This is a genomic window from Stenotrophomonas sepilia, assembly GCF_003244875.1.
GTDB classification, from domain to species: Bacteria; Pseudomonadota; Gammaproteobacteria; order Xanthomonadales; family Xanthomonadaceae; genus Stenotrophomonas; species Stenotrophomonas sepilia.
The window spans coordinates 56,989-112,001 of sequence record NZ_LXXZ01000033.1; the positions used below are offsets into that span (position 1 = coordinate 56,989).

The following is a 55,013-nucleotide window of genomic DNA, read 5'->3' on the forward strand; positions in this document are numbered from 1 at the left end:
GTTGCCATTCAACGCGCTTGCCGAAGGCAACTGCCCGCAGGGCATGTATCCCATCGTTGGCCAGGGTGTACAGGGCTGTGCACCCATTCCGGTGAACAGCTCGGGCTCTCCGTACAACAATCGCCCCAGCTGGGCGCAGACCGTGCGCGGCGTGGCAATGGATGCCCGCGGCGATACCTTCATCAGCAACTCGATGCGTTCGCGGAGCAAGGCCAAGCGCGCATCCATGAAGGAGTGCAAGGAGTTCGGGAACGGCGAATGCACATTGGCGACCCTGTTCCAGGCGCAATGCGTGGCGGTCGCCCACGCGGGCCTGGGCACTGAAACCACCAGCGTTGCCACCGCCATGTCCGAACAGGGAGCGGTCATTGTCGCTATGCAGCAATGCAACGCGAAGGCGGCATGGAGGCAGCTGCCGCAGGGGCAATGCGGGATCGCCAGAACGGCCTGCACGGCAGATCTGTTCATCAGGTAAGGCGCCATTCACGCTAAGCCTCGTTTTCTGTGATCAATTCCGCTTTTCGATTTCCTCGGACTTCGACGCGGCAGAACGCCTCGCGGTAAGCTCCTCGCGCGTCATGAAAATGACGCGCCAGTGCCGCCGAATGCAGGAGTTCTTCCGTCCAATGAGGACTCTGTCAGCCCCTGCATCGGGTAACGCTCGCCATCATCGCGGTCTTGCCGTACGTAAGGCTATGATCCCTGTCCGCGCGATCGCGGATAAGCCGGAGTACCGCATTCCGGCTGGGCAGGGAGGCGGGTATCGGCATGACCACATTGAAGGAGTGGGAGGGGATGGAAGACAGGGTTGGCGCACACATGGACGATGCCCTGGCATTTGTTCCGTCCGGTGCGAACCTGCTGGAAGCCGTCAGGGGCGAACTCAACGGCGATGGCATCGAGTATCAGCTGCTGGTCATCGACCAGCCGACGCCGGAAGGGCTGGTGCCCGGCCAGCACGGGCCAAACCGGGTGCTGCTGTTGCTGCGCGGTGATGGGCGCGGGCGCTGGCAGCTGGCCGCGCGCAACGACAAGCTGGTGCCGTGTTCCACCCGAGGTGGCCTGGCCGGCGACCCTTTTGCGTATGCAATGGTCGAGAAGGGCACCTTCAGCGTGATCACCAACGGCGGTAGCCGCGAGCGCTGGAGCAGCACCTACCGGTTCCGCTATGCGCCCGCGGACGAGGCCTGCTGGGTTGACGGGGTGAGACGCAAGGTCGTGGATATCGAGACCGAAGCGACCAACATCCGGGATTACTCGGCGGCGGAGCTGGGCAGGGTGAGGTTCGAGGACTTCGACCCATCCAGTGTTGCCGAGGTGTCGCTTCCATGAGCCAAGCTCCAACCGGCGGAAGGGAATCCGCGCTGATGAAGATTCAGGAGTTGCACTGTGTCGACCGATAGAGAGTCGCAGCTGTTGCGACAGGCGACCAAAGCCGGCATCGACTCCCCGCTTGAACTGGCCAATTTCATGGCCCAGGCAGGGCACGAGTCGCGCGGCTTGAGCCGGCTCAACGAGAGCTTCAACTTCATCCGGGGAATCTCGCAGATCCCGGTGGAGGCTGCATGGCGCAATGGCAACGCCGCGTTGGAGAGCGCCCGCCAGGAAGCGCTGCGTGGTCGCCCGGAAAACCTGGCTGAGCTGATGTACGGCGGGCGCATGGGCAACGACGCGCCTGGTGACGCTCTGAAGTACCACGGCCGCGGCTATCTGCCATTGGTCGGCAAGGAGAATTACGAGCGTGCCGGCAAGGCGCTGGATCTGGACCTGGTGAATCACCCGGAGCTGGCAGCGCAGCCCGAGCACGCAGGCCGTATTGCCGTATGGCAGTGGCAGACACGGGTGCCGGAGGGGGCGCGCCATGATGTGCGAGAAGCAACTTATGCGCTCAACGGCGCGCTCAATGGCATCGAGGCGCGCCGGCAAAGATTTGAGGTCTGGCAGCAGAAGTTGACGCCGGACGTGATGGCGCGACTGGATCGCGGCGAAGTCGGTGCGCCGGCGCAGACCATTGCACGCGACATGTCGCATGCCGGTGAGCCCGGCAACGCATTGTTCGAGGATGCGCGCCGGCACCTGCAGCAGATGGGGCCACAAAGTGGACTGCGCAGTGCACAGGAGCTCGACAATACCGCTGGCGCATTGGCGCTGGGGGCGCAGAAGGCCGGCCTGTCGCGTATCGATCATCTGCTGGCGGGTAGCGACGGCCGTACGCTGTTTGCAGTGCAGGGTGCGCTGGGTGATCCGGCCATGCTGCGTGCGTCCGTTGACCGGGAGCAGGCCTCCCAGCAGCCTCTGGCGCAGAGCAGCCAGCAGTTGGCGGCTAGTGTTGCGCAGCAGGATCCGACGGCCGCGCTCGCCCGCGAGCAGGAGCAGCGTTCTCGATCCCTGTAACGCCGATGCCGGCGGGCAGGGTGCCCGCTGGCGCTTTACGTACGACGCGTGGCGCCCTGTGGCGCCGACATGGAAACTAACCCGTAAGGACACCACATGCGAATCGTTCCCTTGAATGCCCTGCAAGCCGCTGCCCGCTGCAATGCATCCGCGCGCCGCCTGCCGCCGCTCTGGCTGCTGTCACTTGGACTTGCCGCAGCCTCGGCACAGGCTCAGGAGGCAGCGCCGCCCGTCGCGGAAACGCACGCCACGGCACAGGCGATCGCTGATGCGCCTGCAGGGACGGCACCGCCTGCCGCCGTCGAGCCAACCGTTCCCGCGGTAGCACCCTCACCGCCCGCATTGGCCATCGTGCCGTTGCCGCCCGAGCAGGCGACCGAGCGGGCGCTCGGTGCCCGCTGCCCGGTGGATCTGGCCGGGCGGCTGGCGACCCAGGGCGACCTGCTGATTGGCGCCTGCCAGGGCACCATGCCGGCGCATCTGGCCGCGTTGCTGGTCGCGCTGCCCGTGCAGGACATCCACCTGCCGCGCAGCTGGCGCGAGCGTGAGGTGCGGCAGAAGGCCTGGTTCAAGGCGGTGCCGGGCTACGGCCAGCGCCCGGACTTCATCGTGCGGATGGGCGACATCTGGGTGCGTTCGCTGAAAGGGCGCGACGCCGAGAGCACGTTCTACCTGGTGTCGGCGCCGTTCACCTGCAGCGACCAGGTTGCCAACCGGGATGAGTACGGCGCGGAGCCGGTCCGCGTACCCGCAGGTGATTGCCGCGAGGCTTATGTGGCCCAGCGTGTGTACCAGGTCCGCGGGGATGCGGCGCCGCGGGATGTGACCGCCGATGCCATGCCGACGATGCCCCCGGTCACGGAGGCCGATCGTGCGCGCCAGCTGTCGCGTGAGGGACGGATCAGCCTGGACTACAGCAAACTGCAGTATGGCCCGGCAATGCGCTGGTTCGTGCAGTACCCGGAGACGGTGCAGAAGGGGGGGCCGCGCGCCTACAGTGACTGGAACCGTGAGCACATCGCGTTCGTGATCTGGACCGGTGATCGCTTCGAGCTGCGCGAGAAGGTCGCGCGCGCGCAGTGGCCCTGTGACCCGGTGGCACCCGGCGATCGCGCCTGTGGCGGATTCCCGGATTCCGGGCCCGATCTGTTCGTGACGGCCGCAGCATCCGTGCCAATGGCAGCGTCCAGCCCCTGAGCCGGAGTCTCGAAGTGATGCGGGAGCCGGGCTGACCGGCTCCCGCGCTGCATCAGGCCTGCAGGCTGCGGGTCTGGTTCCGCTGCTGTTCCAGCTGCTGGTCGCGCTCCAGCGCAACGCGCTGGTCGGCGGCCTGCTGGTCGATGCGCTGGCTGCTCTGTTCCAGCGGGGTGTTCATCGCCACTGCCGTATCTACCGATACGCGAAGGTGGGCCGGGTCGCCGCCCTGGCCCTGCACGGCGAAGCTGCGCGAGGCATCGGCATTCATGACCACTTCGTCGATGCGCTTGCCGCCTGCTGCGTGCATTTCGGCGGCCAGGCTGCCTGCCAATTGCGTGCTCATCACGTCTGGTACCCGGCCGACGCGGACATCCTGCGCGTGCACGCCACGGATCGCGTCGTTGAACAGTGGGTTGCCCACATGGTTGGCATCGTCCATTCGCAGCATGCTGGTGTGATGGCCGTTCTTCTCCGCTTCGCGGCGAGCCGGCTCACCGGGCTGCAGCGGGCCGCGGATGTGGTCGTACAGGTCGACGGCGCCGCCCGGAATGCCCCGCGCCGCGCGGGTGACACCACGGCGCAGTGATTCAACGTCGTCGCGGTATTCCTCGATCATCCTGGCGTTGTCTTTTGCCAGCTTCTGCGTTTCCGGGTGCTGCAGCACCGAGCCGTCACCGAGGAAGTTGCCCAGCTTGTGCGCGCCGAACGAGCTGCCTGCGGCGATGATCGGCCGGTCGGGGATAAGGGCGCGCAACGAGTGATTGCTGAAACCGTTCGCGGCGAGCGTGCTGATTTCGTTCGGCCTGGCGTAGATGCGCACCTGGCCGAAGTGCGGCGACGCCGCGCTGACCGGATCGGAGGCCATGACATGGTTGATCATGGTGTTGCCGCCTTCCGGGATGCGGTAGCTGAGGCTGACCGCGCCATAGGCGTTGAAGGTTTCGCCCTTGACGTTGAAATGGTGCGAGGTGATCTGGGCCAGAGCGCCGCCGAGGGAGTGGCCGGTGACGGTGACCTCAGGAGCACGGCCTCCGAAGGCGGCGTCCTGCTTCGCGTAATCCAGTGCACTCTTGGTCAAAGCGATGGCATCGGGGGCCTGCACGTTGGTGCGGGCGACGACCATGCCGCCGTCGGTCAGGATGGCATCACGAGCTATCTGCTCGGTGCCGCGATGAGCCACAACGATCTCGTTGGTGTCGGCTCGCTGATAAACCGTGCCTTGGTAACCATTGAGCCGATTATTGACGTGATCGAGAATCTTGTATTCATGCCCGTTGATCGTGACGAGCTCTTCTTCCCCCGGACGCCTCCGGCCGACAGCGCGATCCTTGTAGGCATCGTCGGAAAGCGCCGCATAATCCTGCGTGCTGATGGTCATGGGGTGACCTCGCTGGCGCTGAGACTCATCGTGAACAACTTGCCCTGAAGTTCAGCAACGTAGTCAGCCGGGTCAGCCTTGCCGGTGGCCGGGTAGTTGGCAGCAAGTGGTGCCCGCGGATAGGCTGCGTCCGGATAATAAAGCGTGTGGGTCTTGCCTTCAGTCAGCGGTTCGGCCTTGACGAAAGTCAGGAAGCGGGTCTCTTCTTCAGCACCCGTTGCCTTCAGCATTGCCCCAGCACCAGCGAACTCCCAGTGGCACACGCCACGACCGTAGTAGTCTTCATCCAGCATGCGGTCCACATACAGCGTGCCCCGGTACTCACCATCGCTGACCTTGCGCAGTTCCACCGGTTCCTGGCTGGTAATCCGTGCAGCCGTGCCGGTGGCCGGCTCGATATAGCCACACTGGTCTTCGTTGGTGACGTCGTACTGGGCCACGCCTTCAACCACAGCGAAATCACCCGGGGCGTCCTTCAGGCGCAGCACCAGTTCATAGGCCTTGCGCGGGCTGGGGTTGAGCTTGGCGAGGCCGCGCCCACCCTGGGCGACATCGGCTTCAGCAGCGGCACGTTCCTGGTTCATGGCGGTCTCCGGATGGCAGGCGGTCAACAGAAGCAGAGCAAGGCACGGAATGATCTTGTGGCGCAATGTCGGGCTCCTGGTGTGTAAGGGTGAATGTGGCACTGGCGGCTCATGGCACGAGCTTCTGCACAGTGGTGGTGGATGAGAACAGCGCGTTGCGTAGATCGGCGTGATAGCGGGTCGGATCATCTTGACCGCTCGCTCCGTATCCGGGGATCTCTGCGATTCGCGGGTAATCTGCGCGCGGGTAGAACCGTGTCAACTGCTTCTCCGCTTCCACCTGCTCTTTGTCGACGAACGTCAGGAATCGCGTATCCGCCTTGCTGGTCGTAGCGCGCAACATCGCACCGACGCCCGTCAACGTCCAAACGCAGGCGCCGCGCCCGTAGTAGTCCTCATCCAGCATGCGGTCCAGGTAGAACGTACCGCGGTACTCGTTCTCGCTGACCTTGTGCAGGGTGACGGGCTCTTGGCTGGTGATGCGGCCCGCAGTGCCTGTTGCAGGCAGTATCCGCCCGCAGTCTTCGTAGTTGCTGACGTCATACTGGGCCACGCCCTCCACGATCGCGAACGGGCCCGGCGCGTCCTTCAGTGTCAGCACCAGTTCGTAGGCCTGCTTCGGCGCCGGGTTGAGTTTGGCCAGGCCGCGTCCACCCGCGGCGACGTCACGCTCGGCGTCGGCGTAGGGCGAACATGCCGCCAGCGGGACGAGGGCGAGCAATGCCAGGAGCGGCCGCCCCCTGGGTTCGGGGCGAGCTACACCCATGTCGCGAGCCTGCATCGTGCGTCCATGTCCATCTATCCTTCCTGGGTGGCAGGTATCTCGATTATGGAACGTGCCGGGAGCGCTGTGCCACCCTTGGAGACGGATTTTTGACGCCCCGGGGAAGCATTGCCCGGGCGGATCGCTTGCCGCACAAGGCTCGCGATCATCACGTTGGCATTGCTGCCGGAGGCAGGTCTGCGGCTGAATCCGTGACTGAAATCAATCATTCACATATCCATCACTTCATTGAAGGCGCTCTCCTTGAACTGCACGATCCGCCCTGAAATCCGCGAAGACCGCGCTGTCATCCACGCACTCACCGAGGCAGCCTTCCGCGAAGCCCCACACAGCAGCCACACCGAGCAGTTCATTGTGGATGCACTGCGTTCGCGTGGAGAGCTGAGTCTCTCGCTGGTCGCCGAGAAGGACGGGCAGGTCGTCGGGCATGTTGCCTTGTCGCCGGTGACGATCAGCGATGGCAGTACGGGCTGGTTTGGCCTGGGACCAATCTCGGTGCTGCCCGGATGGCAGGGGCAGGGTGTCGGCGCGGCGCTGATGCATGCGGCGCTTGATGCACTGCGTGAGCAGGGGGCGCAGGGCTGCGTATTGCTGGGAGAACCCGCGTATTACGGTCGATTCGGATTCCGCGCCGAGCCCGGCCTGGTGCTGCCGGGTGTGCCGCCAGAGTACTTCCAGGCGCTGCACCTGAGGCCGTCGATGGCGCAGGGAGAGGTGCAGTACTCACCGGCATTCGAAGCCACGGCCTGATGATCGGGGGCGGGCCTCGAATATCCGTCCAATGTCAGCCGTCGTGCCGGAGATGGATCAGAGGATACGGACGGCCCTGCGAATCCAGCGGTGAACGTCCGGTTTCGACGAAGCCCATGCGCAGGTAGAAGCCAACGGCCTGTGCGTTCTGCTCATTGACGTCGGTACTCAGCTGCGGATGCCGGGCCAGCGCGTGCTGCAGCAGTTGCCGGCCGATACCAGTGCCGCGCACGTCCGGATCGATGAACAGCGCTTCCATGTGCGTGCCGTCGATCAGCATGAAGCCCAGTGGCCGATCCTGCGCATCGACCGCAACGGTCATCGGCGCCTGCGGCAGGAAGCTGGCGACTTCGGCATCGATGGCCTGCCGGTCTTCGGCGCTGAGGAAGTCGTGGGTGGCGTCGACGGCACGGCGCCAGAGGTCGACGAGGGCGGCGCCGTCATCGGCGCGCGAGGGACGGAGGGTGGTCATGGGTTCACCAAGGTGCTTGCGGAAGGGCTCAGTATGAGGCCTGCAGCCTGGCTTCAGCGCGCTCGCTGCTTGGACCGCCTGTCGCGCGCAATGGCACCGCCTATACCCGCGCCGCCTGCACGGCCGCGGGCGTACAATGCGGCCCCGGCGGCCATCCTGGCCCTGCAGACATGCGAGAACCGCCATGACCGATGCCCTGGGTGTACCGGTGCACGACGCCGATGAACACTGGATGCGCCATGCGCTGGCGCTGGCCGAGCGTGCGCAGCGCGAGTTCGACGAGATTCCGGTCGGTGCGGTACTGGTGGGCGCCGATGGCCAGCTGCTGGGCGAGGGCTGGAACCTCAACATCGCCTCGCACGATCCCAGTGCGCATGCCGAGATCGTGGCCATGCGCGCCGGCGGCACGCGGCTGGCCAATCATCGGCTGCTCGGCAGCACCCTGTACGTGACCCTCGAACCCTGCGCGATGTGCGCGATGGCCATCGTGCATGCACGCGTCGCCCGCTTGGTCTACGGCGCCAGCGACCCCAAGACCGGCGCCTGCGGCAGCGTGTTCGACCTGCTGGGTGATGCCCGGCACAATCACCGGGTGGAAATCCACGGTGGGGTGCTGGCCAAGGAGGCCAGCATGCGCCTGACCAATTATTTCCGCGCCAAGCGCGGCAAGCCGCCGTTGCTGCTGGAAGACCATGCGGGCGAGGGCTGAGGGGCGAACGGGTATGATGGGCGCCTCTTTCCTTCACCGGTAGGCCGCGCGCCTGCCCAGCAATGAGGCGACACAATGGCGGACACCGGCGCGGCCAACGAGCGACTGATCTGGATCGACCTGGAGATGACCGGGTTGGATACCGACAACGATTCGATCATCGAGATCGCCACCGTGGTCACCGATGCCCAGCTCAATGTGCTGGCTGAAGGCCCCGAGTTTGCCATCCACCATCCGCTGGAAACGCTGGAAGCGATGGATGAGTGGAACCGCAACCAGCACCGTCGTTCCGGCCTGTGGCAGCGCGTGGTGGACAGCACCACCACCCTGGGCCAGGCCGAAGCGCAGACGGTGAACTTCCTGGCGCAGTGGATTCCGGCCGGTCTTTCGCCGATGTGCGGCAACTCGATCTGCCAGGATCGCCGCTTCCTGCACCGCCAGATGCCGAGGCTGGAGAAGTACTTCCACTACCGCAACCTGGACGTGTCCACGGTGAAGGAACTGGCCAAGCGCTGGGCGCCGAGCGTGGCCGCCGGCGTCGGCAAGAACAGCAACCATACCGCGCTGAGCGACGTGCATGATTCAATCGCCGAGCTGCGCCACTACCGCCAGTTCATGGGTGCGCTGTCGGGCCTGCCGGCTGCCTGAACGACGCCGTCGGGCATGGCCTGGCGCTACCGGGTGACACACCAACGGGTAGTGCCGGCCGCTGGCCGGCAAGGCGCCGGATCCGCGCCTTCTGTCGTGACCCACGACGAACCGTTCAACTTCCGGGCGCTAACATCGGCGCCATGAACGAGCCCATCCTGCTTCCCCGCGACATCGCCCATGACGCCCGCGACTGGTCCGACCTGCAGCGCGCGGTGGCGCTGCTGGAAGCGCCGACCCTGACCGCGCGCATGGCGAACCTGGTCGGTACGCCGCTGGAGTTCGCGGTGAAGGCGCTGCCCAGTTCGGTCTCCAACCGCATCCACGGTGCGGTGCAGGCGGCACTGTCCAAGTCGGCGCAGGCAGCCCTGTGGAGCATGGACAACTCGCCCGGCAAGGGAGCGTCGACCCGCTGGCACAAATTGGCGGCAGCCACCTCCGGTGCGGTCGGCGGTGCCTTCGGCTTTGCCGCCCTGCTCATCGAGCTGCCGGTGTCGACCACGATCATGATGCGTGCGGTGGCCGACGTCGCCCGCAGCGAGGGGTTTGACCTGTCCGAGTTCAGCACCCGCCAGGCGTGCCTGGAAGTGTTCGCGCTGGGCGGCAACTCGCCGCGTGATGACGCCAGCGAGACGGGCTATTACCTGGCCCGCGGCTTCACCACCGATGTGATGCGCCACCTGTCGGCCGAGCTGGCCGGGCGGGTGGTGACCGGCCGCGACCTGACGCTGGGCGTGGCGCCGAAGGAAGCCGGCAAGCTGCTGGCGAAGATGGTGGAGAAGGTGGCGGCGCGCTTCGGCGTGGTTGTTACCGAGAAATTCGCTGCGCAGGCGGTGCCGATCGTTGGTGCGGCCGCGGGTGCAACACTGAATACCATGTTCACCGATTACTACCAGGACATGGCGCGTGGTCACTTCATCGTGCGCCGGCTGGAGTTGAAGTATGGGGAAGATGTGGTGCGCGCCTGCTATGACCGCGTGGCACACGGTGCGGTAAAGATCGAGCCAAGGGTGGAGTAGATACACGCTGTGCGTGGATGAGCCCTCGTACAGGGTGATCCTTGCCGTGGGGGAACAACTGTTTTGCCAGTGCGTGCCTGTTGCCTGGCGGGCGCCATCCCCATTCTTGGTGGCACTCCTCCCGCAAGAGATCGCCGCCATGTTGTTCACTCCTCATCATCTGGGCGCACTGACGCTGCCCAACCGCATCGTGATGCCGCCGATGACCCGCTCGCGCTCGTCGGCCGGCAACGTGCCCACTGCCGAAATGGCCACGTATTACGCGCAGCGCGCCAGCGCCGGCCTGATCGTCAGCGAAGGCACTCAGATCAGCCCTCAAGGCCAGGGCTATGCCTGGACCCCGGGCATCCATAGCCCGGACCAGGTGAAGGGCTGGCGCCGGGTGACCGATGCCGTGCACGCTGCCGGCGGTCGCATCTACGCCCAGCTGTGGCATGTCGGCCGGGTCTCGCACGTGGCGCTGCAGCCGGGCGGCGCCGCGCCGGTGTCGTCGTCGGCGTTGTTGGCGGAAGGCGTGAAGGTGTTCGTCGACCCGACCGGGGCAGGTCCCGAAGCCGGGGTGGGCGAAATGATCCAGCATTCGATGCCGCGCGCGCTGCGCGAAGACGAGATTCCGGGCATCGTCGCCGACTACGCCGAGGCGGCACGCAACGCGCTGGACGCAGGCTTCGATGGCGTGGAGTTGCACGGTGCCAATGGCTACCTGATCAACCAGTTCATCGACTCGCAGGCCAACCAGCGCACCGACGGCTATGGCGGCGCGTTGCAGAACCGCCTGCGGTTCCTGCGCGAGGTGGTGCAGGCGGTGGTTGCGGTGGTCGGTGGTGATCGCGTCGGCGTGCGCCTGGCGCCACTGACCACGTTGCAGGGCGCGGTGGACGATACGCCGCAGGCGACCTATCTGGCGGCCGCGCATCTGCTGGGTGATCTGGGCGTGGGTTACCTGCACATTGCCGAAGCCGACTGGGACGATGCACCGCTGATGCCGGCGGCGTTCAAGCAGGCGCTGCGCATGGTCTACCCGGGTACGCTGATCTACGCCGGCAAGTACACCGCCGAACGTGCCGAGCAGGCACTGGCTGAAGGCTGGGCCGACCTGATCGGCTTCGGTCGCCCGTTCATCGCCAACCCGGATCTGCCGGAGCGGTTGCGCCTCGGGGTGGAGCTGGCCCCGCCGGATCGCGCCACGTTCTTCGGTGGCGGCGCGGCCGGTTTTACCGATTACCCGACGCTGGAAGAGCGCGTCGCGGCCTGATCCTGAAGGCTGCCGGCCAGCGGCCGGCACTACCGGTGCATGGAGATGGGTGGGTGCCGGCCAGCGGCCGGCACTACCAGGGGGCGCGGGGCAGGGTAGTGCCGGCCGCTGGCCGGCATTTCTGTTTGGGATCAGGGCTTGTCGCGCACCAGCGCGTCCGCCTCGACCACACCGCCATCCTTGCCGTGCAGGTACAGATGCATGTCCTGCTGCGGATACGGAATGTTGATGCCGGCCTTGTCATAGCCCAGCTTCAGCTGTTCCAGCAGCGTGACCTTGGTGCCGAACCAGTCGGCCGACTTCACGTAGCAGCGGATGCCGAGGTTGATCGCGTGCGCCCCTAACTCGTACACCACGACGTCCGGTGCCGGCGTCTGCAGCACGCGCGGGTCCGCCTTCATCAGCGCCAGCGCGGTGTCGCGTGCCAGCTGGATGTTGTCCTCGTAGCCGATGCCGATCACCAGTTCGACGCGGCGGGTCGGCTCGGCCGTCAGGTTGATGATCGGTGCGGCGGTGATCAGCGTGTTCGGAATGGTGGTGTGCTGGTTGTCGGCACCGGTGATGACGGTCTGGAAAATGCGCACTTCGCGCACCGTGCCGGTCTGTCCGGCCACGGTGACCACATCGCCGACGCGGAACGGCCGCAGTGTCACCAGCATCACGCCCGAGGCGATGTTGGACAGCGAATCCTTAAGGGCAAGGCCAACGGCCAGGCCGGCGGTGCCGAGCACGGCCAGCAGCGGCGTGATCTGCACGCCCAGCGTGCCGATGGCCAGCACCACTACGATCACCAGCGATGCGGCATACACCACGTTGCGCAGAAAGCTGCCGAGCATCGGATCCACGCCCATGCGCGCAGTGGCGCGCGGCATCGCGTTGGACAGGCGACGCGCCACCCACAGGCCCACCAGCAGCACCACGATGGCGGCCAGTAACGGCACACCGTAGGTTTCCAGCAGGCGCTCCCAGTTGAGCGAGTGGAACCAGGGCGTTGCGGCGGGGGCGGGAGGTGCGGCGGCGATCATGCGGAAGTCCTTTGCTGCGTAGCGATGTCTGCGTGGGGCCGGGCGTGCGTGGACGCCAGAAACAGCAAGCCCCGCAGAGGCGGGGCTTGCGTGCAGCAGCAGTATGGGCGGACGTCGATGAAAGCGACGTCAGCCCATCACGGCATCAGCCGTTGGCCTTCAGCTTGGCCAGGCGCAGCCAGGTGTCGACCACGGTGTCCGGGTTCAGCGACACCGACTCGATGCCTTCCTGCATCAGCCATTCGGCCAGATCCGGGTGATCGGACGGGCCCTGGCCGCAGATGCCGACGTACTTGCCCTTGGCACGTGCTGCCTTGATCGCCATCGACAGCAGCTTCTTCACTGCCGGGTTACGTTCGTCGAACAGGTGCGCGACGATCGACGAGTCGCGGTCCAGGCCCAGGCTCAGCTGGGTCAGGTCGTTGGAGCCGATCGAGAAGCCGTCGAAGATCTCCAGGAACTCATCGGCGAGCAGTGCGTTGGACGGCACTTCGCACATCATGATGATCTTCAGGCCGTTCTCGCCCTGCTTCAGGCCGTTCTGTTCCAGCACCTCGATGACCTTGCGGCCTTCTTCCAGGGTGCGCACGAACGGAATCATGACCCACAGGTTGTCCAGGCCCATTTCGTTGCGCACGCGCAGCACGGCCTTGCACTCCAGCGCGAAGGCGGCCGAGAAGCTCGGGTCGACGTAACGGCTGGCGCCGCGGAAGCCGATCATCGGGTTCTCTTCGTGCGGCTCGTAGTTGCTGCCGCCGATCAGGTTGGCGTACTCGTTGGACTTGAAGTCCGACAGGCGCACGATCACCGGGTTCGGTGCAACCGAGGCGGTGAGGGTGGCGATGCCTTCGGCCAGGCGGTCCACGTAGAAGCTGACCGGGTCACCATAGCCGGCGATCTTCTCGTCGATCTTCTTCCTGGTCGCGGCGTCCTGGCGGTCGTATTCCAGCAGCGCGTTCGGGTGGATGCCGATGTGGCTGGCGATGATCATTTCCAGGCGGGCCAGGCCGATGCCGGCGTTCGGCAGCTGGCCGAAGTCGAAGGCACGTTCCGGGTTGGCCACGTTCATCATGATCTTCAGCGGCGCCGGCGGCATGTTGCCCAGATCGGTCGTGGTGCGTTCGAAGCCGAGCTTGCCTTCGTAGATGAAGCCGGTATCGCCTTCAGCGCAGCTGACGGTGACCAGCTGGCCATCCTCGATGACCTGGGTGGCGTTGCCCGAACCGACCACGGCTGGCACGCCCAGCTCGCGCGCGATGATCGCGGCGTGGCAGGTGCGGCCACCGCGGTTGGTGACGATGGCCGAGGCGCGCTTCATCACCGGTTCCCAATCGGGATCGGTCATGTCGGCGATCAGCACGTCGCCCGGCTGCACGCGGTTCATGTCGTCCAGCGTCTTCACCACGCGGGCCACGCCCGAACCGATCTTGGCGCCGACGGCACGGCCCTCGGCCAGCACCTTGCCGCCCTTCTCGGTCAGCGCGAAGCGCTCGATCTGGGTGGCGTGGCTGCGCGACTTCACCGTTTCCGGGCGCGCCTGCACGATGAACAGCTTGCCGCTGACACCGTCCTTGGCCCACTCGATGTCCATCGGGCGGCCGTAGTGCTTTTCGATGACCAGCGCCTGCTTGGCCAGTTCCTGCACGTCCTCGTCGCTGATCGAGAAGGTGGTGCGCAGTTCGGCCGGCGTGTCTTCGATACGGACGCGCTCACCGGGGACATCCGAATACACCATGCGGATCGCCTTGCTGCCGAGCGAGCGGCGCAGGATCGCCGGCTTGCCGGCCTGCAGGGTGGGCTTGTAGACGTAGTATTCGTCCGGATTGACCGCGCCCTGCACGACCATCTCGCCCAGGCCGAACGAGGAGGTGACGAACACCACGTCGCGGAAGCCGGACTCGGTGTCCAGGGTGAACAGCACGCCGGAGGAACCGACGCCCGAACGCACCATCAGCTGCACGCCGGCGGACAGGAACACGTCCTCATGCTTGAAGCCGTGGTGCACGCGGTAGGCGATGGCGCGGTCGTTGTACAGCGAGGCGAACACTTCCTTGACCTTGTGCACGACGTCGTCGGCACCGGTCACGTTGAGGAAGGTTTCCTGCTGGCCGGCGAAGGACGCATCCGGCAGATCCTCGGCAGTGGCAGACGAACGCACGGCCACGGCCACGTCGCCGCCGCCATTCTCGGCGCTCAGCTTGGCGTAGGCGGTGCGGATGTCCTGGTCCAGCTGCGGCTGCAGCGGGGCGTCGATTACCCAGCCGCGGATTTCCTTGCCGGCGGCGGTCAGCGCGTTGACGTCCTCGACGTCCAGCGTGGCCAGCCTGTCGAAGATGCGCTTGGACAGGTCGTTGTGCGCGATGAAGTCCTTGAAGGCTTCAGCGGTGGTGGCATAACCGCCCGGCACCGAAACGCCCAGACCGGCCAGGTTGCCGATCATCTCGCCCAGGGACGAATTCTTGCCGCCTACGCGGGCCAGATCGGCCAGACGCAGTTCGTGCAACCACAGGATGTTCTCGTTCAAGCGCGATGCTCCGTTTGGCCATCGCCCGAGGCGGGCTGAGTGGCCGCGTCCGTAGGAAGAAGCCGATATGATGCCGGGCAGAGCACCGTCGGCACAAGCTTGTGCTGGCGGCCTTTTTAAGCTTTGTAGGGGGTAAAAGCGCGCATGTCGACCATCCGTCCGGTGTTCTACGTTTCCGATGGAACCGGTATCACCGCTGAAACCATTGGGCATAGCCTGCTGACCCAGTTCTCCGGGTTCAGCTTCATTACCGATCGGATGTCGTTTGTCGACGACCCTGAAAAAGCGCGTGAAGCCTGCGCCCGGATCCAGGCGGCGGGGGAGCGGTACCAGGTCCGGCCGATCGTGGTGAACTCCTGCGTGGACCAGAGCCTGAGCCTGATCCTGGCCGACAGCGGGGCGCTGATGCTGGATGTGTTCGCGCCGTTCATCGAGCCGCTGGAGCGTGAACTGGCCAGCCCGCGTCTGGCCCGGGTCGGCCAGGCCCACGGCATGGTCGATTTCGACACGTACCACCGCCGCATCAACGCGATGAACTTCGCCCTGACCCATGACGACGGCATCGCGGTGAACTATGACGATGCCGACGTGATCCTGGTGGCGGTGTCGCGCGCCGGCAAGACGCCCACCTGCATCTACCTGGCTCTGCATTACGGAGTGCGCGCGGCCAACTACCCGCTGACCGACGAAGACCTGGAAAGCGACCGCCTGCCGCCGCGCCTGCGCAACTACCGGCGCAAGCTGTTCGGGTTGACCATCGATCCGGACCGCCTGCAGCAGATCCGCCAGGAGCGCCGTCCGAACTCGCGCTACGCGAACCTGGACACCTGCAAGCGCGAGGTGGCCGCGGCCGAGACCATGTTCCGCATGGAGCGGATCCCGACCCTGAGCACCACCCACACCTCGATCGAGGAGATTTCCAGCAAGGTGCTGGCCACATTGGGGCTGCAGCGCGAGCTGTATTGATCCTTTCCGGCGCGCCTGGCTGCGCCCGTAGAGCCGAGCCCACGCTCGGCTGGGCCAGCGGGTTCTGGCCGAAGCGCAGCCGAGCGTGGTCTCGGCCCTGCAGGGGGATCGTCGTCGTCGGGTTGGCTGTGGCTTGAGGCGCCCCCACGTTGAAGCACCAACGTGTAGGATCGACCCATGGCCCGAGCCTTGCCCCGTACCGAACGCATTCCCCGCCTGAGCCGGCTGAGCTGGCTGATGGGCCTGTACGCGGAGAACTACCGCCATCTGGTGCGCCTGTTCGAACCGGCGGGACTGGCGGCGGGCAGCTACATTTCCTCGATCGGCGACGGCCTGGATGTCCGCCTGGACGTGATCGAGTGCCACCGCTATACGGTGGAACTGCGGCTCACCTACGACATCGCCGACCCGGTCACCGGCGAGCCGGATCCTTCGGCCTATGTTCGCCTGTACCGTGACGCGCGCCAGGCCGAGACCACCCATTGCTACGTCGGCCGCCGCTGGCAGGACACCATGGGCCTGTACCCGCCGCCGGCGGAGTTGATCAGCCATCGCATGCGGATGAACACCTTCCTCGGCAAGTGGCTGGAATACCTGGCCGAGCGCGGCCACGGCGTCGCCACGCTGCGCCGTGACCCCGATGGCGCCGGTGCGCCTGCCGAGCGCCGCCTGTCGCTGGTGCGCTGATCGGCCATAATCCAGGGCTGACCTGCCGCTGGATACCGCCCCATGCCGTACACCCCGATCGTCGCCACCCTGGGCTATGTACTGTCGCCCGATCGTCGCCAGGTGCTGATGATCCATCGCAATACGCGCCCCGGTGACCATCACCTCGGCAAGTACAATGGCCTGGGTGGCAAGATCGAAGCGGACGAGGACGTGGCGGCCAGCATGCGCCGCGAGATTGCCGAGGAAGCCGGCATCGACTGCACCGGCATGCGCCTGCGCGGCACTCTCAGCTGGCCCGGTTTCGGCAGGCACGGCGAAGACTGGCTGGGCTTCGTGTTCGTCATCGACAGCTTCGAAGGCACCCCGCACGGCGGCAACCACGAAGGCACGCTGGAGTGGGTGGATCTGGACAAGCTGGACACGCTGCCGATGTGGGAAGGCGACCGCAACTTCCTGCCGCTGGTGTTCGACGCCGACCCGCGCCCGTTCCACGGCGTGATGCCTTACAAGGACGGGCGCATGGTCAGTTGGTCCTACAGCCGGCTGTGACCCGGCGAATCGGGGAGGTGCCAACCGTTCCGGTGGGTGCCAACCCGGGTTGGCAGGCTCTTTCGGTCAATTAATACCCGGGCAATATTGACGACCATAAATTACCCGGGCAATATTCGCGCATCACCTCTGATGCCATTGCCATGCCTGCGTCCCGACTCCCTCCCTTCAGTTGTTTCGACGGCCATCGCCTCGTTGCCTGCGGCAGCCCGGAAGTGGCGGCACTGGCGCTCAAGCGGCTGCGCGCCGACAACGCTGCCGGACCATTGCTGGTGTTCGACAACGCCACCGGCCGCACCCGCGATTTCGATACGCGCGGCAGTGACGAGGAACTGCTGGCGCGGGTAACCGAAGCGTTTCCCCCCTCTGGCGAGGCGGATGCCGAGATCACTGCCGAAGACGCTGCGGCGACCCCGCGTGGCCGTGGCCGCCCCAAGCTGGGCGTGGTCGCCCGTGAAGTGACCTTGCTGCCGCGCCATTGGGCGTGGCTGGCAGAGCAGCCGGGCGGGGCCTCGGTGGCATTGCGAAAACTGGTGGAGGCGGCCAGCCGCGTCGGTGCGGACAAGGACCGCTGGCGTCGCGATGCCGAGCGCGCCTATCACTTCCTGCAGACCATCGCCGGTGACCTGCCGGGCTTCGAGGAGGCCATCCGCGTGCTGTTCGCGCACGACCGTACGGGCCTTGAAGCGGTGCTGCATTCCTGGCCCAGGGATGTGCGCGACCACGCCCTGCGTCTGGCGTTCGACAGCGCTGACGGCTGAACCATCGCGCCGTCGTTGAGCGGCGGCGCCACCTGATCGCGGGCTGCGGCCCGGTCCCCTGTGCTTGCTTTGCTGGTGGAAACGCCGGGCAGGGCAGCGCCTTGCCCAGAGAACCCCATGAACTCCCCTGTACATCCCACGCCCCTGGTCGCGCCGCCTCTGTGGCGCACCTACCTGGCCCTGCTGCTGCCGATGCTGCTGACCAATGCGCTGCAGCTGGCCGCAGGCACGCTGGACAACATCTACCTCGGCCATCTGCTCGGTACCCAGGCGGTGGCCGTGGCCGCTGCGTTCTTCCCGGTCTTCTTCCTGCTGCTGGCCCTGGTGATGGGCCTGGCGACCGGCGCGATGGTGCTGATCGGGCACGCCTGGGGCGCGGGTCGGCCGCAGCAGGTGCGCGCGGTGGCTGGCAGTGCGGTGGCGCTGATCCTTGTGCTGTCGGTGCTGGTGATGGCTCTGGGGAGCGGTTTCGCACCACAGCTTCTGATGTCACTGGGTACACCGGCACCGATCCTCGGTGAGTCCATCGTCTACGCGCGCGTGCTGCTGCTGGCGGCGCCGGCGTTCTTCCTGCTGTGGCTGGCCACTGCCGTGAGCCGCGCAGTAGGCGATGCGAAGACGCCGCTGCATGCGCTGCTGCTGGCCACGGCGGTGGGCCTGCTGTGCACGCCGCTGCTGATTCTGGGCTGGGCCGGCCTGCCGCGGCTGGGATCGGCCAGTGCGGCGGTGTCGGCGGCGTTTGCCTCGCTGTTGGCCCTGGGCTGGCTGTTGTTGCGTTGGCATCGGGCAGGACATCCCTTGGCACCGGGCCCTGAGTTGTTGCATGCCATTCGTTTCGATGGCGCGATCATCCGATCGATGCTCCGCATCGGCATACCCTCCTCGCTGCAGATGCTCAGCCTGGCCGTCGCCGAAATCGTGTTGCTGGGCTGGATCAACCGTTACGGCTACACCGCTACGGCCGCCTACGGTGCGGTCAACCAGCTGATGAACTGGGTGCAGTTGCCGGCAATGTCGTTGGGGATCACCGCCACCATCCTCGCGGCGCATGCGATGGGCGCCGGGCGTACAGCACGGCTGCCGGCCATCGCCCGGACGGGTGTGCTGGTGGCGCTGGCGACGCTGAGCGTGGTGGTGGTGCTGGTTGTGGCGCTGGCGCGCGGGCTGACCGGGCTGATCCTGGCGGCAGCCGACGTGCGCGAGCTGGCTGCGTTGCAGCTGCGCACTGTGGTGTGGGGCGTGCTGGCGATGGGAATCAGCGCGGTGCTTGTCGGGGTGATGCGCGGCAGCGGCACGGTATGGTTGCCAGCGTTGCTGGGTATGGCAGCGGTGCTGCTGGTGGAACTGCCGCTGGCGATATGGATGCAGGCGCAGCACGGGCTGGCCGGCGTGTGGTGGGCGTGGCCGCTGGGGTTGCTGGCCATGCTGGTGATGCAGGTGTTGTGCTTCGCGCGTTGGCGGCGGGTGCAGGCTGGGTAGTGCCGGCCGCTGGCCGGCACTCCGGAATGGCAGGGGCAGCCGGCCAGCGGCCGGCTCTACCACTTCAGGGCCGCTGCGCCAGCAGCAGGTGGAAGCATCCGGCATCATCATCGTCCGTCACCAGGAATCGGACGTGGCGGCGGGCCCGCCGGTGACCATAGCGCCGACCTCGCGGCTTGGGAAGTAGGGAAACCCCGCGTCAGGGTGATGAGGAAATGTCCACCGTCGCAGTCGGTGAGATCTGGTTGTCCACAGGGGGTGTGGATTACGCGTGGGCAACTTTGTGGATAAGCCGCGACAGGCGCCACCCCCCTAGGCTGTCAAGATGGGTGGCGAAAAATTCACCGCCGGTGAGGGCGGGTGAGGGGGCGGTGAAGGTGGCCCCGTCAGCGCTGTCCCCAGCGGCGGCGCTCGCGGTAACCTGTGGGCCTTGATGCTCCGTGAGTCCCCATGAAACGTCACTTCTCGATGCTGCGCGAATTCCAGCTGGCCGACTGGTTCACCCTGGCCAATGCTTTCTGCGGCACCGGTGCGGTCTTCGCTGCGATGCGCTTCCTGCAGGATGGCGAGCGCGGCTACCTGCTGTTCGGCATGGCGCTGATCCCGTTGGCCTTCATCTTCGACGCCCTTGATGGGCGCATCGCGCGCTGGCGCAAGTCCAGCTCCACCCTCGGCCGCGAGCTGGACTCGCTGTCCGACGTGATCTCCTTCGGGGTGGCCCCAGCGGCGCTGGCCTATGCCTGTGGCATGCAGGGTGGCTGGGACTGGCTGGTGCTGAGCTACTTCGTCTGCTGCGGCGTCAGCCGCCTGGCACGCTACAACGTCACTGCCGAGGCAATGACCGGCGATGAGGGCAAGGTCACGTATTTCGAGGGCACCCCGATCCCGACCAGCCTGGTGCTGGTGATCGTACTGGCGATCGCCGCCGGCACCGATGCCATCGGCCAGAACATCTGGTTCGGCCAGTGGCAGATCGGACCGTGGCAGCTGCACCCGATGGTGCTGTTGTTCGCCCTGTCCGGGTCGCTGATGATCAGCAAGACCCTGCGTATCCCCAAGCCATGAGCCAGCCCTGCGGAGGCCTGCGATGACCAGCTCGGCCCACGATGCCGGCAGCAGCGATTTCGAGACGCTGGCCCGGCAGTACTTCGGCGCCTGGGGTGATGCTCTGCGCCATGCGGGCGCGCCCGCTGCACCTGCCGGTGACGACCCCGGCAGCTGGCAACGGTTGTTTGACTGGTGGGGCCAATTGCTGCCCGAACAGGCGCCCGGCGCGCCGGAAGATGCCATGCGCCGGTTCCGCGAACAGGCGGGCAGCTGGTACGGCACCATGCAGGAGGTCGCCGCTCGGTTTGCCGGCCGCGACGCCAGCAGTGCCGACGTGGCCCAGGCCTGGCGTGAGGCGGTGCAGGGGCAGGGCGACGGCATGCTGCAATGGATGCTGCAGGGTGCCCGCGGCAGCACCCACGCCGGTGCCGCAGTACCTGAATTCGCCGCATGGCTGCAGCAGTTCCAGCTGCAGGCGGGCCCGTGGCTGCAGGGCCCGGCATTCGGCCCCGGCCGCGAGCACCAGGCGCGCTGGCAGGCCCTGCTGCGTGCGCAGGAAGAATACCAGCAGCATTCGCGCGCCTATGTCGACCAGATCAAGCGGGCATTGGACGAGGCATTTGCGCTGTTCGAGCAGCGCCTGGCCGAGCACGAACAGCCGGGCAGCCAGCTGACCAGCGCCCGCGCGATGTTCGACCTGTGGATCGAAGTGGCCGAGGAGGCCTACGCCAAGGTCGCCATGTCCGAACCGTTCCAGCAGGTGTACGCCTCGCTGGGCAACGCGCAGATGCGTCTGCGCGCCGGCCTGCAGCGCGAGGTGGAACAGATGAGTGAACGTATCGGCCTGCCGACCCGCAGCGAGATGGATGCCGCACACCGCCGCATCGCCGAGCTGGAGCGCAGCCTGCGCCGGCTGCAGGCACAAGTGGCGGTGCTGGCTGGAACCGCTGCGGTCGATCCGGTGGCGCAGCCGACGCCGGCGAAGGTGAAGCCAGCCGCCCGCAAGGCCGCGAAGAGGGCCGCGCCGGCAAAGAAGGCGGCTGCCAAAAAGTCCGAATCTCGCACCACCTCACGGGCACGTGACCGATGAAGGGACCGCTGGGCTTCAACGCCGATGACCTGATGCAGGAAACCCTGGCGATGCAGCGCAAGCTGATGGAAGGGCTGAAGCTGCTGCCGCAGGTGGAAGACGTTGACTATGGCGTGACCGCCCGCGAGGAAGTGTGGCGCGACGGCAAGGTGGTGCTCTACCGCTTCGTCGGCGAACAGGCGCCGACCCGGCGCACGCCGCTGCTGATCGTCTACGCGCTGGTCAACCGGCCGTACATGGTCGACCTGCAGGCCGACCGCTCCCTGGTGCAGAAGCTGTTGGCGCTCGGGCAGGACGTGTACGTGCTGGACTGGGGCTACCCGGATCGTTCGGAGCGCTTCCAGACGCTGGAGGACTATCTGCTGCGCTATATCGATGGTGCGGTGGATGCACTGCGCGTGCGCAGTGGCGGCCCGATCGACCTGCTCGGCATCTGCCAGGGCGGTGTGTTCGCGCTGTGCTATGCCGCGCTGCGCCGGGAGAAGCTGGGCAAGCTGATCACCATGGTCACCCCGGTCGATTTCCAGACGGCCGACAACATGCTCTCGCACTGGGCGCGGCAGGTGGACGTGGATCTGCTGGTGGATACGCTGGGCAACATACCGGCTGACCTGATGAATGCCAGCTACCTGATGCTCAAGCCATTCCGCCTGAACGTGCAGAAGTACGTCGGTCTGCTCGATATCCTCGACGACAAGGCGGCGCTGGAGGATTTCCTGCGCATGGAAAAATGGATCTTCGATTCGCCGGACCTGGCGGGCGAGGCGTTCCGTGACTTCATCAAGCAGTTCTACCAGGGCAACGGCCTGGTGAACGGTACGGTGCGGATCGGCGAGGAAGCCGTGGATCTGTCGCAGGTGACCTTGCCGGTGCTGAACATCTATGCCGAGCAGGACCATCTGGTACCGCCGGACGCCTCGCGCGCGATGCGTGGGCGCCTGGGCACGGACGACTACACCGAGTCCAGTTTCCGCGGTGGCCACATTGGTATCTATGTGTCCGGCCGCGCCCAGCGCGAAGTGCCGGCCACGATCGATGGCTGGTTGAAGGCGCGTGACCTGTAGAGTCGAGCCATGCTCGATTGACCTGGGGGGATGATGACGTACCGGATTTCGTTGATTCTTGCGGCACTGCTGGCAGCACAATTTGCCCACGCCGCACCCAGTGCCGATGCACGCCGGGAGATCGCCCAGCTGATTTCCAGCCTGGACGGCTCGCAGTGCCGTTTCCAGCGCAATGGCAGCTGGTACGACGGCGGCGATGCGCGCGCTCATCTGCAGCGCAAGTACGACTACCTGCTGAAGAAGGACATGGTGGACAGCGCCGAGCAGTTCATCGAGCGCGCCGCCAGCCAGAGCAGCATGAGCGGGAAGCCTTACCGCATCCAGTGCCCGGGGCAGCCTGAACAGACCGCGGCCGCCTGGTTCGGTGCGCGCCTGCAGGCGCTGCGTCTCCGCACGCCGTAGACACGGAGGCGGTGTAGAGTCGCGGCGTGCTCGACTGATTCTGCCCGCAAGCCGAGGAGACACCGCCGTGAACACCACGCCCAAGACGCTGTCGCGTTCATTGAACGACCGCATGATTGCCGGCGTGATGGGCGGCATTGCCCATCGCTTCGGCTGGAACCCCACCCTGGTGCGGATCGTGTTCGTGCTGGTATCGATCGGCTCGGCCGCCTTCCCCGGCATTCTGATCTACCTGATCCTGTGGCTGCTGATTCCGAACGAGGCGGATTGAACACCGCCGCTCGATCCCGGCCGCTCTGGCTGCGCGCGCTGCAGATGCTGGGCGCCGCATGGACGCTGCCCAACACACTGATCGGCCTGATCGGCGGCCTGGCCGGCATGCTTGGCGGCGCGACGCTGCGATGGAGCGGGCGGGACTGCGCCGTGGTGTTCGATCACTGGCCGTGGGGGCCGGGCGGTGCGATCACCCTGGGCAACGTGATCCTGCATACCGGCCATGACCTCGGCATCTGTTGCCGGACCTATGCGCATCAGGCGGGGTGGGGCGTGGAGCCGCTGATTCGGCTGGACGACCACGAGCGCGCGCACGTTTACCAGTACATGGTGCTGGGGCCGTTGTACCTGCCGGTGTACCTGCTGTGTGGTGGGGTGAGTGCACGCAATCCGTTCGAACGCGCGGCCGATCATTTCGCCCGGTTCGGGCGTGGTTGGTGGCCGTAGTTTCCAGCCAACGGCGCGGCCCCTCGTGGGTGGTGATGCCTGGTTGTCAAATGCAAAACCCTCGCGCTGGTCGGTCGGGTTGGGTTCACGGCGTCCCCGGCCTACCCACCCTCCCGGCCAGCCCACAGGAAACCGGCTTTCCGCGACCAACCAAACCACCCACGAGGGGCTGCGCCGTTGGCGGGAATCCCCGCGATTCGTTAGCCGGAAGTTAAAGATCCGTAAGCATTCTGCTGCGATCCCGCAGTCATCTGCATGCAACCGATCGTCATTAGCCTTCGTGACGTTCCAGTCAGGTTCGACGCGGTAAGCTCTCCCTCGATGAGCTCGCAGCATCGCTCATCGAGCGCAGTACGCAGTAGCAATTTGGAGGAAGACATCACATGGCAATCGTTCTTTATGTCGGTGGTAGCAAGGATGGCGAGAAGGGCGTGGTGCCCTACGGCTTCAGCAAATCCCGCGCCGACACCGCGCTGGGGCCGGAGTTCTACACGGAGCGGTTCATGGAACTGCAGGGTGTCGGCAAGGTCCGCCTGATGGCCCTGGAAGGCATGCGTGACGACATCGTCATGCAGCGCGCCGCCCGCCACTACCGCTGACCGTCGCAACACGCGGCAGGGCGCGCCCACCATCGCGCGCCCGCGCCGGCATCCCAGCCCCGGGCCAGTCCGAGCCCGCTCTTTGCCAGGATGCCGGCGTCCAATCCGGCTTCGCCGCTGAACCTCGCCCCCTGTCAATGCCTTGTCCGGCTCCGTCGCGGATTGCCAGAATGGGGGCTTCCCGAAACGCGGCACAGACCTGAAGCAATGCACGACGCCAAGAACGCCCAGAGCGCGCTCGCCCAGCAGATCGCCCAGACCATCGCCGACGAAATCGGTGCCCAGTCCGCCCAGGTACGCGCCGCCGTCGGCCTGCTCGACGAAGGCGCCAGCGTTCCGTTCATCGCGCGCTACCGCAAGGAAGTGACCGGTGGCCTGGACGACACCCAGCTGCGCAACCTGGAAACCCGGCTGACCTACCTGCGCGAGCTGGAGGACCGTCGCGCGGCGGTGCTGGCCAGCATCGGCGAGCAGGGCAAGCTCAGTGACGAGCTGCGCAATGACATCCTGGCCGCCGATACCAAGAGCCGGCTGGAAGACCTGTACCTGCCGTACAAGCCCAAGCGCCGCACCCGTGCGCAGATCGCCCGCGAGGCCGGCCTGGAGCCGTTGGCCGATGGCCTGCTGGCCGACCCGACGCAGGACCCGCAGACGTTCGCGGCCACCTTCGTCGACGCCGACAAGGGCGTGGCCGACGCCAAGTCCGCGTTGGAAGGCGCGCGCGCGATCCTGATGGAGCGCTGGGGCGAAGACGCCGCGCTGGTCGGTGAACTGCGCACCTGGCTGGGCGAGACCGGCGTGATCCGTGCCCGCGTCGCCGAGGGCAAGGAAACCGAGGGCGCCAAGTACCGCGACTACTTCGAGCATGCCGAGGCGCTGGCGAAGATTCCGTCGCATCGCTTGCTGGCACTGTTCCGTGCGCGCCGCGAGGAGATCCTGTTCCTGGAACTGGACCCGGGCAGCGATGCCGAGGCTGGCCATCAGTACGCCGAAGGACGCGTGGCGCGCAAGGCCGGCATCGCCGACCAGGGCCGTGCCGCCGACCGCTGGCTGCTGGATGCGTGCCGGCTGACCTGGCGTGCCAAGCTGCACACCCATCTGCTGCTGGACCTGTTCAACCAAGCTCGCGAAAAGGCCGAAGCCGAAGCCATCGCGGTGTTCGGCGACAACCTGAAGGACCTGTTGCTGGCGGCACCCGCCGGCCCGAAGACCGTGCTCGGACTGGACCCGGGCATCCGCACCGGCTGCAAGATCGCCGTGGTCGATGCCACCGGCAAGCTGGTCGCCACCGACACCATCTACCCGCACGAGCCGCGTCGCCAGTGGGAGCAGTCGCTGCAGACGATCAAGCAGCTGTGCGCCAAGCACAACGTGGAACTGATCGCGATCGGCAACGGCACTGCCAGCCGCGAAACCGACAAGCTGGCCGGTGAAGCGATCAAGGCCGCTGCCAACCCGAAGCTGCAGAAGGTAGTGGTCAGCGAGGCCGGGGCGTCGGTGTACTCGGCGTCCGAGTTCGCGGCCAGGGAGTTCCCGGAGCTGGACGTGTCGCTACGTGGGGCGGTGTCGATCGCCCGCCGCCTGCAGGACCCGCTGGCCGAACTGGTGAAGATCGAACCCAAGGCGATCGGTGTCGGCCAGTACCAGCACGATGTGGATCAGTACCGCCTGGCGCGCGCGCTGGATGCCCGCGTGGAGGACTGCGTGAACGCGGTGGGCGTGTACGTGAACACCGCTTCGGCTGCACTGTTGTCGCGGGTGTCCGGCCTGTCGGCCACGGTGGCCGAGAACATCGTGCGCCACCGTGATGCGAACGGCCCGTTCAAGCGCCGCAAGGACCTGCTGAAGGTCGCGCGCCTGGGCGAGAAGACCTTTGAACAGTGCGCGGGCTTCCTGCGCATTGCCGACGGTGATGAACCGCTGGATGCTTCGGCGGTACACCCGGAAGCCTACCCGGTGGTCGAGCGCATCGTTGCCAGCACCGCGCGCCCGATCAAGGCGCTGATCGGTGATGGCAGCTTCCTGCGCGGCCTGAAGGCCGAGCAGTTCACCGATGCCACCTTCGGCGTGCCGACCGTGCGTGACATCCTCAAGGAACTGGAGAAGCCGGGCCGAGACCCACGCCCCGAGTTCAAGGCGGCACGATTCGCCGAGGGCGTCGAGGACATCAAGGACCTGCGCGAGGGCATGGTGCTCGAGGGTGTGGTCAGCAACGTGGCGGCCTTCGGTGCCTTCGTCGATATCGGTGTGCACCAGGATGGCCTGATCCACATATCGGCACTTTCCGATACGTTCGTGAAGGACCCGCGCGACGTGGTCAAGGCCGGCGATATCGTCAAGGTGAAGGTGCTGGAGGTGGACGTGGCGCGCAAGCGCATCGCCCTGACCCGGCGCCTGGACGATACCCCCGGGCAAGCCACCAGCCGCCCGGGACAGCGTGATGAGCGCGGTCATGGGCAGGGTCCGCGCCGCGATGCAGGCGGCCAGAACCGCGGGCTGAACCGGGGTCAAGGCAATGGTGGCCGTCCCGCCGCGTCCGCGCCCCCGGCCAACAACGCCCTGGCCGAGGCCTTCGCGCGCGCCAAGCGCAGTTGAGGACCGCGTTCCCCGTCACACTTGATTCATGGCGGGGGACTTGTCGATTTTCCCCGTGATTGCGCACACTTGCGCTTGAGGGGAGGCGTCCGGCCACCCCGCTGTTGCTGGGGAGGGCCATGACGCCAGCACCACCCGTTGCTCGTACCGGCGGTCGCAGCGCTGCGCTGCGTTCGGCGCCTGCCCGTGCCGGCAGGAGACCGGATTGATGCCGGGCCAGGGCATCCACGGCAATGGACTGCTGGAGCGCCGCCTGCAGGAGCTGGCGGAAGAGCGTCGCCGCCTGGCGATGATCATCGACGGTACCGCCGCGGGAACCTGGGAATGGAACGTGCAGACCGGCGAGATGCGGGTCAATGCGCGCTGGGCCGAGATCGTCGGTTACCGCCTGGAAGAGCTGGAACCCATCTGCCAGAAGACGTTCCTGAGGCTGGTCCATCCCGATGACATTGCGTTGTCCGATGCTGCGCTGGACGACCATTTCCAAGGGCGCAGCGACAACTACGCCTGCCTGCTGCGCATGCGCCACAGGAACGGCCAGTGGATCTGGATCCAGGACCGTGGCCGCGTCTTTGAATGGGACGGGCAGGGCAAGCCGCTGTGGATGGCCGGTGCCCATGCCGACGTCACCGAGCTGCAGCAGGCGAGACAGGACGCGGCCGAAACCCGCCAACGCCTGCAGGCCGTGGTCGATGCGTCCGATGAGGTAGCGGTGATCGCCACCGATACCGATGGCACCATCACCCTGTTCAACACGGGTGCGGAGCGCCTGCTGGGCTACAGCGCAGCGGAGGTGGTCGGCCAGCGCCGGCTCGATGCGTTCCACGATCCGGAGGAACTGAATGCCTGGCTGGAGCCGCTGGCCGATGCCGAGGGCAACCTTCCCGACGTGTTCGAAGCGCTCAGTGCCCGCGCTGACGGGCAGACCTACTCGCGGCAGTGGACGTTGCTGCGCAAGGAGGGCCTGCCACGCCAGGTGCGCCTGTCGATCAGCCGCATGGAAGGTGCCGATGGCGCACGCATCGGCTACGTCGGCATGGCCATCGACATCACCGAAATTCTGCAGGCACGGGCCGAGGCGCGGCTGTCGGCGGAGAAGTTCGCCGGTGCATTCACGTCGGCGGCGTTGGGCATGGCGCTGGTGTCGCTGGAGGGGCGTTGGCTGGACGTCAATGATGCGCTGTGCCGGATCCTGGGTTACCCGCGCGAAGAGCTGCTGCAGGTCGACTTCCAGCGCCTGACCCATCCCGATGACCTGCAGACCGACCTGGCCCTGGTGCAGGACCTGCTGGCCGGACGGCGCAGCCATTACCACCTTGAAAAGCGCTATCTCGACCGCGACGGCCGCATCATCTGGGCGCGGCTGTCGGTGTCGCTGGTGCGCAGCGAGCATGGCCAGCCGCTGCACTTCGTGTCGCAGATCCAGGACATCACCGCCCAGCGCAGCAGTGAGCAACGCCTGTTCGAGAGCGAACAGCGCAGCCGCATCACCCTGGATGCGGTGGCCGACCTGGTGCTCAGCGTCAACCTTGACGGCCGCATCGACTATGCCAACGCGGCCGCGGTACGCACCCTGGCCGGTGATGGCGCGCTGTCGCTGGCCGGGCACAAGGTGCAGGACGTGCTGGCGCTGACCACCGAGTACGCGCCCGGCTCGGTACTGGATGTGTCGGTACTGCTGGACCCGGAGAGCAACGCGGTGGACCTGCACGCCGACCTGCTGCTGCGCCTGGGCACGGCAACGGTGCCGGTGGACCTGACGCGGGCCTGGCTGCGCGATGACGAAGGCCATGTGCGCGGCGCGGTGTGGGTGCTGCGCGACGACACCCAGCAGCGGGCGCGGCAGCGCGAAGCCCGCCACCTGGCCGAGATCGATCCACTCACCGAACTGAGCAACCGCCGCGGTTTCGAGGTGCACCTGCAGCAGGCGATCACCCGCGTCGAGCGCACCGGGCAGGCCGCCTCGCTGATGTACATCGATCTGGACCGCTTCAAGCCGGTCAACGACACCTGGGGCCACCTGGCCGGCGATGCCGTGCTGTGGGCGGTGGCCAGTGTGCTGCGACATGGTGTGCGTGATTCGGACGTGGTGGCGCGGCTGGGCGGCGACGAGTTCGCGGTGATCCTGTCCGGGTGTACGCCGCGTCGTGCCGCACGGATCGGCGGTGAACTCCTGCAGACCCTGTCAGCGCTGTCCATCCCGTGGGATCAGCATCGGCTGCGGGTCGGTGCCAGCATCGGCATCGCGCCCCTGGCGGGGGGCATGAGCGTGGACCAGGCAGTGGCCGCTGCCGATGCACAGTGCTACCGGGCCAAGGCGCTGGGGCGCAACAACGTGCAGGTGCAGGGCGAGCTGTCGGAGCTTCCAGGCGACGATGCCGATGCCGCCCAGGACTGATCTCAGTCTGTGAGAGGACGCGCGCGAATACTGTGCGCATCTCCCCTGAAGCAGGTGAACCCATGAATGCCTGGAACCCGGTTGCGGTACGCATGTTCATCCCGGCGCTGGTCGGCTGGTGCCTGGCGCTGGCCACCTGCCTGCGCGCCGAACAGCTGCGCGGCGACCCGTACGCGCAGGCGTTGTTGCCCGTATTGCAGCAAGGCGCGGTCGCGCTGCTGGTCCTGAGCCTGGCCTGCACGGTTGCGGCCTGCGTGTTGCTGTGGCGGCATGGCCGCGGCGACGGCGGGCGTCTCGCTTCCGGCACTACACCCGTGCCGCGTCCATCAGCAGGACCCGGCACGGTGCGCGCTGGAACGCGTTGATCTGAGGCACCAGACGCTGGAAGTGCTCGCTGGCGCAATGGATATCCAGAGCGTCGCGGTCCGGCCATTGCTCGATGAAGACGAAATGCCCGGGGTCCTTCTGGTCGACGAACAGTTCATAGCCGAGGCAGAGCGGCTCTCGCCGCGTGCATGCGACCAGCTCGCGGTACAGGGGAAGCACGGTGTCCACCGCATCGGGATGGATGAAATCCTCGGCGATCACTTTCAGCATGTCGGCACCTGCAGACGGGCCTTGCAGGATAGTGCCAGCGCATCGCGTGCACCTATCCTGGTCAACGCAATACCGTGTCCGTACTGACCAGCTGCACGTCGTGCATCTGATTGAGGTAGGCCTCGTAGTAGCCCTTGTGCGAGGCACCGACGATGGCCAGCATTCGGCTGCCAGGGTGCAGGCCCAGCACGTCGCGGACGTTGGCGACCATGCGCAGGTTGCGGGTTTCCCAGTAACCGACATACATCCGGCCGAACGCCTTGGAGGACGGCTCGACGAGCGTCGCGCCGAAGTCGCTCTGGTACGCTGCCATCGCTGCCGCGGGGCTGTTGTAATCCCGATACAGCGCCATGACGCCGCCGGGCTTGTCCAGATTGGCCACGAGGCGTTCATCGGCCTCCCGTCGCGCCCGCAAGTACGTATTGTTCCAGGCACCGGTGATGGCTGCACTGGCCGCCGCCTTATCCTCTGCCGGTGTGGGAGAATCGGCCGTGTGGTCGTCCACGGCCCACAGCCGTTCATGCCCGAGGCGGGCGGCAACGACGGCGGCGATCAGGCTGGTTTCATTGCGGCGGACCAGGCCTTTGCCGAGGATCTCGACCAGGGCCGGCGTCAGCCCATCGCCGGCTTTGCGCTCGGACGCAGGCAGGCGCAGCCATTGCACCTGCGCCGAGCCGCGTTCGCCCGCAGCCAGGAACAATGCGGCGAGCCGACGACGCTGGGCGGGCGTCGGCTCGTCCGGCCATGTCGCAAGCAGGCGCTCGGCCTGGGCGTTCGCTGAAGGCACGTCCAGGCCCGTGGCAGCCTGCGCAGCGGTGGTGTCGAAGCAGTAGGTGGCCACGCTCTCCGCATAGCGTTCCGGGTAGCGACGCATGGAATCGCACTGGAGGCCGGACAGGTCTTCGGTGGCGATCAGCCCGGGCTTCCAGGCGACCAGTCGCTGCAGCAACGGTTCAAGCAAGGCGGGCTGGAAGGACTTTGGCAGGCCGGACAGGTGGGCGGTGCCCAGTACCAGCACCTCGTTCGGTCGCCCTGCAGGCGGCCCCTTCAGCTGGTCCGGCTGGAAGGCGGGCCGATAGGTGGCATCGGCAGCGAGGGCGCCGGTACTGCACAGGCCCAGGATCAGGAAGCTGGCCAAGCGTGGGAACATGCGATCTCCGTGTCAGTGAGCGTCCTGCGGTTCGCTGCATGCTGGCCATTTTCACCTGCCATGGAATCGCCCGTTGGTCATGCAAACCTTTTGGGCTTGAACTGCATCGGCGTGCCGGGCAAGGCTATGCTCAGTGACGGCGGCAACGCGCGATATGTTCCGTGACGACAACCCTTGCCCCGCCGAGCGTGAGCAGAATGTGAAGTACATCGCGATTGTCTACCGCGTCCCTGCAGCCGCATCTGAAGTTGCGACGGACGTCGCGTAATCCGGCTAAAGCCACCGATCGCCTCGCCGATACTCCCTCTGGATCCCGCTCCAGTCACCCGCCGCAGGACCCCAGGCCGTCCCCGATGGTCGGCCCGCGCTGTGTGTTCCGCCGCTCCCAGATGCCGATCGCACCCGCAGCAGACGTTCGTGGCAGTCGCTCGAGAGGTGCCGGTCGGCACCTGTAGTCCCTGGCACCTGAAGTTGCCGCCGGGCATCCCGCCCGTCGGGTCGCAACCGCTTACCGGACACCGAGGATCAGACAATGCTCATTCCAGGCTTCACGGCGGGCGCGCAGGCACCGGCCGAGCTGCATACCCGTTGGTCGCCGTGGCGTGCCCTGCTGGGCGCGCTGGCGCCCCAGCACCGCACCGGCGCGGAGGCCGTGTCCGACGGCCGTGCCGAGCTGGAAGCCCAGGTCGCGGCGCTGCACCGGGTTCAGGCGGTCATCGAGTTCGCCCTCGATGGCACCATCCTGCAGGCCAATGACAACTTCCTGCAGGCGATGGGCTACCGGCTGGAGGAGATCCAGGGAAAGCATCATTCCCTGTTCGTCGATCCCGAGCAGGCGCGCAGCGCCGAGTACCGCGACTTCTGGGCGCGGCTGGGGCGTGGCGAATATGACGCTGGCCAGTACCGGCGCTTCGGCAAGGGCCAGCGCGAGATCTGGATCCAGGCCTCGTACAACCCGGTGCTGGAGCGGCAGGGGCGGCCTTACAAGGTGGTCAAGTTCGCCACCGACATCACCGCGCAGAAGCTGCAGGCGGCCGACTCGGCCGGGCAGCTGGCGGCGATCGACAAGTCGCAGGCGGTGATCGAGTTCGGCATGGACGGTCGCATCCTTTCGGCCAACGACAACTTCCTGGCCGCCACCGGCTACAGCCTGGACGACGTGCGTGGCCAGCACCACTCGCTGTTCGTCGAGCCCGAGTATCGTGGCAGTGCCGAGTATCGCCAGTTCTGGGAGAAGCTCGGCCGTGGCGAATACGATGCCGGCCAGTACCGGCGCCTCGGCAAGGGCGGGCGCGAGGTCTGGATCCAGGCGTCCTACAACCCGATCCTGGATCTCAATGGAAAGCCGTTCAAGGTCGTCAAGTACGCCACCGACATCACCGCGCAGGTGCATGAGAACCAGGCCATGCAGCGCGCCGTGGCGCAGACCCGTGAAGTGGTGGCGGCCGCGAAGGAGGGCGACCTGACCCGGCGCGTGGCCACCGCCGACAAGCACGGGCCGATCGCCGAGCTGTGCGAAGGCGTGAATTCGCTGGTCGAGGCGATGGCTGCGATCATCGGCCAGATCAAGTTCGCCGCCGACACCATCGCCGTCGGTGCCACCGAGATCGCGCAGGGCAACAGCGATCTGTCGCAGCGCACCGAGCAGCAGGCAGCGTCGCTTGAGGAGACCGCCGTGTCGATGAAGGGCCTGGCCGAGACCGTGCAGCGCACCGCGAGCAACGCACGGCAGGCCAGTCAGCTGGCCGGTGGGGCTGCCGATGTCGCTGCGCGTGGCGGCAACGTGGTGCACGAAGTGGTCGAGACCATGGCGGTGATCAACGCATCCTCGCGGCGCATCGTCGACATCATCGGCGTGATCGACGGCATCGCTTTCCAGACCAACATCCTTGCGCTGAACGCGGCGGTGGAGGCGGCGCGTGCGGGCGAACACGGGCGTGGCTTCGCCGTGGTCGCCACCGAGATCCGCGAACTGTCGCAGCGCTCGGCCAGTGCCGCCAAGGAGATCAAGCAGCTGATCGATGCGTCGGTGGCCAATGTCGGTGCCGGCACCGCGCAGGTTGAGAGCGCCGGCCGCACCATGGACGAGATCGTGCTCAACGTGCGCCGGGTCAGTGACCTGATGTCCGAGATCAGCACGGCCGCACAGCAGCAGAGCGACGACATCCAGCAGATGAACCACGCTGTCGATCTTATCGACCAGGGCACCCAGCAGAACGCTGCGCTGGTCGAGGAAGCCTCGGCCGCGGCGCGCAGCATGGAGGAGCAGTCAGCGCAGCTTCTGCAGACCGTGGCCAGCTTCCGCGTGCAGGGTGGGGCGGGGCACCTGCATGGCGCGGCGGTGCTGCGCGCGGTCTAGGCCCGGCGGTCGGAGTGTTGTTCCCCGGCCTCGTGGGTCGGCCTGCTCATGCGCAGCCTGCCAGGCTACGCCGATGCTGATGGTCACATGGGCCTCAGCGGCGGGCAGGGCGGCGGCTTCCACGGCGGCGCGCAGGCGCTCGCAGGGCGGCGATGAATTCCTCGCCGCCGTCGCGGGCCAGCAGGTCATCACCACGTTGCGGGCAGCCGTCGAGGATCGCGGCGACCACCTGCAGGTTGTTGGCGTCCCCAGCGCCCGGCGCTGATCGGATGCATCAGCCAGATAGCGGGCGATCTGCAGCGCCATCGCCCGTTCGGAAACGTCGCCCCAGCTGGTGTGCTCGGTCACGCCCGGCAGCGAGAAGTAGTGGGACCGGGCGACGGCGTCGGACGCCCGCAGGAGGGGCAGCCGCGCGGGCAGGGCATGCTGGGGCATGCTTGCCAGTGTCGTGCGCTCGAGTCCAGGAAATGCAAAAGGCCAGGTCATGGACCTGGCCTTTGATGCAGTGGTGCCGGTGAAAGGACTCGAACCTTCATGGGGTCACCCCCGGCTGATTTTGAGTCAGCTGCGTATACCATTCCGCCACACCGGCAGGCAGCGTGCGAGTGTAACCGAGGTCGGCAGGCGATGCATAGTAGGAGGGCCTATGAGGGCGGTTTCTGTCGGCATTGGCCCCTTGATAGCTATACTCCCAGCGTGCAATTGCCTCCAGGAGCGGTAGCCGATGACAGTGTTGCAGGACCTGAGGGTGCTGGTGGTCGAGAACGACGAAATGAGCGCGGCCCTGCTGCAGATGCAGCTGGTGCATGCCGGTGCGGTCGTGGTTGGCCTCGCAGCGAGTGTGTCCGAGGCCCTGCGGCTGCTGGAGCAGAGCACTCCTGACGTGGCCCTGCTGGATTACCGCCTGGCCCGCAACGAGACTAGTGAGCCGGTGGCTGCAGCGCTTTCGGCGCGCGGCATTCCGTTCGTGCTGGCCACCGGGATGCTGGCCGAGCAGCTGCCGGCGCCGATGTTGGCCGGCCTGCTGCTGGTCAAGCCGTACCTGTCGGCTGATCTGTCACGCGCGCTGGCGCGTGCGGTGGGTCGCTCCAGCGTCAAGGCCTGAGCCGTCCGCCACGGAGCAGCAGGGGGATACTGCCGACGGCTGAATGCTCGCGTCTGCGAAGTTCGGCGGCAACCCCTGATCCAGGAACCCCGCCCAGGCGGGGTTTTTCAATTGCGTCCGGCGCTCAGCCCGCTTCCTCGTACACGTAACGGATCTCCTCGCGGTCATCGAGGATGCGGTACTGGCGCGCCAGGTCATCCGGTTCGGGGTTGAGCCAGGCGTCGAGGTGTTCCTTGCGGATCGGCACTACCCCGCGGTCATGCCCGGCAGCGGCGACGTCGCTGGGCGGTGCGTCGGTGATCGTGGCAAACGACAGCAGGCGGCCTTCCGGTCCTTCCCATTCTGCCCAGAGGCAGGCCAGCAGCAGGTCGCGGGGCGGATCGGGACGGAATTCGAGCACCACGTCCTGTTCCTTTTCGTCGGCACCGAGGGTGCGGCCGGCGATGGCGTGGCGGGGCACGTGCTCGTAGAACGCCTGTACCACCACCACGCCGTGGCGCAGTCCGAACGCACCCCGCCAGTAACCTTCCAGGCTGTCGCGCCGCGCATTGTAGGTGCCGGGGTAAAGCACGTCGTTGCGCGCCGGCTTGTCCGGCAGCCGGCACTGGTAGCGCATCGGCTTGATCACGCGCTGGCCGTTCTCGCTGACCATCACCGGTGCGTAGGTGCCGGGGAAAATGCGGTTGTCACGCGGCAGCAGCTGCACCCGATGCAGGTCTTCCAGCCGGGCCTGTGCGCGCTCGATGCGGTTGCCGGCCACGCGAAGGTCGTTGCGCGCTTTCTGCGTGGGCCGAGTGGCCAGCGTGGCATGGGCAATATCGCGTCGTTCGCATTGCCGGGCCAGTTCGGCCTCCAGGGCCTGTTGCTCCTGCGCATGCCATTGCTGGATCTTCGCCACGATGTCCCGGCCCTGTTCGGTACGCGCACCGGCGAATCCGTCATCCATCGCCTTCGGGGTCTTCGGCCGTTTCTTGCCCGGATCGTGTGCGTACAGTTCGGCGAACTCCTCCAGTGACAGGATGGCGCCGAACTCGCGTACCAGCTTGGCGTAGTCAGCGCGGATCAAGGCGGAATAGCACATGGGACTCTGGGGGCCTGGGTCGCAGCGGCTGCGACGTGGATGCGGCAGGATAGCCCGACCCATCCGGAGATGCCGCATGAATGGTTCCATCACCTGCCAGTTCCGCGAAGCCGTACCCACGGTCGAGGACTACTGCCAGTTGCGCGTGCTCGCAGGCCTCAGCGCCAAGTCCCGCGAAGCAGCCGCCCGCGCGCTGCCCAATACGTTGTTCGGCGTATGTGCCTACCAGGGCGCTGAACTGGTGGCGATGGGCCGTATCGTCGGCGATGGCGGCTGCCACCTGCAGGTCTGTGATATCGCGGTGCTGCCGCGATTGCAGGGGCAGGGCCTGGGCAAGGAGGTGATGCGGCGGCTGGACGGCTGGATGCAGGCCAACCTGCCGCCGTCGGCGTACGTCAGCCTGCTGGCCGATGGCGAGGCGCATCGGTTGTATGCGCAGTTTGGTTTCGCACCGACTGCGCCGGCATCGATCGGGATGTATCGGCGGTTCTGAGCCATGGGCGGGGTGAAGCCATCCACGGACAGGGAGGTTTGATGGCAGATCGCGGGCAAAGAAAAACCCCGGCCGAAGCCGGGGTTTTCAAGAATTGGCGTCCCCACGGGGATTCGAACCCCGGTCGCCACCGTGAAAGGGTGATGTCCTAGGCCTCTAGACGATGGGGACGCACGAAAACTTCAAGTTGTAGATCCTTCGACGGCCTAATGTCGAAGTGGTGGAGCCAAGCGGGATCGAACCGCTGACCTCCTGCATGCCATGCAGGCGCTCTCCCAGCTGAGCTATGGCCCCATGAAACTCCGGATATCTGCCGGGAGCAGAGTCCGTTTTGAAACTGGCGTCCCCACGGGGATTCGAACCCCGGTCGCCACCGTGAAAGGGTGATGTCCTAGGCCTCTAGACGATGGGGACGCACGAAAAACTTCAAGTTGTAGAACTTTCGACGGCCTAATGTCGAAAGTGGTGGAGCCAAGCGGGATCGAACCGCTGACCTCCTGCATGCCATGCAGGCGCTCTCCCAGCTGAGCTATGGCCCCGTGTTACCGAGCCGCCTATTATACCTGCGTGTTCACGTTTGTGGAAGCTTTTTTCGAACTTTTTTCGTCCCGGTTCAACCTTTGCCACCAAGGGCAGGGGAACCGCAACGCCACAACCTGAATGCCGGTAGGCGGTGAACAAAAAAGACCCGGTTATCGGCCGGGTCCTCGTTGTTCGTGATGAGTGGCGTCCCCACGGGGATTCGAACCCCGGTCGCCACCGTGAAAGGGTGATGTCCTAGGCCTCTAGACGATGGGGACGCAATTCTCATCAATGTTCTTTAGCGACCTTTCGACGGCCTAATGCCGAAAGATTGGTGGAGCCAAGCGGGATCGAACCGCTGACCTCCTGCATGCCATGCAGGCGCTCTCCCAGCTGAGCTATGGCCCCACGTCGCTGAGGAGCGAAATAATAGCCTTGCCCCAGAGGGTTGGCAAGCATTTGTTGCACTTTTCTTCACGCGCGTTGCGAAGGGAATGACGATCACACGTACTCAGTCGGCGCCGTCGGTCAGCGCCGCCAGGATTGGGCACTGATCCAGGGTGCCGTGGCCGGGGCAGGCGTCGACCAGCTGCGAGAGCGCGCTGTGCATGCGTTGCAGTTCAGCCATGCGCTGCGCGATGTCCTGCAGTCGGGCTTGCGCCGCGTTGCGCACGCTGCCCATGTCCTGCGGATGGCCATCACTGAGTGCCAGCAGTTCGGCGATTTGTTCCAGGCTGAAGCCCAGCGTCTTGGCGCGGCGGATGAAGCGCAGCCGGCGCAGGTCCTGCTCACCGAAGATGCGATAGCCCCCGGCCGAGCGTGCCGCGGTGGGCAGCAACTGCTGGCGCTCGTAGTAGCGCACGGTATCGATCGGTACGCCGGCCTGGCGCGCCAGTTGACCAATGTTCATGGCGGATTCCTGCGGATGCTGCCGGTCATTCTGAAGCCTGGAGTAAGGTCCAGGGTCAAGCTCCCGTCGCTGACGGCGCATTCAGCGCACTTTGCAACTTTCTTCATAGCCCCGCCGTCGTGGCAGTTCCTACCCTGCGCCTGAACCGGCCGCTGGATGGCCTGCAACGAACCGAGGAGATGCTCTGTGGAAGGATTCAGGAACGAGGGATTCGTAGAGGTCGCGGTGGTCGAGTACCCGGGAGGGGACCCGTCGGCGGCCTCGGTGCTGACCGAAATGGCACACGTCGCCAACCGGCTTGCCCAGCAGCAGCGTCGCCCGTTCAAGCGTGTCCTGGTGACCCGCTGGGTCGTGCCAGCCAGCCAGACCGGCGTGCATCGCATTGCCGGCGCGGAGATGCTCGAGGCGGACATTCCCGCCGTGATCGCCGTGCCTGGCCAGATCAGTCAAGGCGTCTGCCTGCGCGCCGATGAGGTCCTGCTGGATTGGCTGCGCGCGCATTACGATGGCGGCAGTCTGCTGGCAGCTGCCAGCGATGGTGTCAGCATGCTGGCACGCGCGGGTCTGCTTGCCGGCCGCACCGTCAGTGGGCCGGACCTCGGGCGTCATCCGGGCCTGCAGGGACCGTCGGCCAGCTGGGTGCCCAGTGAGCGTGCGCTGGTCGACGACGGTGACCTGCTGACGGTGGCCGGTTCCCAGGCCTGGCGCTTCCTCGCCCTGCGCCTGCTGTACCGGCTGCACGGTCAGGGCGTGGCGAGCTCCGTGGCGCAGCAGCTGGGGATCACGGTGCCAGCGGCGATCCAGCAGGATCTGGAGCGTTTCAGTGCCAACTTCGCCCACGGCGATCGCGACGTACTGAAGGCGCAACGCTGGCTGCATACCACCGCTGCGCGTGGGGCCACGCTCGGAGCGATCTGCGAGGTTTCCGGACTGGAACCGCGGACTCTGCAGCGGCGCTTCCTGAAGGCCACCGGCCTGCGTCCGATCGAGTATTGCCAGCGGTTGCGTATCGCCAAGGCGCAGACATTGCTGCAGCAGGGGGCGGGTATCGATGAAGTGGCCTGGGGCGTGGGCTATGCAGACCAGAGCGCATTCCGCCGCCTGTTCCTGCGCATTGTCGGAATGACGCCGGCCAATTATCGCCGGCAGGTCAACAACAATCGGCGCGAACGACCGCTGTTGTCGTCGGTGGCGGGCAGCCTGCGCGGGCTGCAACCGGCGCCTGGCATGCAGATGCCGCGCAGCGCGGCCTGAAGCCTGCGGTGGGCGTCGCACTTGCAACCTGGGCGCGACGCTTTGACCATGCAGGCAACGAGATGATGTGACAGGTGGGTTGATGTCGAGTGTTGGACCGGTGCCGATGCCGGTGGTGCTGATCCTGATGTGCGTGCTTATGGCCATGGCGGTGGCCCACCTGTGGCCGCGGCCGAAGGACGGGATGGCAGTGCCTTCCGCGGCCAGCCTGGTCCTGGACATGTTGCTGATCGGCCTGCTGTGTGGACGCATCAGCTTCGTGGCCTTGAACTTCGCGCTCTACCGTGAGGCCCCCTGGAGCATCCTGCAGATCGCCGACGGTGGGTATCACCTTGCCGTCGTGCTGGTTGCGGGCCTGGCGTGGGGCACCTGGCGGCTGCGGCTGTGGCGCGCGTTGCGTGCGCCGGTGCTGGCGGGAGCCCTGGTGGGCGTGGTGCTGTGGGCGGCGGGCAGCCACCTGCTGGCAACATGGCAGGAGCAGCGGATGCCGCTGCCGGCGGTCCAGGTGGCCGATCTGCAGGGGCGCAGGATCGACCTGCAGCAGTTCCGTGGCAAACCGGTGGTGCTGAATCTCTGGGCCAGCTGGTGTGGTCCCTGCCGTCGCGAGATGCCGGTACTGGCATCCGCACAGCGGACCCACACTGACGTGCAGTTCGTGTTCCTCAACCAGGGAGAAACTCTGGACGAAGTGAAGGGTTTCATCGCATCCGAACAGCTCCGGCTGGGCAATGTATTGCTGGACGATACCGCCTCGGCGTCAACCGTGCTGGGTGTACAGGCCTATCCGTCGACGCTGTTCTTCGACGCCGAAGGCCGCCTGCGTGAACTGCACCTTGGCGAACTGACGGCGGCGGGTCTTGAACACAAACTGCGCCGGCTGCGGTAGCCTGCGCGGGCATCTCACTACGGAGTTCCCATGTTGTCGACTTCCCTGCGCATCGCTTCGGCGGTGCTGTTGCTGCCGGTCATGCTGGCATTGGCCGCCTGCAGTCAGGCCCAGACCCCGCCAGGCAAGGCAACGGCAGCGCCGGCAGCGAGCGCTCAGGCCCCAGCGGCCAAGGGCGAGCGCCCCGCAGTGCTGAAAGGCATCGAGAAGCACGGTTTTGAAGTCGTTGCCGAGTTCGATGCACCGGGTGGCCTGCGTGGATTCGCTGGCGTGGTGGGTGGGCAGCAACCGGCCGCAGCCTATGTCACCGCCGACGGCAAGCATGTGCTGGTAGGCAGCCTGTTCGATGCCGAGGGCAACGACGTGGCCGCCGAGGCGGTGGAGAAGCTGGTTTCAGCACCGATGTCGGCCAGGATGTGGACCAAGCTGGAGGCCAGTGCCTGGGTGCGTGACGGCAAGGCCGATGCGCCGCGCGTGGTCTATACCTTCAGTGATGCCAACTGCCCGTACTGCCACAAGTTCTGGGAAGCAGCGCGTCCGTGGGTCGACGCCGGCAAGGTGCAGTTGCGCCACATCATGGTCGGCGTGATTCGTGAGGACAGCCCGGCCAAGGCTGCGGCCATCCTGTCTGCGCGTGACCCGAGTGCGGCCTTGCTGGAAAACGAACACCAGTTCGACCGTGGTGGAATCAAGGCCCTGCCGAGCATCAGCCGCGAGATCGCCGGCAAGCTCGATGCCAACCAGGTGCTGATGATTGAAATGGGCTTCCAGGGCACGCCGGGCATCCTGTTCCAGGATGCACAGGGCCAGGTGCAGCGTCGCGCCGGCCTGCCACAGGGCGCTGACCTGCAGACGGTGCTGGGCCCGCGCTGACCGGCACCCACGCCGTGATGCGACACCACAGGCCCACATGGCAGCATGCGGGCCTGTTGCTTTTCGTCACCTGTGCGGGTGATGCAGGCTGCGCACCTCCTGTTCGTCGTCACGTCTGAATCGTGACTGACATCAAGCATCGCGCCTTGATTCCAATCAAGGCCAAAAACGACAGGCGGATTAGCCTGTGACGCATGGAATACAGCGTCAACGCGCCAGGGATGCCGCGCCTGACACGCCCTGAACCGGGGCAGTCGGCACAGCCATTCACGACGTTCTCACTCCTTGGTTGTTACCCAGACTGCTGCGGTCGCCACCTCTCCGCCAGTGCGGCCCTGATGGCGTCGATATCGGTACGGGCGGGGCAGTGTCATCGTCCTGTTGCCTGCCACGCGCAGGCTGGCCGGTGTCGTCGACGCAGTACCCGCATTTCCAGCAACGGCAACGCAACGTCGGAGCTGCGCCTGCGCGCGCGCCGTCAGTGCGCTGCGAATGTTCGTCCAGGGAGGATGCAATGCGCTTTGCGGTACTGAGTCTGGCCTGCCTGACCGCGCTGGCGGTCACGCCAGCATCTGCGCAGCAGAATGGCCAGGAGGATGCGCACGCATTGCGCCAGGAAATCGCTGCCATGCGGCAGGCATTGGAGGGCATGCAGAAGCGCCTGGATCAGCTCGAACAACGCGAGGGCGCTGTCGCGGCCGCTGCGCAGGTAGCGGCGCCGGTGACACCACCTGGCAGCAGCGCCAACCTGCTGCATCCCACCCAGGTGCCGGGTGTGGCGCAACCGGTGCTGCCGCAGCGCGAATCGGTGGCCGATCCCTCAACGGCGGCCTCGCGTCCCGACAGCGCTGCTGGGCCGACCGACCCGGATCTGAAGGGCTTCTTTGCCATTCCAGGTACTGACACGGTGATCCGCATTGGCGGCTATGCCAAGCTCGATGCGATTGCAGATTCGCGTGCGGCCGGTGACGAGGATCAGTTCATCCCTTCGTCGATGCCGGTGGGCGGCAGCCATCGCGATGTTTCCAATTTCAACATCCACGCCAAGCAGACCCGCTTCAGCTTCGAGGCGCGGCGCCCGACCACGCACGGCAACCTGCGCTTCTACCTGGAGAATGATTTCTTCGGCAGCAGCGATGGCTACGCGTTCCGCCTGCGCCACGCGTATGGCCAGCTTGGCAATACCTATGCCGGCTACGGTTACTCCAGTTTCATGGACCCGGACAGCCTGCCCGACACGCTCGACTTCGCCGGTCCCGGCGGCGCCGGCTATCTGCTGGTGGCCGGCATCCACCACAGCTTCGCGATGGGCAAGGGCAACACCCTGACGCTGGCCGCCGAAGACCCCAAGACCGAACTGGCCGGTGCCAGTGATGAACGGGCCGCAGTGAACCGGCTGCCGGATGTGACCGTGACCGCACGCATGGAGCGTGACTGGGGCCATCTTCAGCTGGGCGCGGTGGCGCGCAGCCTGGCCTATGACGGTGAGGGCGAGCGCGACCGGCGCATGGCCGGCGGCCTGCAGTTCAGTGGCTCGGCATCGGTAGGCGAGCGCGATCTGTTGCTGTTCGGCGCGCTCGGCGGGCGCGGCCTCAGCCGCTACACCGCGGACCTGACCGGCTCCGGGCTGGACGCGGTGGTCGGTGCCGATGGCCGTCTCGACGCGCTGGACCTGCACGGCGGCTTCGTCGGCTACACGCATTACTGGTCCGAGCTATGGCGTTCGAACCTGATCTTCGGCCAGCTGACCTTGGAGCGGAACGCGGCACTCGCTGCCGACGCCTTCCGGCAGAGCCGATACGGCGTGTTCAACCTGATCTGGAGCCCGGCGCCGTCGTGGACGATGGGCATGGAGCTGCTGTACGGCCGCCTGGAACAGCAGGGCGGCGCGCGCGGCGACACGGTCCGGGTGCAGGGCAGCCTGCAATACAACTTCATCAAGTAAGCGCCAGCGGCGTTACGCCAGCGCAACCGTCCCCACGCCCGGCCGCACCGGGCTCATGCCAGTACAGGAGATTGTCATGGCAGAAGCAAAGAAAATCGGGGTGGTCGGAGCCACCTTCCTCGTCGCTGGCAACATGATGGGCTCAGGCGTGTTCCTGTTGCCGTCCAGCCTGGCCAAGATCGGTACCGCATCGATCTGGGGCTGGCTGATCACCACGGCCGGTGCGCTGTTGCTGGCCTTCGTATTCGCCAAGCTGGGCAAGCTGGCGCCGAAGGCGGGCGGTCCGTATGCCTATGCGCGTGACTGGTTCGGGCCTTACATGGGCTTCCAGACCAATACCATTTACTGGTTCGCCAACTGGATCGGCAACGTTGCCATACCGATCGCCGCGGTGGGCTACTTCAGCTACTTCTTCCCGATCCTGTCCGAGCCGCTGGTGCGCTGCATCGCGGTGCTGATCCTGGTGTGGGCGCTGAGCTTTGCCAACGTGATCGGCCCGGCCTTCGTCAGCCGTGTGCAGACGGTCACCACCAGTTTCGCGCTGGTGCCGATCCTGGGCATCGCCATTTTCGGCTGGTTCTTCTTCGATGCCGACATTTTCAAGGGCGCCTACAACGTGTCCGGTGAGTCCAACTTCGGTGCGATCTCCAGTGCCGCGGCACTGACCCTGTGGGCTTTCATCGGTGTCGAATCGGCTTCGGTCACGGCTGGCGTGGTCGAGAACCCGGAGAAGAACGTGGCCCGTGCCACTCTGGCCGGTGTGTTCCTGGCTGCCATCGCCTACATCGCCAGTTCCTCAGTGATCATGGGCATGGTGCCCAATGGCGAGCTGCAGACCTCCGACGCGCCGTTCGCGCTGGCGGCGGCCAAGGCGGTCGGCGGCTGGGGCGGCGCGCTGGTCAGCCTGTGCGCCTTCATCGGCGCCGCCGGTTCGCTGGGTGGCTGGATCCTGCTGACCGCGCAGAGTGCCAAGGCGGCCTCGGATGATGGCCTGTTCCCGAGCATCTTCAGCAAGACCAACAAGGACGACGTGCCGGTCAAGGGCGTGCTGATCGTGGCGGTGCTGATGACCCTGGCGGTGCTGGTGACGTCCACCTCGGAAACCGCGTCGGCCCAGTTCGACGTGATCACGTCGGCGGCCGTGGTGCTGACCCTGCTGCCCTACATCTACTCGTGCGTGGCCTGCTACTTCGTGGTCGAGCGTTCGCACACCTTGGTCCATACCGGTGCGTTCTGGACCCTCACCAGCCTGACCGTCGTGTACTGCCTGTGGGCGATCTACGGCTCGTCGGGAACCATCGTGCAGTACGCCTTCCTGTTCGTGCTGTTCATCACCGTGTTCTATCCCTTCTTCAGCGAGGAGCGCCGTCAGCAGCGGCAGCGCGCCCGCGAGGCATCGGCCATCAGCGCCGGCGCCCAGCGTTCCTGAGTTCGACAAGGAGAATCAACGTGTACTTCAAGTCCCTGGACTACCCGGTCATTGTCATTGACAACGACTACGAGTCGCCGCGCATCGGCGGCATCCTGATCCGCGCCCTGGTGGAAGAGCTGCGCAGCAACGACCAGCGGGTGCTGTGCGGGCTGAACCTGGATGATGCGCGTGCCGGAGCCCGTACCTACGTGGCGGCCTCGGCGGTGCTGATCTCGATCGATGGCAGCGAAGAGGTGGATGGCGAGTTCCAACGCCTCACCGCCTTCCTGCGCGAGCAGAGTGCGCGCCGCGCCAACCTGCCGGTGTTCCTGTACGGCGAGCGCCGCACCATCGAAAAGGTGCCGAGCAAGCTGCTCAAGTACATCCACGGCTTCATCTTCCTGTTTGAAGACACCAAGAGCTTCATCTCGCGGCAGGTGATGCGCGCGGCCGAAGACTACATGAAGAATCTCTTGCCGCCGTTCTTCAAGGCGCTGATCCATCATGCGGCAGAGTCGAACTACTCCTGGCATACGCCGGGCCATGCAGGCGGCGTGGCATTCACCAAGTCGCCGGTCGGCCGTGCGTTCCACCAGTTCTACGGCGAGAACACCCTGCGCAGCGATCTGTCGATCTCGGTGCCGGAGCTGGGCTCACTGCTGGATCACACCGGCCCGATCAAGGATGCCGAGGAAGAGGCGGCGCGCAACTTCGGTGCCGACCATACCTTCTTCGTCACGAATGGCACCTCCACCGCCAACAAGATCGTCTGGCATGGCACGGTGGCCCGCGGCGACGTGGTGTTCGTCGACCGCAACTGCCACAAGTCGCTGCTGCACGCGCTGATCATGACCGGCGCGGTTCCGGTGTACTTCACCCCAAGCCGCAACGCACACGGCATCATCGGCCCGATCAGCCTGGATCAGTTCACACCGGAATCGCTGCAGCAGCGCATCGCCGTCAACCCGCTGGCCAGCCAGGCCTACAAGGCCGGTTCCAAGCCGCGCATTGCGGTGGTGACCAACTCGACCTACGACGGCCTGTGCTACAACGCCGAGAAGATCGCCGACGAAATCGGCAGCGCGGTCGACTTCCTGCACTTCGACGAAGCCTGGTACGCCTACGCCGCGTTCCATCCGTTCTATGAGAACCACTACGGCATGGCCAAGGGCAAGCCGCGCGAGCAGGATGCGATCATCTTCACCACGCATTCCACCCACAAGTTGCTGGCCGCGTTCTCGCAGGCGTCGATGATCCACGTACGCAACTCGGCGCAGCGCGACCTGGATGCCGAGCGCTTCAACGAGTCGTTCATGATGCACACCTCGACCAGCCCGCATTATGGGGTGATCGCGGCCTGTGACGTGGCCTCGAAGATGATGGAGGGCGAGGCCGGCCGTTCGCTGGTGCAGGAAATGCATGACGAGGCGATCGCCTTCCGCCGCGCGATGCTGCACGTGCGTGACGACCTCGGGCGCGACGACTGGTGGTTCAGTGTGTGGCAGCCGACCAAGGTCGAGCGCAGCCTGGACAAGGGCGATACGCCGGCGCCGCTGGTGGCCAAGCGCGAGGAGTGGTACCTGCAGCCGGACGCGCACTGGCACGGCTTCGAGAATCTGGTCGATGACTACGTGCTGATCGACCCGATCAAAGTGACCCTGCTGACCCCAGGCCTGACGATGGACGGCAGCATGGGCACGCTGGGCATTCCGGCGGCGGTGCTGAGCAAGTTCCTGTGGGGCCGCGGCATCACTGTGGAGAAGACCAACCTGTATTCGGTACTGTTCCTGTTCTCGATGGGCATCACCAAGGGCAAGTGGAGCACGCTGGTCACCGAGCTGATGGCCTTCAAGGAGCTGTACGACTGCAACGCGCCGCTGAGCCAGGCATTGCCGACGCTGGCGGCGGACTATCCGATTGCCTACGCTGGCTGGGGACTGCGTGACCTGTGCGATGCATTGCACGCGTTCAACCAGGAATTCGAGGTCGCCAAGGTGATGCGCGAGATGTACGTGGATCTGCCGACGCCGGTGATGACCCCGGCCGATGCCTACAACCACCTGGTGAAGGGCGAGATCGAGCGGGTCGACATCGAGCAGCTCAGTGGTCGCGTCGCGGCGACCATGCTGGTGCCGTATCCGCCGGGCATTCCGACCATCATGCCGGGCGAGCGATTCGGCGACAGCGACGAACCGATCATCCAGTCTCTGCGTATTGCCCGTGAACAGAATGCGCGCTTCCCGGGCTTCGAGTCGGATGTGCACGGGCTCATCATCGAGCACGATGGCGATGTGACCTCGTACAAGGTGGAGGTGCTGAAGGCCTGACCGGCGACGGTCGGCCCTTCGGCGAGCGATGGATACCGCGCGCGAGCAACGCATCCTGAAGTTCTCCATCGGGGTGACCATCGCGGTGAGCGCGGTCGGCTTCATCGGTGGCCTGCTGGTGGGATCGCAGGCGATCCTGTTCGACGGCGTGTACAGCCTGGTCGACGTTGCCTTGACCCTGGTGTCGTTGTCGGTACTGCGGCTGGTGGCGCGGGAGCAGAGCCCGCGCTTCCAGTACGGCTATTGGCACCTGGAGCCGATGGTCGAGGCACTCGGCGGCGTGATCCTGTCGCTGGCCTGCGTGTATGCGCTGGCCAACGCGGTCATTGGCTTGACCACGGGCGGGCATGAGGTGAAATTCGGGCCCGCGCTGTGGTGGGCGGCGCTGCTGAGTGCCAGCAACCTGGCAATGGCGACGTTCGTCGCGCAGCGTGCGCGGCACCTGCGCTCGGCGCTGTTGTGGCTGGATGTAAGAGGCTGGTTGCTGGGTGGGTTGATGAGCCTGGCGGTGGTGCTGGCCTTCGTGCTGGCCCTGGCCCTGCATGGCGGCAAGTGGCACCACTGGGTCCCGTACCTGGATTCGATCGTGCTGGCGTTGATCAGCCTGGCGGTACTGCCAGTGCCGGCGCGCAGTGCATGGAAGGCCATGCGCGAAGTGCTGCAGGTGGCGCCGGATGACCTGGACCGGCGCGTGCAGCAGGTGATGCAGGCGTTCGTGTCCGAGCGTGGCTATGCCGGTTTCACCAGCCACGTGGCGAAGATGGGGCGGATGCGCTTCATCGAGATCCATGTGCTGGCAGACCCCGGCACGCCATTGGGCTCGGTGGGCGAGGTTGATGCGATGCGCGATGAGATCGCCGTGCGGCTGGATGCGCGGGGCAGCACGTTCTGGTTGACCATCGATTTCACTGCGGATCCGGCGTGGACGTAGCCCTGCCTCTTTCGCGCCGGGGCCTCGTCCGGCCAGGTTCTGTTCCCCTGTAGAGCCGAGCCCATGCTCGGCTGTCGTTCGCGTGGAGCGGCCGAGCCGGCCCGGCCTCGCGATCGTTGCACACGGCGGACTGCTCTGTTGCGCCGGATGTGTTTGACCTGAACCTGGGTTGAGGTTGCAGACTGCAGCACAGTTCCACAACGCCTAGCGCAGGTAGTACTCCACCGGCACCACCAGTTCCTGTGGTGCCTTCAGTTCATCGGGAATGGGCGGTAGTGGCTGCGCGCGGCGGAAGGTCTGCAGTGCGGCGCCGTCAAGCATCGGTTGGCCACTGGACTGCTCCAACCGCAGGGCCAGCAGGCGTCCCTCGCGATTGATGCTGGCCCTGACCCAGGCAGTGCCCTGCTGGCGCCGTGCGCGGGCCGCAGCAGGGTAGTAGCGATAGCGCTCCAGCCGCGCCATCAGGCGGGCTTCCCACTGGTCGCTGGCGGCGCCGGCCTGGAAGTCCGCCGGTGGGGCGTCGGGAGCGGGCGGCGCGGCCGTGACCGATGCCGGTGCGGGACTTGCATCGGTCGCGGCCGCAGGCGGGGCGACCGGCAGGGCTTGCCGGCCAGCGCCACCGCGTTCGCTGGCGGCTACCTCGCCCTCGCGTGCGGCGGTGGGTTTCGGTGGAGGGGGCGACTTCGTGGGTCGGGATGCGCGGGCCTGCTGCGCCTGGCTGGGGGTGTCGGCTTGGCGTTCTTCCAGTGGCTGAGGCGGCGTTGCCGGTGCCAGCAGGCGCAGGCTGATGCGCACGTCCTTCTCCGGCGGCGTCGGCAATGGCGGCGCGGCCACCCAGTGCACCAACAGCAGCAGGGGCAACAGGTGAAGCCCGATGCTGATGGCGATCGCCTGCCAGTGTTGGCCGCGCTCACTCATCGTCCAGCACCCATAGCAGGTCGGCGTCGGTCGCATCGACGGATGCACCGACTGAAGCGAGCGCGATCACCAGCGCTGGTGTGCCCGCTGGCAGGTAGCCCGGCATGCCAGTACCGCGCAGTACATGCCAGCGACCGGCCAACAGCAGCGTGGGTGCCGCGGCTCAGGTTGTGGGCGACGCGGTACAGGTAGGCGCGGCCATTGCTCAGCAGGCCACTGGCGGCGATTCTGACGACGCGCAGCCAGGTCTCCTGGACGACATCATCGGCGTCGCTGCGTTGCGGGAGTTTACGGCGGACATGGGCGTGCAGCGGCCGGTAGTGGGCCGCGCACAGTTGCGCGACATCCGTCGGTTTGACAGGCGTGGACACGGGGCGGGCGACAACTGGGAAAGGGAACAGCCTGCGGCGGCAAGGGCAGCGGCTACACCTTACAGCAAAAGAGAATCATTTGCATCCATGGACGCGAGGCGCGGCATGCGTGGCCGACTGCGAGGTCAGCGCGGACGAAAGTCGCAGTGGATCTGCAGGGCTTCGGTGGGGTTGTGATGCAGCTCGAAACCGCAGTGCTGGAGGCTGCGCTTCACCCGGGCGATCGCTTCGGCATGGCGGGCGGTGCGACGATGTTGCCAGCGCGGCGGGGTGAACACGTCCAGTGGCAGCAGCCGCAGCCGCTTGCCGTGCAACACCACTGAGACATCGATATGACGGCCATCGATGTCGTGGCCGTTGGCGCCGAAGATGGCATCGACTTCATCATGGCGCTGCGGATAGCAGGCGCGGAACACTGCGATGCCGAGCCAACGCACGCCACGACGGAAGCTGCCGAGCCAGCTGTGGCTGGGTTCGAAGCCGCGCGTGACGAGCAGGCCCAGCCCGGCGGGCAGCAATGCCTGCGCGTCGAGCAGGCGTTGCAGTGCCTCTTCTTCCAGCTGGATGCGGGTGGAGGGCCAGCGCGGTGCGATGAGCAGTGCGTGGTGGCGGCCGCGTTGCAGGGTCAGCATGGGTCAAGCCTCGCATGCGGGCGAACAGCCGGGGTAGTGCCGGCCGCTGGCCGGCAAATCTGTTCCCCGTCGGGTGCCGGCCAGCGGCCGGCACTACCGTGACGATCGTCAGAGGTCGCGGTACTGGGTCTGCGAAGCCAGTACGCGCAGGCCATCGGCATTGCTGGACAGGATGCGCTCTTCGCTGATGCCTTTCTGCCGTTTCAGCTGGAAGCCCTGGGCTGCAGGCAGCTGCGCGGCGATGCTGTCCATGCGCTGCAGGGCATCAGGCCCGCTGCAGTCGAAGTGGCCCCAGTAGGCGCCATCGCGGTGGATCTGCAATCGGTAGTTCATCGCGGTAGCTCCGGCAGGTCCTGCAGCCAATGGTCGAACATCGCGGTGGCGGCCGCGGCCAGTGGCGCGCCATAGCGACGCGCCTGCGTGCGCAGGTCGTTCGGATCGATGCCGGCCTGCGCCAGTTCCAGGGTGTGACCGATCAGCCAGCGCTCGAACTGGCGCGCGTCCAGCTCCGGATGGCATTGCAGTGCCAACGCATGGTTACCGATGGCAAAGGCCTGATGGCGGCAGGCCGGCGTGCTGGCCAGGCGGCGTGCACCCGCCGGGAGTTCGAACGCCTCGCCATGCCAATGCAGTACCGGAATGCCCTGCAGAGCCTGCAGTGGCGAGCGCTGGCCGTCATCGGTGAGCAGCAGCGGCGAAAAGCCGATCTCCTTGCCGCCACTGGCGGCGACGTCGGCACCGAGTGCACGCGCCATCAGCTGCGCGCCCAGGCAGATGCCCAGCGTGGGCCGCTGCTGCTGCAGCCGACATTGCAGCAGCGCGATGCTGTCATTGAGGAAGGGATAGAGATCAACGTCGTTGACGCTGACCGGACCGCCCAGCACCACCAGCAGGTCGGCAGCTTCGGCCGGATCGAGGGCGTCGACACCGGCTTGCAGCACCTGCAGCTGCCAGCCCTGTGCCATCAGCAGAGGCTGCAGGGTGCCGAGGTCTTCAAAGGCGACGTGTTGCAGGACGACCGCGTGCTTCATGCCAGGGCTCCATTGCTGGGCCAGTAGAAACTGTCCGGGGTGGCGCGTGCGCCGAAGATGGCCTGCCCGACGCGGACCACGGTGGCACCTTCCTCGATGGCCACTTCGAAGTCACCGGACATGCCCATCGACAGCTGCGACAGGTCGATGCCGGGAGGTGCAGTGCGCTGCAGCTGGTCGCGCAGTTCGCGCAGGCGCACGAAGCAGGCACGCACGCGCTCGACCTCGGGGGTGAAGATGGCCAGCGTCATCAGGCCGCGTACGTGCAGGCGGTCGAACGCTGGAAGCTGCTGCACAAAGGCCTCGACGGCAGCGGGTTCCAAACCGTACTTGCTGGGTTCGGCGGAGGTGTTGACCTGTACGAACACATCGAGCGTGCGGTCTTCCAGCTGCAGGCGCTGCTGCAGCGCTTCGGCCACGCGCAGGCTGTCAAGCGCCTGGAACTCGCTGGCGAAGCGCGCCACGTAGCGCGCCTTGTTGGTCTGCAGATGCCCGATCACCGACCAGTGCACGTCCAGATCGGCCATCGTCTCGGCCTTGCGCTGCGCCTCCTGCACCTTGTTCTCGCCCAGCTCGCGGCAACCGGCGGCCACCGCCATGCGGATGCGGGCGTCATCGACGGTCTTGCTGACCGGCAGCAGGCGCACGCTGGCCGGGTCCCGGCCGACGCGGGCGCAGGCAGCGGCGATGCGTTGGCGCACCGTGACCAGGTTGGCGGCGATCTGTTCAACGGACTGGGCGATGGGCCAGTCGGCGGCGGCAAGGGGCATGCGGGCACCTCCAATGCAGGATGGCCAGGGTGGGATACACTGGCACAGGACAAGAATTATTTTGGCATAGGACAAAATGAAAATCACCGGGCATAGCGCCGAGTCGATCTTCGACAGCATCCGTGATGGCATCGGCAAGGGCCGCCTGCCGGCGGGCAGCGTGCTGCCGCCGGTGCGCGAACTGGCCGATCAGCTGGGGGTCAATCGCAACACCGTGGCTGCTGCCTACAAGCGACTGGATGCGGCCGGCCTGGCCAGTACCGCGGGCCGACGCGGCACGGTGGTGCGTGGCCTGCCGCCGACGCTGGCGCGCGAGGGCAGTACGCCGGGGTTGGCGCTGCAGGACCTGGCCGGTGGCAACCCGGATCCTCGCCTGCTGCCCAGCCTGCGCCTGGCCCCGGCGGCGCCACGGCTGTATGGCGTGGGCACGGTCGACCCGAGGTTGCAGGCGTTGGCACGCGCCTCGCTGGATGCGGATTGCCCCGAGGGGTACGCGCTGGAGCTGACCCATGGCGCGGTCGATGGCATCGAGCGCCTGTTGGCGGCATGGCTGCTGCCGGGGGATCGCATCGCGGTGGAGGATCCATGCTTCCTCGGCAGCCTCAATGTGCTCAATGCCGTGGGCCATGCGCCGTTGCCGGTGACGGTGGATGCGCATGGCATGCAGGTTGAATCGCTGCGACAGGCGCTGGAGGCCGGGGCACGCGCGGTGCTGCTGACCCCGCGTGCGCACAACCCGACCGGGGCCAGCCTGGATGCGAAGCGGGCACGGGCGTTGCGCCAGCTGCTGGCGGCCTACCCGCAGGTGGCGGTGCTGATCGATGACCACTACGCACTGCTCTCGCAGCAGGCCTACCACTCGGTACTGCCGCTGGATGGCCGGCGCTGGGCGCTGCTGCGTTCGCTGTCCAAGCCGCTCGGCCCCGACCTGCGCCTGGCCTGGCTGGCCTGTGATGACGAGACCGCGATGCGGTTGCGGTTGCGGTTGGCGTCCGGCATCGGCTGGGTCAGTCATCTGCTGCAGGATGCCGCCACTTCGGTGCTGGCCTCGGCGCCGCAGCGGGCGAAGATCGTCTCGGCAGGCGAGCGGTACCAGCAGCGCCTGCAGTCGCTACAGGAACTGCTGCGCGCGCGTGGTGTGCCGACGCCGTTGCCGATGGAGGGATTGAACCTGTGGCTGCCGTTGCCGGCCGACAGCCATCCACAGGTACTGGCGCTGGCTGCGCGCGGATGGCATGTGCGTGCTGGCGAAGTGTTTGCGGTGGCTGCACCAGGGCATGGCCTGCGCATCACCTGCGCGGCGCTGGGGGCGGCGCAGCTGCGGCAGCTTGCCGATGACCTGGCGGCGGTGTGTGGTCTGTAGCGTCGAGCCATGCTCGACGTTGTTTCGCCTTTGTAGCGCGGAGCCATGCTCGGCTGCTGTTGGTAGAAGCAGCCGAGCATGGCTCGGCGCTACAGAAGCAGATCAGGGCGCGGCGTTGGCGCCGGGGCGCACGTAGTAGGACTGGCCACTGTCATCGACGAACATCAGCTCCGGCTTGCCCTGCCAGGAGGTGAGCATGGCGCCGGTATTGTTCTGGTGCTTGACCATCAGGCTGGCGCCACGGTCCGGGTTGGCGACGACCTTGAAGACTTCGGTGGTGCCGGTGGCATCGTCCAGAGTGAGCAGGGCTTCGCCCCCGCGGTCGCTGGTGCCATAACCGCCGCGCTCGGAACCGTCGGGGCCAAGCAGGATCAGGCCGGACAGCGCGGTTGCACGCGGTCCTTGGGTGCGGCCCCTGCTGAGGGGGTCCGGCACCGGCGCACCGAGGATCAGCCGTGGTTGGCCAGTGCCATCGTGGATGACCAGGCCGCGCGCTTCGATGATCCGCTCAGGCGATTGGCTGCGATGCAGGCTCCAGGCGGTCCAGCCGGAAACGAGCAGGGCAAGGGTCGAGACCACCAGGGTGGTCAGCAGCAGCACACGGGGCATCGGGTCGTCCTTCCTTGGATAGGCCGACGATAGCGGATGCCGGCGGGCAAAGGCCAGTTCGTTGTGTGACGATCTGTATCGTCAGTGGAAATCGCGGCTGTGGCTGCGCAGTCCCTGCAGCAGCTCATCCAGGCAGTGCATGCGCTGCACGATGACATGCTGCACGCCATCAACGCGCTCCAGGCGGCCATCGATCTGCATCAGCTGGGTGTCGACCAGCACCCGGTGCTGGCGGTCGGCCAGGTGGCGCCAGACCACGGCGTTGACCATGCCGGTCTCGTCTTCAAGGGTGAGGAAGGTAACGCCACTGGCGGTCTGTGGCCGCTGGCGCATGCGCACCAGTCCGGCGATGCGCACACGGCGGCCGTGGCCGTGCCCGGCCAGCTGTGCGGCATCCAGGCAGCCACGACTGCGCAGCTGCGCGCGCAGGAACGAGATCGGGTGGCGGCCGAGGGTGGTGCCCGTGCTGCGGTAGTCGGCCTGCATGTCCTCCCAGGCGCTGGGCAGTGGCAGGGGCACGCGTGCTTCGGCAGTGGCACGGGCCTGGTCGAACAGCGGCAGCCGGTTCTCTACGCCCGAGATATCCCAGCGTGCACGATGGCGATGGCCGCTGAGCCCGCGCAGTGCCCCGGCATCGGCCAGCAGGCCCTGCTGGCGGCGGTCCAGCGCGGTGCGCTGGCACAGGTCGCCGACGTCGTCGAACGGGCGCCGCGCGCGCTCGCGCATGATGGCCTGCACGGCATCTTCGTTGCAGCCGTCGATCAGGCGCAGGCCCAGACGGATCGCCGCCGGCCCCCTGCTGAAGTCCAGCGTGCAGTCCCAGTCGCTGTGGCGTACGTCCACGGGAAGAACGGTAATGCCATGCCGCCGTGCGTCCTGCAGCAGCTGGTCGGGGCTGTAGAAACCCAGCGGCTGGCTGTTGATCAGGCTGGCAGTGAATGCGGCCGGGTGGTGGCATTTCAGCCAGCAGCTGTTATAGGTCAGCAGGGCGAAGCTGGCGGCGTGGCTTTCCGGGAAGCCGTAATCGCCGAAGCCCTTGATCTGCTCGAACAGGTGCTCGCCGTATTCGCGACTGAAGCCGTTCTCCAGCATGCCGGCCAACAGCTTCTCGCGATGCGGTTCCAGCCCGCCACGACGTTTCCAGGCGGCCATCGAACGGCGCAGGGCATCGGCCTGGCCAGGCGTGTAGCCAGCTGCTTCGACCGCCAGCTGCATCACCTGTTCCTGGAACAATGGCACGCCCAGCGTACGCGCGAACACGCGTTCCAGCTGCGGTGGGTAGAGCGGATTGTCCGGATCGTTCAGTGCCTCCGGGCCCTGTTCGCGCAGGATCCGCCGCCGCTCCAGGTAGGGATGCACCATGTCGCCCTGGATCGGCCCGGGGCGCACGATCGCCACTTCGATCACCAGGTCATAGAACGTGCGCGGCTGCATGCGCGGCAGCATCGCCATCTGTGCGCGCGATTCGATCTGGAACACGCCGATGGTATCGGCGGCGCAGATCATGTCGAAGGTTTTCGCATCCTTGGGCGGGATGGCATCCATGCGCCCTTCGTGCAGGCCATGCTGTTTCAGCATCGCCAGGCACTTGCGGATGGCCGTGAGCATGCCCAATGCCAGGCAGTCGACCTTCATCAGGCCGGTGGCATCCAGGTCATCCTTGTCCCACTGGATGACGGTGCGGTCGGCCATCGCCGCGTTCTCCACCGGTACCAGGGTCGACAGTGGATGCTCGGAGATGACGAAACCGCCCGGGTGCTGCGACAGGTGGCGCGGAAAATCGATCAGCTCTGCGGTGAGTGCCAGCAGGCGCCGCATCAACGGCGTGTCCGGATCGAAGCCACGCTCGCGCAGGGTTTCCGGCAGCGGGATGTTGCCGCCCCAGTGGTCCATCGCCGCGCCCAGTTCGTTGACCTGGTCCATCGGCAGGCCCAGTGCGCGGGCCACGTCGCGGATCGCGCTGCGGCCACGGTAGCTGATCGCCACCGCGGTCAGTGCGGCGCGCTCGCGGCCGTAGCGCTTGAACACGTACTGCAGCACCTCCTCGCGACGCTCGTGATCGAAGTCGATGTCGATATCCGGTGGTTCGTCGCGCTCGGCGGAGATGAAGCGCTCGAACAGCAGGTTGCTGCGTGCCGGGTCGATCTCGGTCACGCCCAGCACGAAGCACACCGCCGAGTTGGCCGCTGAGCCACGGCCCTGGCAGAGGATGTCCTGGCTGCGCGCAAAGCGCACGATGTCCTGCACGGTGAGGAAATACGAGGCGTAGTTCTTCTGCTTGATCAGCGCCAGTTCGTGCTCGATCTGCGTGCGTTGCTTCGCTTCGATGCCGCCTTTCCAGCGCCACCGGATGCCGCGCTCGACCAGCACGCGCAGCCAGCTGTCCGGATCGTGTCC

At 66.4% G+C, this 55,013-nt stretch carries 52 protein-coding genes, 7 tRNA genes and 3 pseudogenes (2 of these 62 only partly in view); 35 read left to right on the forward strand and 27 right to left on the reverse strand.

What is annotated here, in order from left to right:
- The 4 genes from A7X97_RS05290 to A7X97_RS05305 all read left to right on the forward strand — a co-directional run.
- Positions 1-475 carry the 3' portion of a DUF4189 domain-containing protein gene (locus A7X97_RS05290; RefSeq protein ID WP_245884953.1) on the forward strand. Its footprint begins 62 nt before the window's first position, so 475 of the gene's 537 nt are visible here — the last part of the coding sequence; its start codon lies beyond the left edge, outside the window; it ends in the stop codon at positions 473-475.
- 320 nt (positions 476-795) lie between these two features.
- Positions 796-1,332 (forward strand): hypothetical protein, encoded by a 537-nt coding sequence (locus A7X97_RS05295; protein WP_088497922.1) that lies wholly within the window; start codon positions 796-798, stop codon positions 1,330-1,332.
- A gap of 57 nt (positions 1,333-1,389) precedes the next feature.
- Entirely contained in the window at positions 1,390-2,394 is a 1,005-nt protein-coding gene (locus A7X97_RS05300; RefSeq protein ID WP_088497923.1) for an XVIPCD domain-containing protein, read from the forward strand.
- Between the two features lie 96 nt (positions 2,395-2,490).
- A complete protein-coding gene (locus A7X97_RS05305) occupies positions 2,491-3,591 on the forward strand; it encodes a hypothetical protein (RefSeq protein WP_172412166.1) in 1,101 nt (366 codons plus the stop codon).
- Positions 3,592-3,643: 52 nt separating this feature from the next.
- On the opposite strand, the gene A7X97_RS05310 is transcribed toward A7X97_RS05305, so the two are convergent.
- The 3 genes from A7X97_RS05310 to A7X97_RS05320 are packed head-to-tail and all read right to left on the reverse strand — an operon-like array spanning position 3,644 to position 6,334.
- Positions 3,644-4,969, reverse strand: coding sequence for an XVIPCD domain-containing protein (locus tag A7X97_RS05310; RefSeq protein WP_072168084.1), 1,326 nt, complete (start codon positions 4,967-4,969; stop codon positions 3,644-3,646).
- Positions 4,966-5,619 (reverse strand): hypothetical protein, encoded by a 654-nt coding sequence (locus A7X97_RS05315; RefSeq protein ID WP_088497925.1) that lies wholly within the window; start codon positions 5,617-5,619, stop codon positions 4,966-4,968. The genes A7X97_RS05310 and A7X97_RS05315 overlap by 4 nt, the downstream gene beginning before the upstream one ends.
- Before the next feature lie 43 nt (positions 5,620-5,662).
- Positions 5,663-6,334, reverse strand: a complete 672-nt coding sequence (locus tag A7X97_RS05320; protein ID WP_088497926.1) for a hypothetical protein — start codon at positions 6,332-6,334, stop codon at positions 5,663-5,665.
- A 246-nt stretch (positions 6,335-6,580) separates the two neighbouring features.
- Here A7X97_RS05320 and A7X97_RS05325 point away from each other — a divergent pair, with 246 nt between their 5' ends.
- The gene (locus A7X97_RS05325) at positions 6,581-7,087 is read left to right on the forward strand and encodes a GNAT family N-acetyltransferase (RefSeq protein ID WP_005417179.1); all 507 of its coding nucleotides are present in this window, start codon (positions 6,581-6,583) and stop codon (positions 7,085-7,087) included.
- Positions 7,088-7,121: 34 nt separating this feature from the next.
- On the opposite strand, the gene A7X97_RS05330 is transcribed toward A7X97_RS05325, so the two are convergent.
- Complete coding sequence (locus A7X97_RS05330; protein ID WP_065186149.1) at positions 7,122-7,559, reverse strand: acetyltransferase; 438 nt, start codon at positions 7,557-7,559, stop codon at positions 7,122-7,124.
- A 184-nt stretch (positions 7,560-7,743) separates the two neighbouring features.
- Between A7X97_RS05330 and tadA the strand changes: the two genes are divergently transcribed.
- From tadA to A7X97_RS05350, 4 genes are all read left to right on the forward strand, one after another.
- Entirely contained in the window at positions 7,744-8,268 is a 525-nt protein-coding gene (tadA, locus tag A7X97_RS05335) for a tRNA adenosine(34) deaminase TadA (protein WP_005417177.1), read from the forward strand.
- A gap of 75 nt (positions 8,269-8,343) precedes the next feature.
- The gene (gene orn, locus A7X97_RS05340) at positions 8,344-8,916 is read left to right on the forward strand and encodes an oligoribonuclease (protein WP_053499815.1); all 573 of its coding nucleotides are present in this window, start codon (positions 8,344-8,346) and stop codon (positions 8,914-8,916) included.
- A gap of 143 nt (positions 8,917-9,059) precedes the next feature.
- A complete protein-coding gene (locus A7X97_RS05345; protein WP_049415102.1) occupies positions 9,060-9,935 on the forward strand; it encodes an EcsC family protein in 876 nt (291 codons plus the stop codon).
- A gap of 139 nt (positions 9,936-10,074) precedes the next feature.
- Entirely contained in the window at positions 10,075-11,190 is a 1,116-nt protein-coding gene (locus A7X97_RS05350; RefSeq protein ID WP_088497927.1) for an alkene reductase, read from the forward strand.
- 131 nt (positions 11,191-11,321) lie between these two features.
- On the opposite strand, the gene A7X97_RS05355 is transcribed toward A7X97_RS05350, so the two are convergent.
- A complete protein-coding gene (locus A7X97_RS05355) occupies positions 11,322-12,215 on the reverse strand; it encodes a mechanosensitive ion channel family protein (protein ID WP_088496171.1) in 894 nt (297 codons plus the stop codon).
- 145 nt (positions 12,216-12,360) lie between these two features.
- Positions 12,361-14,739, reverse strand: a complete 2,379-nt coding sequence (gene ppsA / locus A7X97_RS05360) for a phosphoenolpyruvate synthase (RefSeq protein WP_088496172.1) — start codon at positions 14,737-14,739, stop codon at positions 12,361-12,363.
- A 144-nt stretch (positions 14,740-14,883) separates the two neighbouring features.
- On the opposite strand from ppsA, the gene ppsR reads away from it, so the two are divergent.
- The 15 genes from ppsR to A7X97_RS05435 all read left to right on the forward strand — a co-directional run bounded on the left by ppsR (position 14,884) and on the right by A7X97_RS05435 (position 29,443).
- Entirely contained in the window at positions 14,884-15,705 is an 822-nt protein-coding gene (gene ppsR / locus A7X97_RS05365) for a posphoenolpyruvate synthetase regulatory kinase/phosphorylase PpsR (protein WP_005417170.1), read from the forward strand.
- Between the two features lie 177 nt (positions 15,706-15,882).
- Positions 15,883-16,392, forward strand: coding sequence for a DUF1249 domain-containing protein (locus A7X97_RS05370; protein ID WP_032954273.1), 510 nt, complete (start codon positions 15,883-15,885; stop codon positions 16,390-16,392).
- A gap of 42 nt (positions 16,393-16,434) precedes the next feature.
- A complete protein-coding gene (locus tag A7X97_RS05375; RefSeq protein WP_088496173.1) occupies positions 16,435-16,923 on the forward strand; it encodes an NUDIX hydrolase in 489 nt (162 codons plus the stop codon).
- Positions 16,924-17,066: 143 nt separating this feature from the next.
- Positions 17,067-17,684: a DUF2239 family protein gene (locus A7X97_RS05380; protein WP_111007674.1), complete on the forward strand. Its 618-nt coding sequence runs from the start codon at positions 17,067-17,069 to the stop codon at positions 17,682-17,684.
- A gap of 117 nt (positions 17,685-17,801) precedes the next feature.
- The gene (locus A7X97_RS05385; protein WP_088496175.1) at positions 17,802-19,163 is read left to right on the forward strand and encodes an MATE family efflux transporter; all 1,362 of its coding nucleotides are present in this window, start codon (positions 17,802-17,804) and stop codon (positions 19,161-19,163) included.
- 450 nt (positions 19,164-19,613) lie between these two features.
- The gene (locus A7X97_RS05390) at positions 19,614-20,228 is read left to right on the forward strand and encodes a CDP-alcohol phosphatidyltransferase family protein (RefSeq protein ID WP_019660264.1); all 615 of its coding nucleotides are present in this window, start codon (positions 19,614-19,616) and stop codon (positions 20,226-20,228) included.
- Positions 20,229-20,250: 22 nt separating this feature from the next.
- Entirely contained in the window at positions 20,251-21,300 is a 1,050-nt protein-coding gene (phaE, locus tag A7X97_RS05395) for a class III poly(R)-hydroxyalkanoic acid synthase subunit PhaE (protein ID WP_088496176.1), read from the forward strand.
- Complete coding sequence (gene phaC / locus A7X97_RS05400) at positions 21,297-22,364, forward strand: class III poly(R)-hydroxyalkanoic acid synthase subunit PhaC (RefSeq protein WP_005417157.1); 1,068 nt, start codon at positions 21,297-21,299, stop codon at positions 22,362-22,364. The genes phaE and phaC overlap by 4 nt, the downstream gene beginning before the upstream one ends.
- Before the next feature lie 33 nt (positions 22,365-22,397).
- Positions 22,398-22,766: a YfeK family protein gene (locus A7X97_RS05405; protein ID WP_032954276.1), complete on the forward strand. Its 369-nt coding sequence runs from the start codon at positions 22,398-22,400 to the stop codon at positions 22,764-22,766.
- A 112-nt stretch (positions 22,767-22,878) separates the two neighbouring features.
- Complete coding sequence (locus A7X97_RS05410; RefSeq protein WP_194430536.1) at positions 22,879-23,037, forward strand: PspC domain-containing protein; 159 nt, start codon at positions 22,879-22,881, stop codon at positions 23,035-23,037.
- A 44-nt stretch (positions 23,038-23,081) separates the two neighbouring features.
- Complete coding sequence (locus tag A7X97_RS05415; protein ID WP_088123871.1) at positions 23,082-23,486, forward strand: hypothetical protein; 405 nt, start codon at positions 23,082-23,084, stop codon at positions 23,484-23,486.
- 383 nt (positions 23,487-23,869) lie between these two features.
- Positions 23,870-24,085, forward strand: coding sequence for a hypothetical protein (locus tag A7X97_RS05420; protein ID WP_005417149.1), 216 nt, complete (start codon positions 23,870-23,872; stop codon positions 24,083-24,085).
- Between the two features lie 207 nt (positions 24,086-24,292).
- Positions 24,293-26,680 carry a Tex family protein gene (locus A7X97_RS05425; RefSeq protein ID WP_072167437.1) on the forward strand — a complete coding sequence of 796 codons (2,388 nt, stop codon included), beginning with the start codon at positions 24,293-24,295 and terminating at the stop codon, positions 26,678-26,680.
- Positions 26,681-26,888: 208 nt separating this feature from the next.
- Complete coding sequence (locus A7X97_RS05430; RefSeq protein ID WP_072167438.1) at positions 26,889-29,078, forward strand: PAS domain-containing protein; 2,190 nt, start codon at positions 26,889-26,891, stop codon at positions 29,076-29,078.
- Between the two features lie 62 nt (positions 29,079-29,140).
- A complete protein-coding gene (locus A7X97_RS05435) occupies positions 29,141-29,443 on the forward strand; it encodes a hypothetical protein (protein WP_072167439.1) in 303 nt (100 codons plus the stop codon).
- Here A7X97_RS05435 and A7X97_RS05440 read toward each other — a convergent pair.
- The gene (locus tag A7X97_RS05440) at positions 29,385-29,675 is read right to left on the reverse strand and encodes a putative quinol monooxygenase (RefSeq protein WP_061479066.1); all 291 of its coding nucleotides are present in this window, start codon (positions 29,673-29,675) and stop codon (positions 29,385-29,387) included. The genes A7X97_RS05435 and A7X97_RS05440 overlap by 59 nt on opposite strands.
- A gap of 61 nt (positions 29,676-29,736) precedes the next feature.
- The gene (locus A7X97_RS05445; protein WP_088496177.1) at positions 29,737-30,825 is read right to left on the reverse strand and encodes a DUF5694 domain-containing protein; all 1,089 of its coding nucleotides are present in this window, start codon (positions 30,823-30,825) and stop codon (positions 29,737-29,739) included.
- Between the two features lie 532 nt (positions 30,826-31,357).
- On the opposite strand from A7X97_RS05445, the gene A7X97_RS05455 reads away from it, so the two are divergent.
- A complete protein-coding gene (locus A7X97_RS05455) occupies positions 31,358-33,184 on the forward strand; it encodes a methyl-accepting chemotaxis protein (RefSeq protein WP_111007675.1) in 1,827 nt (608 codons plus the stop codon).
- On the opposite strand, the pseudogene A7X97_RS22350 reads toward A7X97_RS05455, so the two are convergent.
- A pseudogene (locus A7X97_RS22350) lies at positions 33,095-33,419 on the reverse strand (nucleotidyl cyclase domain-containing protein); the annotation flags it as partial. The gene A7X97_RS05455 and the pseudogene A7X97_RS22350 sit on opposite strands and share 90 nt — an antisense overlap.
- Before the next feature lie 271 nt (positions 33,420-33,690).
- Positions 33,691-33,776 (reverse strand) — tRNA-Leu (locus A7X97_RS05470).
- 132 nt (positions 33,777-33,908) lie between these two features.
- Here A7X97_RS05470 and A7X97_RS05475 point away from each other — a divergent pair.
- A complete protein-coding gene (locus A7X97_RS05475; protein ID WP_061479069.1) occupies positions 33,909-34,289 on the forward strand; it encodes a response regulator in 381 nt (126 codons plus the stop codon).
- A 124-nt stretch (positions 34,290-34,413) separates the two neighbouring features.
- Here the strand turns inward: A7X97_RS05475 and A7X97_RS05480 are convergent, their stop codons facing one another.
- The gene (locus tag A7X97_RS05480; RefSeq protein ID WP_088496179.1) at positions 34,414-35,370 is read right to left on the reverse strand and encodes an SOS response-associated peptidase family protein; all 957 of its coding nucleotides are present in this window, start codon (positions 35,368-35,370) and stop codon (positions 34,414-34,416) included.
- 76 nt (positions 35,371-35,446) lie between these two features.
- On the opposite strand from A7X97_RS05480, the gene A7X97_RS05485 reads away from it, so the two are divergent.
- Positions 35,447-35,863, forward strand: a complete 417-nt coding sequence (locus A7X97_RS05485) for a GNAT family N-acetyltransferase (protein WP_053500686.1) — start codon at positions 35,447-35,449, stop codon at positions 35,861-35,863.
- A gap of 95 nt (positions 35,864-35,958) precedes the next feature.
- Here the strand turns inward: A7X97_RS05485 and A7X97_RS05490 are convergent.
- The 7 genes from A7X97_RS05490 to A7X97_RS05520 all read right to left on the reverse strand — a co-directional run bounded on the left by A7X97_RS05490 (position 35,959) and on the right by A7X97_RS05520 (position 37,295).
- A tRNA-Glu gene (locus A7X97_RS05490) sits at positions 35,959-36,034 on the reverse strand.
- 47 nt (positions 36,035-36,081) lie between these two features.
- A tRNA-Ala gene (locus A7X97_RS05495) sits at positions 36,082-36,157 on the reverse strand.
- A 44-nt stretch (positions 36,158-36,201) separates the two neighbouring features.
- A tRNA-Glu gene (locus A7X97_RS05500) sits at positions 36,202-36,277 on the reverse strand.
- Between the two features lie 49 nt (positions 36,278-36,326).
- Positions 36,327-36,402 (reverse strand) — tRNA-Ala (locus tag A7X97_RS05505).
- A gap of 185 nt (positions 36,403-36,587) precedes the next feature.
- Positions 36,588-36,663, reverse strand: a tRNA-Glu gene (locus tag A7X97_RS05510).
- 54 nt (positions 36,664-36,717) lie between these two features.
- Positions 36,718-36,793, reverse strand: a tRNA-Ala gene (locus tag A7X97_RS05515).
- A 103-nt stretch (positions 36,794-36,896) separates the two neighbouring features.
- Positions 36,897-37,295, reverse strand: coding sequence for a heavy metal-responsive transcriptional regulator (locus A7X97_RS05520; RefSeq protein ID WP_088496180.1), 399 nt, complete (start codon positions 37,293-37,295; stop codon positions 36,897-36,899).
- A gap of 186 nt (positions 37,296-37,481) precedes the next feature.
- On the opposite strand from A7X97_RS05520, the gene A7X97_RS05525 reads away from it, so the two are divergent.
- The 7 genes from A7X97_RS05525 to A7X97_RS05555 all read left to right on the forward strand — a co-directional run bounded on the left by A7X97_RS05525 (position 37,482) and on the right by A7X97_RS05555 (position 46,922).
- Positions 37,482-38,549, forward strand: a complete 1,068-nt coding sequence (locus A7X97_RS05525; protein ID WP_061479072.1) for a GlxA family transcriptional regulator — start codon at positions 37,482-37,484, stop codon at positions 38,547-38,549.
- A gap of 82 nt (positions 38,550-38,631) precedes the next feature.
- The gene (locus tag A7X97_RS05530) at positions 38,632-39,435 is read left to right on the forward strand and encodes a TlpA disulfide reductase family protein (protein WP_088496181.1); all 804 of its coding nucleotides are present in this window, start codon (positions 38,632-38,634) and stop codon (positions 39,433-39,435) included.
- A gap of 30 nt (positions 39,436-39,465) precedes the next feature.
- Complete coding sequence (gene dsbG / locus A7X97_RS05535) at positions 39,466-40,308, forward strand: thiol:disulfide interchange protein DsbG (RefSeq protein WP_088496182.1); 843 nt, start codon at positions 39,466-39,468, stop codon at positions 40,306-40,308.
- Positions 40,309-40,822: 514 nt separating this feature from the next.
- Positions 40,823-42,253 (forward strand): DcaP family trimeric outer membrane transporter, encoded by a 1,431-nt coding sequence (locus tag A7X97_RS05540; RefSeq protein ID WP_065185757.1) that lies wholly within the window; start codon positions 40,823-40,825, stop codon positions 42,251-42,253.
- 76 nt (positions 42,254-42,329) lie between these two features.
- Positions 42,330-43,682: an arginine/agmatine antiporter gene (gene adiC, locus A7X97_RS05545; RefSeq protein WP_005410068.1), complete on the forward strand. Its 1,353-nt coding sequence runs from the start codon at positions 42,330-42,332 to the stop codon at positions 43,680-43,682.
- 20 nt (positions 43,683-43,702) lie between these two features.
- On the forward strand, positions 43,703-45,991 hold the full coding sequence (locus A7X97_RS05550) for an Orn/Lys/Arg family decarboxylase (RefSeq protein WP_088496183.1): 2,289 nt from the start codon (positions 43,703-43,705) through the stop codon (positions 45,989-45,991).
- A gap of 28 nt (positions 45,992-46,019) precedes the next feature.
- Positions 46,020-46,922, forward strand: coding sequence for a cation diffusion facilitator family transporter (locus A7X97_RS05555; RefSeq protein ID WP_072167450.1), 903 nt, complete (start codon positions 46,020-46,022; stop codon positions 46,920-46,922).
- Between the two features lie 204 nt (positions 46,923-47,126).
- Here A7X97_RS05555 and A7X97_RS05560 read toward each other — a convergent pair whose 3' ends face one another.
- From A7X97_RS05560 to A7X97_RS05585, 7 genes and pseudogenes are all read right to left on the reverse strand, one after another.
- A complete protein-coding gene (locus tag A7X97_RS05560) occupies positions 47,127-47,840 on the reverse strand; it encodes an energy transducer TonB family protein (protein ID WP_072167451.1) in 714 nt (237 codons plus the stop codon).
- Positions 47,833-48,003 (reverse strand): annotated as a pseudogene (locus A7X97_RS21890) (ChaN family lipoprotein); the annotation flags it as partial. The gene A7X97_RS05560 and the pseudogene A7X97_RS21890, both read right to left, overlap by 8 nt.
- 1 nt (position 48,004) lies before the next feature.
- Positions 48,005-48,211, reverse strand: a pseudogene (locus A7X97_RS05565) (RNA polymerase sigma factor); the annotation flags it as partial.
- 125 nt (positions 48,212-48,336) lie between these two features.
- On the reverse strand, positions 48,337-48,843 hold the full coding sequence (locus A7X97_RS05570; protein WP_111007676.1) for a hypothetical protein: 507 nt from the start codon (positions 48,841-48,843) through the stop codon (positions 48,337-48,339).
- Between the two features lie 108 nt (positions 48,844-48,951).
- The gene (locus A7X97_RS05575; protein WP_088497903.1) at positions 48,952-49,176 is read right to left on the reverse strand and encodes a hypothetical protein; all 225 of its coding nucleotides are present in this window, start codon (positions 49,174-49,176) and stop codon (positions 48,952-48,954) included.
- Complete coding sequence (locus A7X97_RS05580; protein ID WP_072167454.1) at positions 49,173-49,874, reverse strand: glutamine amidotransferase; 702 nt, start codon at positions 49,872-49,874, stop codon at positions 49,173-49,175. The genes A7X97_RS05575 and A7X97_RS05580 overlap by 4 nt, the downstream gene beginning before the upstream one ends.
- The gene (locus A7X97_RS05585) at positions 49,871-50,644 is read right to left on the reverse strand and encodes a YggS family pyridoxal phosphate-dependent enzyme (protein ID WP_088497902.1); all 774 of its coding nucleotides are present in this window, start codon (positions 50,642-50,644) and stop codon (positions 49,871-49,873) included. Before A7X97_RS05585 ends, A7X97_RS05580 begins: the two co-directional genes overlap by 4 nt.
- A gap of 76 nt (positions 50,645-50,720) precedes the next feature.
- Here A7X97_RS05585 and ptsJ point away from each other — a divergent pair, with 76 nt between their 5' ends.
- Complete coding sequence (ptsJ, locus tag A7X97_RS05590) at positions 50,721-52,007, forward strand: MocR-like B6 salvage transcription factor PtsJ (protein WP_088497901.1); 1,287 nt, start codon at positions 50,721-50,723, stop codon at positions 52,005-52,007.
- A gap of 102 nt (positions 52,008-52,109) precedes the next feature.
- Here ptsJ and A7X97_RS05595 read toward each other — a convergent pair whose 3' ends face one another.
- Together A7X97_RS05595 and A7X97_RS05600 are read right to left on the reverse strand one after the other, a co-directional pair.
- Positions 52,110-52,616, reverse strand: coding sequence for a hypothetical protein (locus tag A7X97_RS05595; protein ID WP_069138254.1), 507 nt, complete (start codon positions 52,614-52,616; stop codon positions 52,110-52,112).
- Between the two features lie 81 nt (positions 52,617-52,697).
- Positions 52,698-55,013: the 3' portion of an error-prone DNA polymerase gene (locus A7X97_RS05600; protein ID WP_088497900.1), read on the reverse strand. It continues 795 nt past the right edge of the window; 2,316 of the gene's 3,111 nt are visible here — the last part of the coding sequence; its start codon lies off the right edge, out of view; it ends in the stop codon at positions 52,698-52,700.

Excerpts from the sequence above, each read along its gene's own strand:
- A7X97_RS05295 (WP_088497922.1), top strand. The coding sequence starts at position 796 with ATGGAAGACAGGGTTGGCGCACACATGGACGATGCCCTGGCATTTGTT.
- A7X97_RS05305 (WP_172412166.1), top strand. The coding sequence starts at position 2,491 with ATGCGAATCGTTCCCTTGAATGCCCTGCAAGCCGCTGCCCGCTGCAAT.
- A7X97_RS05310 (WP_072168084.1), bottom strand. The coding sequence starts at position 4,969 with ATGACCATCAGCACGCAGGATTATGCGGCGCTTTCCGACGATGCCTAC.
- A7X97_RS05320 (WP_088497926.1), bottom strand. The coding sequence starts at position 6,334 with ATGCAGGCTCGCGACATGGGTGTAGCTCGCCCCGAACCCAGGGGGCGG.
- A7X97_RS05330 (WP_065186149.1), bottom strand. The coding sequence starts at position 7,559 with ATGACCACCCTCCGTCCCTCGCGCGCCGATGACGGCGCCGCCCTCGTC.
- tadA (WP_005417177.1), top strand. The coding sequence starts at position 7,744 with ATGACCGATGCCCTGGGTGTACCGGTGCACGACGCCGATGAACACTGG.
- orn (WP_053499815.1), top strand. The coding sequence starts at position 8,344 with ATGGCGGACACCGGCGCGGCCAACGAGCGACTGATCTGGATCGACCTG.
- A7X97_RS05345 (WP_049415102.1), top strand. The coding sequence starts at position 9,060 with ATGAACGAGCCCATCCTGCTTCCCCGCGACATCGCCCATGACGCCCGC.
- A7X97_RS05350 (WP_088497927.1), top strand. The coding sequence starts at position 10,075 with ATGTTGTTCACTCCTCATCATCTGGGCGCACTGACGCTGCCCAACCGC.
- A7X97_RS05355 (WP_088496171.1), bottom strand. The coding sequence starts at position 12,215 with ATGATCGCCGCCGCACCTCCCGCCCCCGCCGCAACGCCCTGGTTCCAC.
- ppsR (WP_005417170.1), top strand. The coding sequence starts at position 14,884 with ATGTCGACCATCCGTCCGGTGTTCTACGTTTCCGATGGAACCGGTATC.
- A7X97_RS05370 (WP_032954273.1), top strand. The coding sequence starts at position 15,883 with ATGGCCCGAGCCTTGCCCCGTACCGAACGCATTCCCCGCCTGAGCCGG.
- A7X97_RS05375 (WP_088496173.1), top strand. The coding sequence starts at position 16,435 with ATGCCGTACACCCCGATCGTCGCCACCCTGGGCTATGTACTGTCGCCC.
- A7X97_RS05380 (WP_111007674.1), top strand. The coding sequence starts at position 17,067 with ATGCCTGCGTCCCGACTCCCTCCCTTCAGTTGTTTCGACGGCCATCGC.
- A7X97_RS05385 (WP_088496175.1), top strand. The coding sequence starts at position 17,802 with ATGAACTCCCCTGTACATCCCACGCCCCTGGTCGCGCCGCCTCTGTGG.
- A7X97_RS05390 (WP_019660264.1), top strand. The coding sequence starts at position 19,614 with ATGAAACGTCACTTCTCGATGCTGCGCGAATTCCAGCTGGCCGACTGG.
- phaE (WP_088496176.1), top strand. The coding sequence starts at position 20,251 with ATGACCAGCTCGGCCCACGATGCCGGCAGCAGCGATTTCGAGACGCTG.
- phaC (WP_005417157.1), top strand. The coding sequence starts at position 21,297 with ATGAAGGGACCGCTGGGCTTCAACGCCGATGACCTGATGCAGGAAACC.
- A7X97_RS05405 (WP_032954276.1), top strand. The coding sequence starts at position 22,398 with ATGACGTACCGGATTTCGTTGATTCTTGCGGCACTGCTGGCAGCACAA.
- A7X97_RS05410 (WP_194430536.1), top strand. The coding sequence starts at position 22,879 with ATGATTGCCGGCGTGATGGGCGGCATTGCCCATCGCTTCGGCTGGAAC.
- A7X97_RS05415 (WP_088123871.1), top strand. The coding sequence starts at position 23,082 with ATGCTGGGCGCCGCATGGACGCTGCCCAACACACTGATCGGCCTGATC.
- A7X97_RS05420 (WP_005417149.1), top strand. The coding sequence starts at position 23,870 with ATGGCAATCGTTCTTTATGTCGGTGGTAGCAAGGATGGCGAGAAGGGC.
- A7X97_RS05425 (WP_072167437.1), top strand. The coding sequence starts at position 24,293 with ATGCACGACGCCAAGAACGCCCAGAGCGCGCTCGCCCAGCAGATCGCC.
- A7X97_RS05430 (WP_072167438.1), top strand. The coding sequence starts at position 26,889 with ATGCCGGGCCAGGGCATCCACGGCAATGGACTGCTGGAGCGCCGCCTG.
- A7X97_RS05435 (WP_072167439.1), top strand. The coding sequence starts at position 29,141 with ATGAATGCCTGGAACCCGGTTGCGGTACGCATGTTCATCCCGGCGCTG.
- A7X97_RS05440 (WP_061479066.1), bottom strand. The coding sequence starts at position 29,675 with ATGCTGAAAGTGATCGCCGAGGATTTCATCCATCCCGATGCGGTGGAC.
- A7X97_RS05445 (WP_088496177.1), bottom strand. The coding sequence starts at position 30,825 with ATGTTCCCACGCTTGGCCAGCTTCCTGATCCTGGGCCTGTGCAGTACC.
- A7X97_RS05455 (WP_111007675.1), top strand. The coding sequence starts at position 31,358 with ATGCTCATTCCAGGCTTCACGGCGGGCGCGCAGGCACCGGCCGAGCTG.
- A7X97_RS05475 (WP_061479069.1), top strand. The coding sequence starts at position 33,909 with ATGACAGTGTTGCAGGACCTGAGGGTGCTGGTGGTCGAGAACGACGAA.
- A7X97_RS05480 (WP_088496179.1), bottom strand. The coding sequence starts at position 35,370 with ATGTGCTATTCCGCCTTGATCCGCGCTGACTACGCCAAGCTGGTACGC.
- A7X97_RS05485 (WP_053500686.1), top strand. The coding sequence starts at position 35,447 with ATGAATGGTTCCATCACCTGCCAGTTCCGCGAAGCCGTACCCACGGTC.
- A7X97_RS05520 (WP_088496180.1), bottom strand. The coding sequence starts at position 37,295 with ATGAACATTGGTCAACTGGCGCGCCAGGCCGGCGTACCGATCGATACC.
- A7X97_RS05530 (WP_088496181.1), top strand. The coding sequence starts at position 38,632 with ATGTCGAGTGTTGGACCGGTGCCGATGCCGGTGGTGCTGATCCTGATG.
- dsbG (WP_088496182.1), top strand. The coding sequence starts at position 39,466 with ATGTTGTCGACTTCCCTGCGCATCGCTTCGGCGGTGCTGTTGCTGCCG.
- A7X97_RS05540 (WP_065185757.1), top strand. The coding sequence starts at position 40,823 with ATGCGCTTTGCGGTACTGAGTCTGGCCTGCCTGACCGCGCTGGCGGTC.
- adiC (WP_005410068.1), top strand. The coding sequence starts at position 42,330 with ATGGCAGAAGCAAAGAAAATCGGGGTGGTCGGAGCCACCTTCCTCGTC.
- A7X97_RS05555 (WP_072167450.1), top strand. The coding sequence starts at position 46,020 with ATGGATACCGCGCGCGAGCAACGCATCCTGAAGTTCTCCATCGGGGTG.
- A7X97_RS05560 (WP_072167451.1), bottom strand. The coding sequence starts at position 47,840 with ATGAGTGAGCGCGGCCAACACTGGCAGGCGATCGCCATCAGCATCGGG.
- A7X97_RS05570 (WP_111007676.1), bottom strand. The coding sequence starts at position 48,843 with ATGCTGACCCTGCAACGCGGCCGCCACCACGCACTGCTCATCGCACCG.
- A7X97_RS05575 (WP_088497903.1), bottom strand. The coding sequence starts at position 49,176 with ATGAACTACCGATTGCAGATCCACCGCGATGGCGCCTACTGGGGCCAC.
- A7X97_RS05580 (WP_072167454.1), bottom strand. The coding sequence starts at position 49,874 with ATGAAGCACGCGGTCGTCCTGCAACACGTCGCCTTTGAAGACCTCGGC.
- A7X97_RS05585 (WP_088497902.1), bottom strand. The coding sequence starts at position 50,644 with ATGCCCCTTGCCGCCGCCGACTGGCCCATCGCCCAGTCCGTTGAACAG.
- ptsJ (WP_088497901.1), top strand. The coding sequence starts at position 50,721 with ATGAAAATCACCGGGCATAGCGCCGAGTCGATCTTCGACAGCATCCGT.
- A7X97_RS05595 (WP_069138254.1), bottom strand. The coding sequence starts at position 52,616 with ATGCCCCGTGTGCTGCTGCTGACCACCCTGGTGGTCTCGACCCTTGCC.